45 protein-coding genes and 1 pseudogene (2 of these 46 running past the window's edge) are annotated in these 57,671 nt (G+C 63.8%); 20 read left to right on the plus strand and 26 right to left on the minus strand.

Annotated features, from left to right (window positions below; all coding sequences use genetic code 11):
- Positions 1-914: the 3' portion of a bifunctional DNA-binding transcriptional regulator/O6-methylguanine-DNA methyltransferase Ada gene (gene ada, locus ACNFCJ_RS13070; protein ID WP_416771826.1), read on the plus strand. The gene continues 109 nt to the left of window position 1, outside the view; the window shows 914 of its 1,023 coding nt (coding positions 110-1,023); its start codon lies beyond the left edge, outside the window; the stop codon is at positions 912-914.
- Positions 915-996: 82 nt separating this feature from the next.
- Here the strand turns inward: ada and ACNFCJ_RS13075 are convergent, their stop codons facing one another.
- Positions 997-1,548 carry a DJ-1 family glyoxalase III gene (locus tag ACNFCJ_RS13075; RefSeq protein WP_416771744.1) on the minus strand — a complete coding sequence of 184 codons (552 nt, stop codon included), beginning with the start codon at positions 1,546-1,548 and terminating at the stop codon, positions 997-999.
- Positions 1,549-1,747: 199 nt separating this feature from the next.
- Between ACNFCJ_RS13075 and ACNFCJ_RS13080 the strand changes: the two genes are divergently transcribed.
- Together ACNFCJ_RS13080 and trmA are read left to right on the plus strand one after the other, a co-directional pair.
- Positions 1,748-3,040 (plus strand): NCS2 family permease, encoded by a 1,293-nt coding sequence (locus tag ACNFCJ_RS13080; RefSeq protein ID WP_416771746.1) that lies wholly within the window; start codon positions 1,748-1,750, stop codon positions 3,038-3,040.
- Positions 3,041-3,287: 247 nt separating this feature from the next.
- Entirely contained in the window at positions 3,288-4,376 is a 1,089-nt protein-coding gene (trmA, locus tag ACNFCJ_RS13085; RefSeq protein WP_416771747.1) for a tRNA (uridine(54)-C5)-methyltransferase TrmA, read from the plus strand.
- Between the two features lie 24 nt (positions 4,377-4,400).
- Here trmA and ACNFCJ_RS13090 read toward each other — a convergent pair whose 3' ends face one another.
- Positions 4,401-4,784 carry a DUF4345 family protein gene (locus tag ACNFCJ_RS13090; RefSeq protein WP_416771748.1) on the minus strand — a complete coding sequence of 128 codons (384 nt, stop codon included), beginning with the start codon at positions 4,782-4,784 and terminating at the stop codon, positions 4,401-4,403.
- A gap of 130 nt (positions 4,785-4,914) precedes the next feature.
- Here ACNFCJ_RS13090 and ACNFCJ_RS13095 point away from each other — a divergent pair, with 130 nt between their 5' ends.
- Both ACNFCJ_RS13095 and ACNFCJ_RS13100 read left to right on the plus strand, forming a co-directional pair.
- On the plus strand, positions 4,915-5,349 hold the full coding sequence (locus ACNFCJ_RS13095; protein WP_416771749.1) for a DUF411 domain-containing protein: 435 nt from the start codon (positions 4,915-4,917) through the stop codon (positions 5,347-5,349).
- Positions 5,350-5,401: 52 nt separating this feature from the next.
- A complete protein-coding gene (locus ACNFCJ_RS13100; protein ID WP_416771751.1) occupies positions 5,402-6,262 on the plus strand; it encodes a neutral zinc metallopeptidase in 861 nt (286 codons plus the stop codon).
- 9 nt (positions 6,263-6,271) lie between these two features.
- Here the strand turns inward: ACNFCJ_RS13100 and ACNFCJ_RS13105 are convergent, their stop codons facing one another.
- The 3 genes and pseudogenes from ACNFCJ_RS13105 to ACNFCJ_RS13115 form a co-directional block, all read right to left on the minus strand.
- Positions 6,272-7,441 carry a Bcr/CflA family multidrug efflux MFS transporter gene (locus ACNFCJ_RS13105; protein WP_416771752.1) on the minus strand — a complete coding sequence of 390 codons (1,170 nt, stop codon included), beginning with the start codon at positions 7,439-7,441 and terminating at the stop codon, positions 6,272-6,274.
- Positions 7,442-7,531: 90 nt separating this feature from the next.
- Positions 7,532-10,669 carry an efflux RND transporter permease subunit gene (locus ACNFCJ_RS13110; RefSeq protein ID WP_416771754.1) on the minus strand — a complete coding sequence of 1,046 codons (3,138 nt, stop codon included), beginning with the start codon at positions 10,667-10,669 and terminating at the stop codon, positions 7,532-7,534.
- Between the two features lie 5 nt (positions 10,670-10,674).
- Positions 10,675-11,826 (minus strand): annotated as a pseudogene (locus tag ACNFCJ_RS13115) (efflux RND transporter periplasmic adaptor subunit).
- 124 nt (positions 11,827-11,950) lie between these two features.
- Here ACNFCJ_RS13115 and ACNFCJ_RS13120 point away from each other — a divergent pair.
- Positions 11,951-12,571 carry a TetR family transcriptional regulator gene (locus ACNFCJ_RS13120; RefSeq protein ID WP_416771756.1) on the plus strand — a complete coding sequence of 207 codons (621 nt, stop codon included), beginning with the start codon at positions 11,951-11,953 and terminating at the stop codon, positions 12,569-12,571.
- Between the two features lie 12 nt (positions 12,572-12,583).
- Here ACNFCJ_RS13120 and ACNFCJ_RS13125 read toward each other — a convergent pair whose 3' ends face one another.
- Complete coding sequence (locus tag ACNFCJ_RS13125) at positions 12,584-12,781, minus strand: heavy-metal-associated domain-containing protein (protein ID WP_416771758.1); 198 nt, start codon at positions 12,779-12,781, stop codon at positions 12,584-12,586.
- A 112-nt stretch (positions 12,782-12,893) separates the two neighbouring features.
- Here ACNFCJ_RS13125 and ACNFCJ_RS13130 point away from each other — a divergent pair, with 112 nt between their 5' ends.
- The 3 genes from ACNFCJ_RS13130 (at position 12,894) to cueR (ending at position 16,148) form a co-directional block, all read left to right on the plus strand.
- The gene (locus tag ACNFCJ_RS13130; RefSeq protein WP_416771760.1) at positions 12,894-13,286 is read left to right on the plus strand and encodes a hypothetical protein; all 393 of its coding nucleotides are present in this window, start codon (positions 12,894-12,896) and stop codon (positions 13,284-13,286) included.
- A 64-nt stretch (positions 13,287-13,350) separates the two neighbouring features.
- The gene (locus tag ACNFCJ_RS13135) at positions 13,351-15,720 is read left to right on the plus strand and encodes a heavy metal translocating P-type ATPase (RefSeq protein ID WP_416771761.1); all 2,370 of its coding nucleotides are present in this window, start codon (positions 13,351-13,353) and stop codon (positions 15,718-15,720) included.
- Positions 15,717-16,148 carry a Cu(I)-responsive transcriptional regulator gene (gene cueR, locus ACNFCJ_RS13140; protein ID WP_179575580.1) on the plus strand — a complete coding sequence of 144 codons (432 nt, stop codon included), beginning with the start codon at positions 15,717-15,719 and terminating at the stop codon, positions 16,146-16,148. Before ACNFCJ_RS13135 ends, cueR begins: the two co-directional genes overlap by 4 nt.
- Before the next feature lie 152 nt (positions 16,149-16,300).
- On the opposite strand, the gene ACNFCJ_RS13145 is transcribed toward cueR, so the two are convergent.
- Positions 16,301-17,188: a PA4780 family RIO1-like protein kinase gene (locus ACNFCJ_RS13145; protein WP_074857790.1), complete on the minus strand. Its 888-nt coding sequence runs from the start codon at positions 17,186-17,188 to the stop codon at positions 16,301-16,303.
- 88 nt (positions 17,189-17,276) lie between these two features.
- Positions 17,277-18,164 (minus strand): LysR family transcriptional regulator, encoded by an 888-nt coding sequence (locus ACNFCJ_RS13150; RefSeq protein WP_416771763.1) that lies wholly within the window; start codon positions 18,162-18,164, stop codon positions 17,277-17,279.
- Positions 18,165-18,264: 100 nt separating this feature from the next.
- On the opposite strand from ACNFCJ_RS13150, the gene ACNFCJ_RS13155 reads away from it, so the two are divergent.
- Positions 18,265-18,906, plus strand: coding sequence for an NAD(P)-dependent oxidoreductase (locus tag ACNFCJ_RS13155; protein WP_416771765.1), 642 nt, complete (start codon positions 18,265-18,267; stop codon positions 18,904-18,906).
- 55 nt (positions 18,907-18,961) lie between these two features.
- Complete coding sequence (locus ACNFCJ_RS13160; protein WP_343349146.1) at positions 18,962-19,252, plus strand: DUF2218 domain-containing protein; 291 nt, start codon at positions 18,962-18,964, stop codon at positions 19,250-19,252.
- Between the two features lie 4 nt (positions 19,253-19,256).
- Here ACNFCJ_RS13160 and ACNFCJ_RS13165 read toward each other — a convergent pair whose 3' ends face one another.
- Positions 19,257-20,000, minus strand: a complete 744-nt coding sequence (locus tag ACNFCJ_RS13165; RefSeq protein ID WP_416771767.1) for a 5-oxoprolinase subunit PxpA — start codon at positions 19,998-20,000, stop codon at positions 19,257-19,259.
- Between the two features lie 228 nt (positions 20,001-20,228).
- Here ACNFCJ_RS13165 and ACNFCJ_RS13170 point away from each other — a divergent pair, with 228 nt between their 5' ends.
- The 5 genes from ACNFCJ_RS13170 to ACNFCJ_RS13190 all read left to right on the plus strand — a co-directional run bounded on the left by ACNFCJ_RS13170 (position 20,229) and on the right by ACNFCJ_RS13190 (position 26,283).
- The gene (locus ACNFCJ_RS13170) at positions 20,229-22,460 is read left to right on the plus strand and encodes a TonB-dependent receptor domain-containing protein (RefSeq protein WP_143506171.1); all 2,232 of its coding nucleotides are present in this window, start codon (positions 20,229-20,231) and stop codon (positions 22,458-22,460) included.
- A 144-nt stretch (positions 22,461-22,604) separates the two neighbouring features.
- Positions 22,605-23,204, plus strand: coding sequence for a PepSY-associated TM helix domain-containing protein (locus tag ACNFCJ_RS13175; protein ID WP_343349143.1), 600 nt, complete (start codon positions 22,605-22,607; stop codon positions 23,202-23,204).
- A gap of 10 nt (positions 23,205-23,214) precedes the next feature.
- Positions 23,215-23,727: a DUF2271 domain-containing protein gene (locus tag ACNFCJ_RS13180; protein ID WP_416771770.1), complete on the plus strand. Its 513-nt coding sequence runs from the start codon at positions 23,215-23,217 to the stop codon at positions 23,725-23,727.
- Between the two features lie 10 nt (positions 23,728-23,737).
- Positions 23,738-24,610: a DUF4198 domain-containing protein gene (locus ACNFCJ_RS13185; RefSeq protein ID WP_416771772.1), complete on the plus strand. Its 873-nt coding sequence runs from the start codon at positions 23,738-23,740 to the stop codon at positions 24,608-24,610.
- Between the two features lie 101 nt (positions 24,611-24,711).
- Positions 24,712-26,283, plus strand: a complete 1,572-nt coding sequence (locus ACNFCJ_RS13190; RefSeq protein WP_416771774.1) for a sulfite reductase subunit alpha — start codon at positions 24,712-24,714, stop codon at positions 26,281-26,283.
- A gap of 109 nt (positions 26,284-26,392) precedes the next feature.
- Here the strand turns inward: ACNFCJ_RS13190 and ACNFCJ_RS13195 are convergent, their stop codons facing one another.
- The 5 genes from ACNFCJ_RS13195 to ACNFCJ_RS13215 form a co-directional block, all read right to left on the minus strand.
- Positions 26,393-27,490, minus strand: coding sequence for an alpha-hydroxy acid oxidase (locus ACNFCJ_RS13195; RefSeq protein ID WP_416771776.1), 1,098 nt, complete (start codon positions 27,488-27,490; stop codon positions 26,393-26,395).
- 2 nt (positions 27,491-27,492) lie between these two features.
- Positions 27,493-28,170 carry a Fe2+-dependent dioxygenase gene (locus ACNFCJ_RS13200; protein WP_143506165.1) on the minus strand — a complete coding sequence of 226 codons (678 nt, stop codon included), beginning with the start codon at positions 28,168-28,170 and terminating at the stop codon, positions 27,493-27,495.
- 71 nt (positions 28,171-28,241) lie between these two features.
- Positions 28,242-30,512, minus strand: coding sequence for a catecholate siderophore receptor Fiu (locus ACNFCJ_RS13205; RefSeq protein ID WP_416771779.1), 2,271 nt, complete (start codon positions 30,510-30,512; stop codon positions 28,242-28,244).
- A gap of 368 nt (positions 30,513-30,880) precedes the next feature.
- On the minus strand, positions 30,881-32,044 hold the full coding sequence (locus ACNFCJ_RS13210; RefSeq protein WP_143506163.1) for a type III PLP-dependent enzyme: 1,164 nt from the start codon (positions 32,042-32,044) through the stop codon (positions 30,881-30,883).
- A gap of 435 nt (positions 32,045-32,479) precedes the next feature.
- Positions 32,480-35,008, minus strand: coding sequence for a PepSY domain-containing protein (locus ACNFCJ_RS13215; protein WP_416771781.1), 2,529 nt, complete (start codon positions 35,006-35,008; stop codon positions 32,480-32,482).
- A gap of 229 nt (positions 35,009-35,237) precedes the next feature.
- Here ACNFCJ_RS13215 and ACNFCJ_RS13220 point away from each other — a divergent pair, with 229 nt between their 5' ends.
- Positions 35,238-36,821, plus strand: a complete 1,584-nt coding sequence (locus ACNFCJ_RS13220) for a peptide chain release factor 3 (protein ID WP_416771783.1) — start codon at positions 35,238-35,240, stop codon at positions 36,819-36,821.
- A gap of 38 nt (positions 36,822-36,859) precedes the next feature.
- Here the strand turns inward: ACNFCJ_RS13220 and ACNFCJ_RS13225 are convergent, their stop codons facing one another.
- The 10 genes from ACNFCJ_RS13225 to urtA form a co-directional block, all read right to left on the minus strand.
- Complete coding sequence (locus ACNFCJ_RS13225; protein WP_416771785.1) at positions 36,860-39,277, minus strand: membrane-bound PQQ-dependent dehydrogenase, glucose/quinate/shikimate family; 2,418 nt, start codon at positions 39,275-39,277, stop codon at positions 36,860-36,862.
- A gap of 162 nt (positions 39,278-39,439) precedes the next feature.
- Positions 39,440-40,462 carry an AAA family ATPase gene (locus ACNFCJ_RS13230; RefSeq protein ID WP_416771787.1) on the minus strand — a complete coding sequence of 341 codons (1,023 nt, stop codon included), beginning with the start codon at positions 40,460-40,462 and terminating at the stop codon, positions 39,440-39,442.
- 96 nt (positions 40,463-40,558) lie between these two features.
- Positions 40,559-41,602: an aliphatic amidase gene (locus ACNFCJ_RS13235; protein ID WP_414209092.1), complete on the minus strand. Its 1,044-nt coding sequence runs from the start codon at positions 41,600-41,602 to the stop codon at positions 40,559-40,561.
- A gap of 206 nt (positions 41,603-41,808) precedes the next feature.
- The gene (locus ACNFCJ_RS13240; protein ID WP_416771790.1) at positions 41,809-42,156 is read right to left on the minus strand and encodes an FmdB family zinc ribbon protein; all 348 of its coding nucleotides are present in this window, start codon (positions 42,154-42,156) and stop codon (positions 41,809-41,811) included.
- Positions 42,157-42,217: 61 nt separating this feature from the next.
- Positions 42,218-43,447: a formamidase gene (gene fmdA, locus ACNFCJ_RS13245; protein ID WP_017678855.1), complete on the minus strand. Its 1,230-nt coding sequence runs from the start codon at positions 43,445-43,447 to the stop codon at positions 42,218-42,220.
- A gap of 304 nt (positions 43,448-43,751) precedes the next feature.
- The gene (gene urtE, locus ACNFCJ_RS13250) at positions 43,752-44,441 is read right to left on the minus strand and encodes an urea ABC transporter ATP-binding subunit UrtE (RefSeq protein ID WP_072423130.1); all 690 of its coding nucleotides are present in this window, start codon (positions 44,439-44,441) and stop codon (positions 43,752-43,754) included.
- 97 nt (positions 44,442-44,538) lie between these two features.
- Positions 44,539-45,300 (minus strand): urea ABC transporter ATP-binding protein UrtD, encoded by a 762-nt coding sequence (urtD, locus tag ACNFCJ_RS13255; RefSeq protein ID WP_017678853.1) that lies wholly within the window; start codon positions 45,298-45,300, stop codon positions 44,539-44,541.
- Positions 45,297-46,466, minus strand: coding sequence for an urea ABC transporter permease subunit UrtC (gene urtC, locus ACNFCJ_RS13260; protein WP_416771792.1), 1,170 nt, complete (start codon positions 46,464-46,466; stop codon positions 45,297-45,299). Before urtC ends, urtD begins: the two co-directional genes overlap by 4 nt.
- A gap of 95 nt (positions 46,467-46,561) precedes the next feature.
- Entirely contained in the window at positions 46,562-47,479 is a 918-nt protein-coding gene (gene urtB / locus ACNFCJ_RS13265) for an urea ABC transporter permease subunit UrtB (protein ID WP_021488012.1), read from the minus strand.
- A 98-nt stretch (positions 47,480-47,577) separates the two neighbouring features.
- Complete coding sequence (urtA, locus tag ACNFCJ_RS13270; RefSeq protein ID WP_045734074.1) at positions 47,578-48,810, minus strand: urea ABC transporter substrate-binding protein; 1,233 nt, start codon at positions 48,808-48,810, stop codon at positions 47,578-47,580.
- A gap of 358 nt (positions 48,811-49,168) precedes the next feature.
- Between urtA and ACNFCJ_RS13275 the strand changes: the two genes are divergently transcribed.
- The 3 genes from ACNFCJ_RS13275 (at position 49,169) to cobB (ending at position 54,138) form a co-directional block, all read left to right on the plus strand.
- Positions 49,169-52,564: an ATP-binding protein gene (locus ACNFCJ_RS13275; RefSeq protein WP_416771795.1), complete on the plus strand. Its 3,396-nt coding sequence runs from the start codon at positions 49,169-49,171 to the stop codon at positions 52,562-52,564.
- Positions 52,539-53,246, plus strand: coding sequence for a response regulator (locus ACNFCJ_RS13280; RefSeq protein WP_416771796.1), 708 nt, complete (start codon positions 52,539-52,541; stop codon positions 53,244-53,246). Before ACNFCJ_RS13275 ends, ACNFCJ_RS13280 begins: the two co-directional genes overlap by 26 nt.
- Before the next feature lie 184 nt (positions 53,247-53,430).
- Positions 53,431-54,138, plus strand: a complete 708-nt coding sequence (gene cobB, locus ACNFCJ_RS13285) for a Sir2 family NAD+-dependent deacetylase (RefSeq protein WP_416771798.1) — start codon at positions 53,431-53,433, stop codon at positions 54,136-54,138.
- A gap of 139 nt (positions 54,139-54,277) precedes the next feature.
- Here the strand turns inward: cobB and ACNFCJ_RS13290 are convergent, their stop codons facing one another.
- Together ACNFCJ_RS13290 and ACNFCJ_RS13295 are read right to left on the minus strand one after the other, a co-directional pair.
- A complete protein-coding gene (locus ACNFCJ_RS13290; RefSeq protein WP_416771799.1) occupies positions 54,278-56,458 on the minus strand; it encodes a hypothetical protein in 2,181 nt (726 codons plus the stop codon).
- 145 nt (positions 56,459-56,603) lie between these two features.
- A protein-coding gene (locus ACNFCJ_RS13295; protein WP_416771801.1) for a fructose-specific PTS transporter subunit EIIC crosses the window boundary here: on the minus strand, positions 56,604-57,671 show its 3' portion. Its footprint extends 654 nt past the window's final position; only the last 1,068 of its 1,722 coding nucleotides appear in the window; the start codon falls outside the window, past its right edge; the stop codon is at positions 56,604-56,606.

A 57,671-nucleotide genomic window follows, 5' to 3' on the forward strand; every position in this document is an offset into this window, starting at 1 on the left:
GCCCTGCGCGGCGGCCACGGCGCGACAATGTCAGATTCCATGTCGATGCAGCCAGTGCCGAGGCCGCTGGCTTTCGCCCGTGCAAGCGCTGCTCGCCACAGGGGCAAAGCCCGGCGCAGCAGCTCGACGCACTGGTTGCGGCCGCCTGTGAGCTTCTGCGCGGTGAACAGCGCCTGACGCTGCCGCAACTGGCAGCGCGCATTGGCTTGTCGCCGTCACACCTGGCCCGTGCGTTCAAGGCGCGTACCGGGATGACGCCCAATGCCTGGGCGGCGGCGCAACGCCGCCAGCGCCTGGACGCCGAGTTGCCACAGGCAGATAACGTGCTCGAGGCGGCCCTGGCCGCGGGCTATTCCGGCACCCGCGCGCTGTATGAAAAGCCCCAGGCCATGAGCCCGGCGCAGCGCCGCCTTCGCGGTGCAGGCGAACGACTGCACTACAGCATTGCCCCCAGCCCACTCGGCCAGGTGCTGCTGGCAACCAGTGACAAGGGCGTTTGTGCATTGCTGTTCGGCGACGAGCCGACTGCCTTGCGTGACGAGTTGCAACAACGCTTCGCCGCCGCCCAGCTAGAAGAAGATGAACAAGGTCTGCGCAACTGGCTGCAGCAAGTGTTGGCGCAATTACAGGAGCCGGAGCGCGCCGCCCATCTGCCCCTGGATATTCGCGGCACGGCCTTTCAGCAACGCGTCTGGCAGGCGCTGCAGCATATTCCCAGCGGCGAAACCCGCAGCTACGCCGACCTAGCCGGACAGCTGCACAGTCACCCAAGGGCGATTGCCCGCGCCTGTGCCAGCAACGCCATCGGTCTGTTGCTACCCTGCCATCGTGTCGTGGCCAGCGATGGCAGCCTCAGCGGCTATCGCTGGGGGTTGCAGCGCAAACAGCGGTTGCTGGAGCAGGAGCAGTCGTAGCGCTGTCGGTGCGCGCGGCGCACCCTACGCTTTGCTGCGCTGCGCGCTGACACCCGTAGCGCACCAGCCCTCTCACCGGCCTCTAGGCCAGCATCGCCTTGGCTACCTCGCTGCGTGTGCCGCGCCCGACCAGTTGCTCCACCAGGGTCAGGGCAAAGGCCAACGCCGTTCCCGGGCCCTGGCTGGTAATGCAGTTGCCATCGACCACCACCGCCTCGTCGACGAAGGTGCAGCCACTCAGCCGATCACTGAACGCCGGATAGCAGGTCATCCGTCGCTGCCTGAGCACCCCGTACTGCTGCAGGGCCAATGCAGGCGCGGCGCAGATCGCGGCAAACAGCTCGCCCGCCTTGGCCTGCTTGCGCACACGTTCGGCCAACGGCTCGAACTCGGCCAGGCGCTGCGCACCAGGCATCCCGCCGGGCAGGACGATCAGGTCGAAATCCTGTGCCAGCACGTCCACCAGCATGGCATCAGCGGTCAGCCGGGTACCACGGGCGCAGGTGATCATCCTGCGCTCTTCGATACTCGCCACCAGTACCTCGACATCGGCGCGGCGCAGCACATCGATCAGGGTCACACATTCGAGATCTTCGACACCATCAGCGACTGTAATCAGTGCTCGCTTGCTCATTTCACTACTCCTTCAGACAGAAAATGAAACTGTCCATCTGGTCATAAAAGGACACGACAGACCTTGAATTCACCCGGCAAAACCTTGCTGTTATGATGCGCGGCTTTTGCGAAATCGAGCAATTTTCCGGCCTGCATGGACGGATGTGCTTTGCTTTGTGCAGATCAATTCAGGCGCGCTTGCGCCTCGGGGAGCAACCATGCTGGAAAGACTGTTCCAACTCAAAGCCCACAACACCACGGTGCGCACCGAGGTACTGGCCGGGATCACCACCTTCCTGACCATGGCCTACATTCTCTTCGTCAATCCGGAAATGCTCGCCAAGACCGGCATGGACCACGGTGCGGTATTCGTCGCCACCTGTCTGGCTGGCGCCATCGGCTCGCTGATCATGGGCCTGCTGGCCAACTACCCGATCGCCCTGGCGCCCGGCATGGGCCTCAACGCCTTCTTCACCTACACCGTGGTGATGACCATGGGCTACAGCTGGCAGACCGCTCTGGGCGCGGTGTTCCTCTCCGGCGCAATCTTCTTTCTGCTGTCGATCTTCAAGATCCGCGAGTGGATCATCAACAGCATCCCGCTGGCGCTACGCGCCGGTATCGCCGCCGGTATCGGCCTGTTCCTGGCGATCATCGCACTTAAGAACGCGGGCATCGTGGTCGATCACCCGGCCACCCTGGTCGGCCTCGGCGACATGAGCAAGGGCGGCGCGCTGCTGGCCTGCCTGGGCTTCTTCGTCATCGCCGCACTGGCCTATCGCAAGGTCACCGGCGCAGTGATGATCGGCATCCTATTGGTCACCGGCCTGTCCATTGCCCTCGGCCTGTCCGAGCTGCAGGGCGTGATGTCGATGCCACCGTCGCTGATGCCGACCCTGTTGCAGTTGGATATTGCCGGTGCGCTGGATATCGGCCTGATCAGCGTGATCTTCGCCTTCCTGTTCGTCGACCTGTTCGACACCTCCGGCACCCTGGTCGGCGTAGCGCAAAAAGCCGACCTGCTGGACAAGGACGGCAAGATGCCGCGCCTCGGCCGCGCCCTGCTGGCCGACAGCACCGCGACCATGGCCGGCGCCGCGCTGGGCACCAGCACCACCACCAGCTACATCGAATCCGCTGCCGGCATCAGTGCCGGTGGGCGTACCGGCCTGACTGCCTGCGTGGTCGCCGCACTGTTCCTCCTGGCCCTGTTCTTCGCCCCGCTGGCTGGCGCCGTTCCGGCCTATGCCACCGCGCCTGCGCTGCTGTTCGTCGCCGTACTGATGATGAGCAGCCTGGCGCAGATCGACTGGGACGACCTGACTGTCGCCGCCCCGGTGGTGGTCGCCGCCCTGGCCATGCCGCTGACCTTCTCCATCGCCAACGGCATCGCGTTCGGTTTCATCGCCTGGACCGCGGTCAAGGTACTGGCCGGCCGCTGGCGCGAACTGAACCCGGCGATGTGGGTGCTCTCGGCCCTGTTCGTGGTCAAGCTGGCCTACTTCGCCTGATCAGCCGATAACGGCGTACTGCTTCGCGAGTACGCCCTACGCCGCCCCCGGACAACCTGCGTAGGGTGGGCCGGGCGACGTTCCGCTTCAGCCTACCATCGGCCTCGTCATGATCGTTCCCACGCTCCACGTGGGAACGCCTCCTCGGGACGCTCCGCGTCCAGCGCCACCAATGATCGACGACAACGGCACATCGGCAACGGAGTCGCTACAATGGCGCCCCGTTTTCCTGCCCCATGAGTGACCGATGAGCCGCCCCGCATTCGACCCCGCCACCTACGACGCCCAACTCGCCGAGAAGAAGGCCCGCCTGGTCGAACTGCTGGCGCCCTTCGCCGCCCCGGAGCCTGCAGTGTTCGACTCACCGCGCGAGCACTACCGCATGCGCGCCGAGTTCCGCCTGTGGCGTGAAGACGGCCAGCGCCACTACGCGATGTTCGCGCCGGGCGACAAGCATACGCCGATTCTGCTCGACAACTTCCCCATTGCCAGCCTGCGCATCAACGAGTTGATGCCGCGCCTGCGCGCTGCCTGGCAGGCCAGCGAAGCCTTGTCGTTCAAACTGTTCCAGGTGGAATTTCTCACCACCCTGGCCGGTGATGCACTGATCACCCTGGCCTACCACCGCCCGCTGGACGACGTCTGGCAAGCTGAGGCGGAAAAGCTGGCCGCCGCGCTGAACGTCAGCCTGGTCGGCCGCTCCCGCGGTCAGCGCCTGGTGATCGGTCGCGACTATGTGGAAGAAGAACTGACCGTAGCCGGGCGCAGCTTCCGTTATCGCCAACCGGAAGGCGCCTTCACCCAGCCCAACGGCAAGGTCTGCGAGAAGATGCTGAACTGGGCCCATGACGCCCTCGGCCAGCGCGACGACGACCTGCTGGAGTTGTACTGCGGCAACGGCAACTTCACCCTGCCGCTGGCCACCCGCGTGCGCAAGGCCCTGGCGACCGAGATCAGCAAGACCTCGGTGAACGCCGCCCTGGCCAACCTGGCTGACAACGGCGTGAACAACGTCGAGCTGGTGCGCCTGTCCGCCGAGGAGCTGACCCAGGCGCTGAACGAGGTGCGTCCATTCCGCCGCCTGGCCGGTATCGATCTCAAGAGCTATGAGTTCGGCAGCGTCTTCGTCGACCCGCCGCGCGCCGGCATGGACCCGGACACCTGTGAGCTGACCCGCCGCTTCGAGCGCATTCTGTACATCTCCTGCAACCCGGAGACCCTGGCCGCCAACATCGCCCAGTTGAGCGACACCCACAAGGTGACGCGCAGCGCACTGTTCGACCAGTTTCCCTACACCCACCACATGGAAGCGGGTGTGCTGCTGGAGCGGCGCTGAGTCGTTTTTCGCCCTTGTCCCGGCTCAGCGAGACAAGCCGCGCAACGCCCACCAGGCCAGCGCGGCCGATGCCACTTCAAGCAGCAGCGCGTATAGGTTGAAGGTCTGCTGTGCGCCGCCATCCAGCCACAGCCCGGCAATGCGCGCCAACGCCAGCGAGCTGTACAGCAGTACCAGCAGAAGCAGCGCCGGGCGCAGCAAATCCATACGCAGCAGCGCCATCGCCAGGTAAGCCGCCAGCCCCAATTGCAGGCCGCCGTAATAGGCACGCACTTCAGTCGCGGCGGCGCTGCCCATCAGCAATGCGCCACTGAAGCTGGCCATTTCCTCGGGACGAATGAAGTAGGCCAGCCCCAACACGAGCAGGGCAGCGATCTGGATCGACAGGACGATTCGAGCAAACAGCATTGGCAGATTTCCGGGCAAGGAGTGGCTGCCACTAGCATAGGCAGCCACTGGTCGCGACGCATAGTCGCAATGGCTTGGGCAGTCGTCATGCGGGCGCTATGCTGAGCGCTCGATTATCTGGAGCCTTGCCATGCGTCGTTCCTTGCTCGCCCTCTTCCTCGTCTCCGGTCTGGCTCACGCCAGCGAACCCCTGACCATCGATGTTCACCGCGATGCCAATTGTGGCTGCTGCAAGGCGTGGATCAGCCATCTGCAGGACAATGGTTTCACCGTCAACGACCATGTCGAGACCGACATGAGTGCGGTCAAACAGCGCCTTGGCGTTCCGCCGCGCCTGGCGTCCTGCCACACCGGCGTGATCGACGGCAAATTCGTCGAAGGCCACGTACCGGCGGCCGACATTCTCAAGCTGCGTCAGCGTCCCGATCTGGTCGGCGCTGCTGTACCCGGTATGCCCATGGGCTCGCCAGGCATGGAGTACGGCGGTCGTGTCGACGTCTATCAGGTCATCGGCCTGGATCACTCGCGCCAGGATCAACTGCTGAGCGACTACCCCGCCAACTGAGCCGGCACGGACACAACTACACTGCTGCGATAACCAACCAGGGAGTGCAGCCATGCGCTGGCAACGCGGTAGACGCAGTGACAACGTGGTGGATACGCGCGGCCGCTCCGGCCGGCGCCTCGGTGGCGGCCTGAGCCTCGGTGGCGTAGCAGTGATCGTCATCGTCGGCTTGCTGATGGGCCAGGACCCGCTGCAGATCCTCGGCCAGATCGCCGGCCAGGCTACCCAGCCGCAGGTCGCGCAGACACAGAGCGCACCACCGGCCAACGACCAACAGAGCGAGTTCGTCCGCGCCATTCTTGGCGACACCGAAGACACCTGGCGCGAGCTGTTCCAGCAGGCCGGCCAGCAATATCGCGACCCGCAACTGGTGCTGTTCTCCGGCGGCGTCAATTCGGCCTGTGGTTTCGCCAGTTCGGCGGTCGGCCCCTTCTACTGCCCTGGCGATCAGCGCGTGTATCTGGACATGGCGTTCTTTCGCGAGATGGAGCAGCGTTTCTCCGCTGCCGGCGACTTCGCCCAGGCCTACGTGATCGCCCATGAGGTCGGCCACCACGTGCAGACGCTGCTCGGCGTCTCGGCCAAGGTCAATGCGGCGCGCCAACGTGGCGAACGCGTCGAGGGTGATGGCGGTCTGCTGGTGCGCCAGGAACTGCAGGCCGACTGCCTGGCCGGGGTCTGGGCGCATCACGCGCAACGCCGGCATGACTGGCTGGAGGCGGGTGACCTTGAAGAAGCACTGAACGCCGCCAGCGCCATCGGTGATGACCGTCTGCAAAAACAGGCGCGCGGCCAAGTAGTGCCGGACGCCTTCACCCATGGCACCTCAGAGCAGCGCGTGCGCTGGTTCAGCAGCGGTTTTGAAAGCGGTCAGCCAGGGCGTTGCGACACCTTCAAGGCGGCGCGCCTATAACACATCGGCTCACACCACGAAGCGCTTGCTCCACCAGGCAAAGCCGCAGGCGGCAGCGCCGCACAGGGCGATCACCAGCGCCATGGGCATGGCCGAGCCATCATGCAGGAAGGCCACCAAAGCCGAAGCGCTGGCTGCCACACTGAACTGCATGCTGCCCAGCAACCCGGATGCGCTGCCGGCATGACGGCCCTGCCCAGCCATGGCGCAAGCCGTGGCATTGGGCAACACGCAGCCGAGGCTGGCCACGCAAATGAACAGCGGAATCATCAGCGGCCACAGCTGCGCCGGTTGCCACAACGCCAGCACCAGCAGACACAGGCCACTGGCCAGGTACACCAGCACCATGCGCCGCAGCCACAGCGCCGGGCCACCACTGCGCACCAGACGCGCATTGACCTGCGCCATGATCACGAAGCCCGCTGCGTTGCTGCCGAACAGCCAGCCATAGTGCTCCGGCGGCACACCGTACAGCTCGATGAACACGAAGGGCGAGCCGGCGATGTAGGCGAACATGCCCGCCATCGCCACACCGCCGGCCAGGCTGTAACCCATGAACGGTGCATTGCCCAACAGCGCGCGGTACTGGCCGAAGGCACCATTCAGCGGGGCCGGTGGCAGATGCTGTGGGCGCGTCTCCGGCAACCACAACAGCACGGCCAGCAGGCACAACCCGGCAAAGATTGCCAGACTGTGGAAAATCGACGGCCAGCCCAGGGTATTGAGCAGCAGTCCGCCCCCCAGGGGCGCGAGAATCGGCGCCAGCCCCATCACCAGCACCAGTTGCGAGAACACCTTGGCCGAGGCCAGTGGGTCGCACAGATCGCGCACTACCGCGCGGGTGATGACCATGCCGGCGCAACCACCGAGGGCCTGCACGAAACGCGCGACCACCAACCATTCCAGACTGGGAGCCAGGGCGCAGGCCAGCGATGCCAGGGTGAACAGGGTCACCCCGACCAGCAGCGGCACGCGGCGCCCGAAACGATCCGCCAGTGGCCCGTAGAACAGTTGGCCGATGGCGATGCCGACGAAATAGGCCGCCAGCGACAGCTGAATATGCTCGACGTCGGTGCCGAACTGCTGCGCCAGGGTAGGGAAACTCGGCAGGTAGAAATCGATGGCCAGAGGGCCGAAAGCGCTGAGCGCGCCCAGAATCAGGAGGGTTCGCAGGTTCATGAATGATCCGGAGAATTATTAGCCGGCTAATCATCTCACCGACCGGGCAGCTTGCGAAAGCGCGGGCCGCCGAAGGACGGCCCGGATGACTCAATGTGGTTGTTCTTCCTCCCTGGCCTTGCCGCGCCGGCTCACCCGTTGCGCTGCCGTTTCCACCAGCAGATAGAACATCGGGATAACGAACGTGGCCAACAAGGTCGCCGCGAGCATGCCGCCGATCACCCCGGTGCCGATGGAATGGCGACTGGCCGATCCCGCACCGGAGCTGATGGCCAGCGGTACACAGCCGAGAATGAACGCCAGCGAAGTCATCACGATGGGACGGAAACGCAGCTTGGCCGCCTCCAGCGCCGATTCGAAGATGCTCTTGCCCTCGGCACGCAGCAACACGGCGAACTCGACGATAAGGATGGCGTTCTTCGCTGCCAGACCGATCAGGGTGACCAGGCCGACCTGGAAGTACACGTCGTTCTGAATGCCGCGCAGCCACACCGCGAGAATCGCGCCGAACACGGCGAACGGCACGGCGGTGACCACTGCCAACGGCAGCGTCCAGCGCTCGTACTGCGCGGCGAGAATCAGGAACACCAGAATCAGGCCGAAGACGAAGGCCTGAGTGCCCGAACCCTGAGTCGCCAGCTCTTGATACGCAGAGCCGATCCAGCCGAGGCTGTAGTCCTCGCCCAATACCTCATCGGCCACTTCCTGCATCGCCGCCAGTGCCTGCCCGGAGCTGTAGCCTGGCGCCGGGCCACCAAGCACCTTGGCCGATGGATAGACCTTGAAACGGTCGTAGGAATCCGGCCCGAGGATGCGCCGCACCCGCAGCAGGGTCGATAGCGGCACCAGATCGCCACTGCTGGAACGCACGTAGACCTGGCCGAGGTCTTCCGGCTTGCGGCGGAACTCCGACTCGGACTGCAGGCTGACCTGCCAGGTACGCCCGTAGAGCGTGAAGTCGTTGACGTAGTAACTGCCGAAGGTCGCCTGCATCGCGGTGAACACATCGCTGACGCTGACGCCCAGTGCCCGCGTCTTGGTGCGATCCAGGTCAATGTAGTACTGCGGCACGTTGGCGCTGAAGGTGCTCTGGATGCCGGCCAGCTCCGGCCGCTTGCTAGCCGCCGCGACGAAGGCCTGGACCTTCTCGCCAAGCTGCTCGACGCTGCCGCCGGAGCGGTCCTGAATGAAGGACTCGAAGCCACCGGTGGTGCTCATGCCGGTAATCGGCGGTGGATTGAACGACAATACCAGGCCATCCTTCTGCGCAGCGCCCATACCCATGAACTCGCGCGTCAGATTGCGTGCATCGAGCTCGGCAGTGGTGCGCTCACTCCAGTCCTTGAGCGGCACGAAAGACACCCCGGCGTTGCTGCGCACGCCGAAGGTGAGCACATCGAAACCGGCGAAGGTCACCACATCCGCCACTGCCGGATGTTCCATCAATTGCTGGCTCACCGCCCCACTCAGCGCCTCGGTGCGATTGAGCGAAGCGGCCGGCGGCAGGTAGTAGGCGTTGATCACATAGCCCTGATCCTCATCGGGCACCAGTGAGCCAGGCACCCGTGAGAACAACAGCATGATCAGCGCGATCATGCCGCCGAACAGCAGCAGGCCGACCAGCGAACGCTTGAGGAAGAAACGCACGCCGGCGCCGTAGCCTGCGGTGGCCTTGTCGAAGAAGCGGTTGAAGGCACGAAAAGGCGCCGCCGGTTCGTGATGGCCTGGCTTGAGCAACAGCGCGCAAAGCGCGGGGGAAAGCGTCAGGGCGACGATGCCGGAAATCACCACCGACACTGCGATGGTGATCGCGAACTGCTTGTACATCTGCCCCGCCAGGCCGCCGAGAAAGCCCACCGGCACGAACACCGCGCACAGCACCAGAACGATAGCAATGATCGGCCCGGTCACCTCCTCCATCGCCTTGATCGAGGCAGCTCGCGCATTCAGCCCCTGGGTACGCATCACCCGCTCGACGTTCTCGATCACCACGATGGCATCGTCCACCACGATGCCGATGGCCAGCACCATGCCGAACAACGTCAGCAGGTTGATGGAGAAGCCCAGCAGGTACATGCCGGCAAAGGTGCCGACCAGCGATACCGGAATCGCCAGCACCGGAATCAGCGTGGCGCGCCAGTTCTGCAGGAAGATGAACACCACCAACACCACCAGCACCAGCGCCTCGAAGAAAGTGTGGATCACCTCAGTGATCGAGACCTGAACGAACTTGGTGGTGTCGTAGGGGATCTTGTAGGCGATGCCCTCGGGGAAGCGCTTGGCCAGACGCTGCATGGTGCGTTCGACCGCTTCGGCGGTGTCCAGGGCGTTGGCGCCGGGCTGCAGGTAGATGCCGAAAGCGGCGTTCTGCTGGCCATTGAGGGTAGTGACCAGCGAGTAGTCCTGGGCGCCCAGCTCGACCCGCGCCACATCCTTGAGCAGCAGGCTGGCACCGGTATCGTCGGTACGCAGGATGACGCTCTCGAACTCCTTCGGGTCAGTGAAACGCCCTTTCGTGGTGACGGTGTAGGTGAAGTCCTGTGGCTCCTTCAGCGGCTGCTGGCCGAAGCTACCGGCGGCGAACTGCGAGTTCTGCTCGCGAATGGCATTGACCACGTCGGTGGGCGTCAGGTTGTACTGCGCCAGCTTGTCCGGGCGCAGCCAGATGCGCATGGAGTAGTCCTTGGAACCGAACTGGCTGGCATCACCAACGCCCTTGAGACGCTTGAGTTCGTCGATGACGTTGATCAGCGCATAGTTGCTGATGAAGATCGGGTCGCGCGAACCATCCGGCGAATAGAGGGTGATCACCTGGAGGATGTCGGAAGACTTCTTCTCCACCTTCACACCCTGGCGGCGCACTTCTTCCGGCAGCTTGGCCAACGCTGCTTGCACCTTGTTGTTGACGTTGATGGTGGCCTGGTCCGGGTCGGTGCCGACCGCGAAGTACACCGTCAAGCTCATCGCCCCACTGCTGGAGGAGTTGGACAGCTGGTAGATCATGTTCTCGACGCCGTTGATCTCCTGCTCCAGCGGTGCCGCCACGGTTTCGGCGATGACCTGCGAGCTAGCACCGGGGTAAGCGGCGCTGACCGATACCTGCGGCGGCAGGATTTCCGGGTACTGAGCAATGGGCAGCGCGCGCATCGCCGCCAAGCCGGCGAGCACGATGACGATGGAAATGACGGTGGCAAATACCGGGCGGTCGATGAAAAAGCGCGAGATCATGGCCGTTACTCCTGCGCCGGGCTGGCTGGCGTGGCTGCCTTCGCCTCCTCGACCTTGACCGGGCTGTCCGGTCGCACCTTGGCCAGGCCGTCGACGATCACCCGTTCACCATCGCTGACGCCAGCCAGAATCACCCAGCGCCCGCTGGCCGTATCACCGGTGGTGACCTGACGCATGCGCGCGAGGCCTTGCTCGTCCACTACGTAGACGAAGGTCCCGCGCGGGCCCTGAGCGACGGCGCGCTCCGGTACGGTGATGGCGTTGGGACGGGTCAGCCCCTTGACCTGCACACGCACGAACTGCCCGGGCAACAGCTTCTGATCGGGGTTCGGCACCACGCCACGGGCGCTGACGGTGCCGGTACCGCGATCGATCAGGCTGTCGGTGAAGTCCACTTCGCCCGCTGTCGGATAGGCCGAGCCATCACCAAAATGCACTTCCACGCTGAGTTTGCCGCTGGCCGGCAGCGCCAGGCTGCCTTCGGACACTTCACGGCGCAGACGCTCGGCCTCGGCATCCGGGTAAGCGAAGTTGACGAAGATCGGGTCGAGCTGGGTGATCTGCGTCAGCAGGCTGGCACTGGGATCACCGGCGACGATCAGGCTGCCTTCGGAAACGCTTTCCTTGCTGGTGATGCCGGTGATCGGCGCCTTGACCGTGGTGTAGTCGAGGTCAATCTGGCGCGACTGCACCTCGGCCTGGGCCGCCTCGATATTGGCCTTGCTCTGTTCGAAGTTGGAGATGGCGTTGTCCAGTTCACTCTCGCTGGCGAAGCCCTTCTTCTGCAATTCGCGGATGCGTTTGAGGTCACGATCGGTCTGCCGGAAACGCGCCTGCTCCTGCGCCAGCGCGCCCTTGGCACGGGCCAGAGCCGCCTCGTAGGGGCGCGAATCGATGCGAAACAGCACCTAATCCTTCTGCACCCGACTACCCTCCTGGTAGGTGCGCTCCTGCAGAATGCCGCCGACCTGGGCTCGAACCTGCACTTCGCGGTAACCAGCGGTTCGCGCCGGATACTCCAGCACGATAGGTAGTTCGCCGGCCTTGACCTGCTCGACCGTCACCGCCGTCGGTGGCGCCTCGGCGGCCTCGACGCTCGCGGCCAGCAGGACCAGGCTGAAGGGCAGACAGACTCCGACCAGACGAACGAAGGGCATGAGGCATTCCTCTCCTTGGCTAGACACAGGGCAGAAGCAGGACAACCAAGCCCGCCACCAGCAGGCGGGGCAAAATCGGTAAACTCGGCACAATCTGAGCCTAGTTCCAATTAACCGGATCGCCATGCGTAGAACCAAAGAAGATGCGGAGAAAACCCGCTGCGCCATCCTCGCCGCTGCGGAACAGTTGTTCCTCGAGCGCGGGGTCGCCCATACCAGCCTGGAGCATATCGCCCGGCATGCTGGGGTCACGCGCGGCGCGGTTTATTGGCATTTCCAGAACAAGGCGCACCTGTTCCACGAAATGCTCAATCAGGTACGCCTGCCATTGGAGCCACTGGCCGAACAGTTGGCCGCAGTCGACGGCCTGGCGTCGCTGCAGTTACTGCGCGACCTGTGCATAGAAGCCATGGCCAATCTGGTGCTGGATGAGCAACGCCGGTGCATCCTCACCGTGCTGCTGCGCCGCTGCGAGTTCACCGAGGATTTACGCGAAGCCGAAGAGCGCCACGAAGCCTTCGTCAATCAGTTCATCGCCCTGTGCGAACAACAGTTCGCCCTGCCAGAGGTGCAACCGCACCTGCACCCCGGCATCACCCCACGCCTGGCCTCGCGCACGCTGCACGCGCTAATCGTCGGCCTGTTCAGCGATTGGCTGCGCGATCCCAATCTGTTCGACGCCCAGACCGACACGCCAGCGATGATCGACAGCTGCTTTCGCGGCCTGCTGCGGCAGTGGCCATAGCCGATCCGAGTTCTACGCGGGTGCAACCTCGTAACCCTCTTCACGGATGGCGGCCTGGATCTGCGCAGCGTCCAGATTGCCCTGCACTCGTACCAGCCCAGCGGCCAGATCGACTTCGACGCAGGCCGTCTGGTCCAGCGCCTGGATCGCCTGGGTGACGGCGCGCACGCAATGACCGCAGGACATTCCGCTAACCTTGAACTTTTGCATGACTGGCTCCTTGAATCAGTGGTCGATGGGAGTAGTCTCGACCTTGCCACGGTGGCAAGGTCAAGCCCTTGCGTCATGTCATTTGCCGCGTTCCCGTACGAGGGTCATCACCATGCGTCTGCTCTGCTCCGCCCTTGCCCTGCTGCTGGCGCCTCTGACCCAGGCCGAACCACTGACCCCGTTGCCTTCGACCAGCCAGGGCGAAGGTTATGCGGTGCTGATCGTCTCCCGCGAACGCCTTGAAGTGGCCACCACCTGTGAGGTCGCGCTGTACCTGCATGACCAGATGGCCGCCCGCTTGCACCAGGGCCAGTCGGTGTCCTTCAACCTGCCGCCGGGCAAGGTCTCGCTGCGTCTCGGTCTGACCGGCACCGGTTCCTGTCAGGACGGCATCAACCAGCTCGCCGGTCAGTCACTGGAACTGCTGGCCGGCGAAGTGCGCCGCTATCGCATCGCCATGGGCAGCGATGGCCTGCGACTGCATGCCGCGCCAACACTGAACTGAAGGCTTGACCTTGCCATGGGGTCAAGGTTGATCCTGTAGCCATTCAGCTACAGGGAGCCGAACCATGACCACTTTCGACCTGCCGATCCGAGGCATGACCTGCGCCAGTTGCGCTGGTCGTGTCGAGCGCGCGTTACGCAAATTGCCGGAGGTGAGCAGCGCGAGTGTCAACCTGGCCAATGAACAGGCGCGTATCGAAGCGCCAGCCGGCAGCCTGCCGCAACTGATCACCGCCATCGAGGGCGCCGGTTACAGCGTGCCTAGCCAGCCGCTGGAGCTGGGCATCGAGGGTATGACCTGCGCTAGCTGCGTCGGTCGTATCGAGCGCGCCCTGAACAAGTTGCCGGGTGTCAGCCAGGTCGCCGTCAATCTTGCCGATGAAAAGGCGCGCCTGCAGGTGCTCGCCGGTTTCGACCCGCAACAGGCGCTGAAGGCGGTAGCTGCCGCCGGTTATAAAGCCAGCCTGCTCGATGATCGCCCCACCACGGATGATGCCCAGCACCGACTACGCCGTGAACGTCTGACCTTGCTCGCCGCCATCGTCCTAACCCTGCCGCTGGTGCTGCCGATGCTGGTCGAACCCTTCGACCTGCACTGGATGCTGCCAGCCTGGGCGCAGTTCCTTCTGGCCACTCCGGTGCAGGTCATCTTCGGCGCGCGCTTCTATCGCGCAGCCTGGCAGGCGCTGAAGGCTCGCGCCGGCAACATGGACCAACTCGTGGCGATCGGCACCAGCGCCGGTTACGGCCTGAGCCTGTATCAGTGGGCCGTGACGCCGGCCGGGCAAATGCCGCACCTTTACTTCGAAGCCTCGGCGGTGATCATCAGCCTGATCCTGCTCGGCAAGTACCTTGAGAGCCGTGCCAAGCGCCAGACCGCCAGCGCCATTCGCGCGTTGCAGGCACTGCGCCCGGACCACGCGGTGCGCCTTGTGGATGGCCACGAGGAACACGTCGGTATCGACGAGCTGGCGCTGGGCGACCATATCCTGGTCAAGCCGGGCGAGCGCTTCCCGGTCGACGGCCAGGTGCTGGAGGGCCACAGCCATGCGGACGAGGCGCTGATCAGCGGTGAAAGCCTGCCGGTGGCCAAACAGCCGGGCGACAAGGTCACCGCTGGCGCCATCAACGGCGAAGGCCGCCTGCTGGTGGAGACTACCGCCCTGGGTGCAGAGACCGTGCTGTCGCGGATCATCCGTCTGGTAGAAGACGCTCAGGCAGCGAAGGCGCCGATCCAGAAGCTGGTGGACAAGGTCAGTCAGATCTTCGTCCCAACCGTGCTGCTGATCGCCCTTGCCACGCTGCTCGGCTGGCTGGCATTCGGCGCGCCACTGGAAAGCGCCCTGCTCAATGCCGTCGCCGTGCTGGTGATCGCCTGTCCCTGCGCGCTGGGCCTGGCCACGCCGACCGCGATCATGGCCGGCACCGGCGTCGCCGCGCGCCACGGCATCCTGATCAAGGACGCCGAAGCGCTGGAAGTGGCGCATGCCGTGCAGCACATCGCCTTCGACAAGACAGGCACCCTCACCGAAGGCAAGCCACGCATCGTCCATATCGGCCTGGGCGAATCCAACGAGGCAGAACTGCTGCGCCTGGCCGGTAGCCTGCAACAGGGCAGCGAACATCCGCTGGCCAAGGCCGTCTTGCAGCGCTGCGCCGAACAGCATATCGCCCTGCCAGCACTGAGCGACAGCCGCGCGCTGGCCGGTCGTGGGATCGCTGGCAGTATCGAGGGCCGCAGCCTGCAACTGGGCAGCAGCCGCCTGCTGGAGGAAAACCAGTTGCAGGCGGGTGCGCTGGCCGAATCCGCACGCACCTGGGAGGCCGAGGGCCGTACGCTGTCCTGGCTGCTCGAAAGCGGCAACACTCCTCGCCTGCTCGGCCTGCTGGCCTTTGGTGATCAACTCAAGGATGGTGCGGCCGACGCAATCGCCGAACTGCGCGAACAGGGCATCACCAGCCACCTGATCAGTGGCGACAACCCGGGCAGCGTCGCCGCAGTCGCCAGCGTGCTGGGCATCGACCAACCTCATGCACAGGTGCTACCAGCGGACAAGGCGAGGCTGATCGGCGAACTGCGCCAGCACGGCACCGTGGCCATGGTCGGCGACGGCATCAACGACGCCCCAGCACTGGCCGCAGCCGACGTCGGTATCGCCATGGGCGGCGGCACCGATGCGGCCATGCATGCCGCCGGCATCACCCTGATGCGCGGTGACCCACGCCTGGTTCCGGCCGCGCTGGACATCAGCCGGCGCACCTATGCCAAGATCCGCCAGAACCTGTTCTGGGCCTTCATCTACAACCTGATCGGCATCCCGCTGGCCGCCGCCGGCCTGCTCAACCCGATGTTCGCTGGCGCCGCCATGGCGCTGTCCAGCGTCAGCGTGGTGAGCAACGCGTTGCTGCTCAATCGCTGGAGACCGCGAGCATGAACATCGGCCAAGCCGCCAAGCACACAGGCCTCAGCGCCAAGATGATTCGCTACTACGAGTCCATCGACCTGCTGCCCCATGCCGGGCGCTCGGAGAGTGGCTATCGGCAGTACAGCAGCAGCGACCTGCACCGCCTGGCCTTTATCAAGCGGGCGCGGGATCTGGGTTTTTCGCTGGAGGAAGTCGGCAAGCTGCTGGCCCTGTGGCAAGACAAGCAGCGCGCCAGTGCCGATGTGAAGGCACTGGCCGAGGGCCATATCGCCGAACTGGAACGCAAGATTGCCGAGATGAGCGCCTTGCGCGATACGCTGGTGGATCTGGCAAACAGTTGCCAGGGCGATAGCCGGCCGGATTGTCCGATTCTGCAGGGGCTGGAGGAAGGAGTGAGTTGCGGCGCGGCGGGATGTTCGTCGCACCGTCAGCCGTAGGGCGGGTGAAACCCGCCAGACCGACAACGGCGGGTTGCACCCGCCCTACGTCAGTGGCGCGGCCAGTTCTAAAGCCCCTCCCATGGCACCGGGCGCAGCGTGAGGATGTGCGCACGGCGCACCCTGCGGAGCAGAGCCCGGCAAAAGCTTTATCAGCGCATCCAGGGCGGGATCGGCTCGGCGTCCTTGGGTTCGTCTTCGGCGTTGAGCAGGGCCTGCTTCTTCGCTTCCTCGGCCAGTGCGGCCTTGATCTCGCGCATCACCGCGTCGATATCGGCAGCGTCCTCGGGCTCGGCGAATTCGCCGGTCAGCTGCGTATCGGGCAGCAGTTTGCCGGCCTCGTATAGCGCCCACATTTCCTTGGCGTACTTGGTGTATCTCAGCTCGGGAGCGAACTGGCCGAAGTACTCAGCCATGTTGCGCACGTCGCGCTCGAGCATGCTGAAGGCGTGGTTGTTGGCGGCGGCGTCCACGGCCTGCGGCAGATCGATGATCACCGGGCCCTCAGGGCCGAGCAGCACGTTGAATTCCGACAAGTCGCCGTGCACCAGGCCGGCGCAGAGCATCTTGACGATCTCCTGGATCATGAAGGCGTGAAATTCACGCGCATCATCCGGGTGCAGGTCGACGTCATTGAGCCGTGGTGCCACGTCGCCCTCGCCGTCGCCCACCAGTTCCATCAGCAGTACGCCGTCGAGAAAATCGTAAGGCTTGGGCACCCTCACGCCGGCATTGGCCAAACGGAACAACGCGGCGACTTCGGCGTTCTGCCATGCGCTTTCCTGCTCCTTACGACCATATTTGCTGCCCTTGGCCATGGCCCGCGCCTGACGGCTGCCACGCACCTTGCGGCCTTCCTGATACTCGGAAGCCTGGCGAAAGCTACGTTTGTTGGCTTCCTTGTAGACCTTGGCGCAGCGCAGCTCGTCGCCGCAGCGCACCACATAAACCGCTGCTTCCTTGCCGCTCATGAGCGGTCGCAGCACCTCGTCCACCAGGCCGTCTTCGACCAGGGGTTCAATACGTTTGGGCGTCTTCATCGGTGTGGATCACGGGTCCTTTTTGGCCAGAGGCGGACTTTCAGGGGCCATCCTCTCACAGCGCGGGGCAGATGCCGACTCCCACTGTTCAGGCACTGACCAGATGACGCCTGAGCGCCTCGATGGCGTAGCGCACTTTGGCCGGCTGAGCGTCGCGTCGAGGGGTGACGATATGCAGGCCGATGGGTTCCAGTTGCCAATCCGGCAGCAGCGGCAACAGCTCGCCGCGAGCCAGTAGTTCACGGATTTCCGGCTCAGGCTGCAACGACACGCCCATACCCGCGAGGGTGAACTGGCGCGCGGCCAGGATGTTGTTGCAGCTGATGCGCGTCTCCAGCCGCAGGCGCTGCTGTGCTCCACCGGGGCCATGCAAGGTCAGGTGCTGGCTACGCTCCAGATGCAGACTGATCCAGTCGAGCTTGAGCAACTGCGACGGTTCGACGGGTAAACCAACGCGGGCCAGGTAGGCTGGAGCTGCGCACAGGATCATGCGCCAGTCGGTCACGTAACGGGCCACCAGGCTGGAGTCCTCCTGGCGGCCGACACGGAGGGCGAGGTCGATACGTGATTCGATCAGGTCGATCTGCTCATCGTGAAAGAACAGGCTCAGGCTCAACCCCGGATGGGCACTGAGCAACGGCGCCAGCGCTTCGCTCAGCAACGGCCCGGAAAACCCGACCGGGGCGGCGACACGTAACTCGCCCACTGGCGCATCACGCTGCTCGGCCAGGCGCTGCTCGGCTCGCTCGGCCAGTTCGACTATCTGCCGGCAGCTTTCATAGAACTGCGCGCCGGCCTCGGTCAGGGTCAGCTTGCGTGTGGTGCGGTGCAGCAGCGTGACGCCAGTGGCCTCCTCCAGTCGGCGCATCTGCTGACTGACCGCCGAAGCCGTCATGCCCATGGCTTCGGCAGCTGCCACCATCGAACCCTTTTGCACCACCGTGGCGAACAACGCCATGCGTTTGAGCTGCTCCATTATGAAGCCTCGCTTAACTATCCAAGTGCATCAAGCCACTTTTTCCAGGCTTTATCCAGCGGCGATCATGTATCAACCATCACCTACCAAGGATTACTTCATGAAGATCGCTCTGATCGGCGCCACTGGTTATGTGGGCGCACCGCTGCTGCAAGAAGCCTTGAACCGCGGCCATCAGGTCACCGCATTGGTACGCCACCCGCAAAAGCTGAGCGCGCATCCGCAGCTGAACGCCATTGAGGCGGACGTTCACGACAGCACTGCGCTGGCCGCGCAGTTGCGTGGACATGAGGCAGTGATCAGCGCTTTCAACCCGGGCTGGGGCGTGTCAGAGATTCGTGAACAGTTCATCGCCGGCAGCCGCTCGATCATCGCGGCGAGCAGGCAGGCTGGCGTCAAACGCCTGCTGGTTGTCGGCGGCGCCGGCAGCCTTTATGTCGCCCCTGGCGTGCAATTGATCGACACCCCGGACTTTCCGGCCGAGTACAAGGAAGGCGCCGAGGGCGCACGCCAGGCGCTGAACATGCTGTACGAGGAGGCTCAGCTGGAGTGGACCTTTCTCTCGCCCGCCGCCCTGCTCGTTCCGGGGCCACGCACAGGCAAATTTCGTCTGGGCCACGACGAACTGCTGATGAATGGCGATGAGCCGGGCAGCATTTCGGTTGCCGACCTCGCCGTGGCGCTGATCGATGAAACCGAGCGACCGCAGCATATCCGCCAGCGTTTCACCGTAGCGTACTGAACCGAGCGCTCACGCGGGCGGCCGCTCCGAACGCCAATAAACCAGAGGAATGTCCATGACTCCATTCAGCAGCAGTGCCTTCGTCGCAACCGACACCCCGGCACGCTATATCAGCCGGCTGTGCAAGCACTTCGCACACAAGATCCCGGTCAGCTTCGATGAACAACAGGGGCGCATCGAGTTCGGCGCTGGCCTGGCGACCCTGAAAGCGGAAAACCAGGGCCTGCGCCTACAGGTGGAAAGCGCCAGCAGCGAAGACCTGCAACGCCTGGAAGGCGTCGTCGGCAGTCACTTCGAACGTTTTGCCTGGCAGGAAGAATTGACCCTGGACTGGCAGCCCATCTGATCCCTCAAAGTGCATCCAGCCGAGCGCGCAAACGGCGCAACACCGCCAGGGACTCGGGGTTGTCGCCATGTACGCAGAGGCTATCGGCCCGCAACCGCAGCGGCTTGCCGTCGATATCGGCAAAGGGCTCGCCGCTGGCAATGGCCAGCGCCTGGTCAAGGATTCGCTCGGGATCATGGTGCACCGCGCCGCTGAGCCGGCGTGGCGCCAGTTGCCCATCTGACAGATAGGCGCGGTCGGCGAACGCCTCGAACATCAGCGGCACATCGGCCTCGTCAGCCAGACGCAGCTCCCGGTCATTGTCAGCCAGCGCCAACACCATCAGCGGCAGGCCCTTGCGATAGCTGGCACAGGCATCCAGCACCGCCATCAGCAACGCATCGTCACGCACCAGATCGTTGTACAGCGCGCCATGCGGTTTGACATAGGCCAGCTGGCAACCGCGCGCTCGGCAAAAGGCATCCAGTGCCCCCACCTGATACAGCACCAGTGCGCGGACCTCCTCCGGCGAGCACTGCAGGTGACGCCGACCAAAGCCTTGCAGGTCCGGATAGGAAGGATGCGCACCAATACTCACGTCATGCGCCACGGCCAGCTCGACGCAACGCGCCATGATCAGCGGATCGCCTGCATGGAAGCCGCACGCCAGGTTGGCCTGATCGATCAGTGGCATGGCCAGTTCATCGTCGCCCATGCGCCAGGCGCCGAAGCCCTCGCCCATGTCGCAGTTCAGGAGAATAGGGTTCATGCCGGCAGCTTAGAACGCCAGGAAAGCCAGCGCAAAGCGCACTCAAAACTCGAGAATTAATCGTATTTACAAAATTTACATCTGCCTGCAGGCCAATCGCCACGGCATCTCCAGCCGGATGCCATGCCCTTCGATACCATCCGCAATTGAACCTTATATGCAAATCACTATCATCCCGACCGTTTGCACGCATTACGACTGCACCCTCTTACTGCCAGGAGTCGATCGATGTCCGCCCTTAATTCCCGTACCGCCTTGGCCAGCGCCATTGCCTTGGCCGCCAGCTTCGGCGCCCAGGCCAACGAGCCCATCGCCCTAGGCGACGTGGTCGTCAGCGCCTCCGGCTTCGAGCAGAAGATCACCGAAGCCCCCGCCAGCATCAGCGTGATCAGCCGCGAAGAACTGCAGCAGAAACGCTACAGCAACCTGGCCCAGGCACTGGAAGACGTGGAAGGCATCGATGTGCGTCAGGGCACCGGTAAGACCGGCGGCCTGAATATCAGCATTCGCGGCATGCCCAGCGACTACACCCTGATCCTGATCGACGGCCGACGCCAGAACACGGCAGGCAACGTCACTCCCAACGGTTTCAACGAAACGTCCACCAGCTTCATGCCGCCGATGTCCGCGATCGAGCGTATAGAAGTAATTCGCGGGCCGATGTCGACTCTGTATGGTTCCGACGCCATGGGGGGCGTAGTCAACATCATCACCCGCAAGGTGGCCAAGGAATGGGGGGCCAGCTTGAGCCTCGACCATACCTTCCAGGAAAACCGCGATTACGGTGAAGCCAGCAATACCAGCCTCTATGCCAGCGGCCCACTGATCGAGGGCCTGCTGGGCCTCGCCGTGCGTGGCAGCCTGTACGACCGCGGCGAGTCGGACCTGCAGTTTGACAACGACAGCACCGTCAGCAAGCGTGGAGCTTCCCCCGTCGAGGGGCGCAACACCACCTTCGGCACCCGCCTGACGCTGACCCCGAACGATGCCCACGACTTCGCCCTCGATTTCGAGCGAGGCCGCCAGGTCTACAACAATGATGACTGCCAGCTGGGCAATCTCGACGGCAAGAATGGCGGCAGCGCCACCGATGGCTGCACCACCAACGCACCGTTGCGTGCCAATGGCTACAAGGATGAACTGCGCTTCGAGCGTGATCAGATCGCCCTCAGCCATACCGGGCGTCTGAGCTTCGGTACGCTGGAAAGCAGCATCACCCACAACACCACGGAAACCTTCGGCCGTACCATTCCAGGCAACCCGATTGGCAACTCGTACACAGGTTTCCCTTCGATCGTCATCGGCGACGACCGCAAGCTGAAGTCGACCGATCTGGTCGTAGATACCAAGTTGGTCGCTCCCGTGGGCGAATCCCACATCGCAACGGTTGGTGCACAGTGGTGGGACGCCAAGGTCACCGACGGCATTGCCGATGAGGACTTCCAGCAGACGTCCTGGGCGCTGTTCGCTGAAGATGAGTGGCGCCTGCGTGACGACCTGGCACTGACCCTGGGCGCGCGCTACGAGGATCATGAAGCCTTTGGTGGCCATGTCAGCCCACGTGCTTATCTGGTGTGGAACACCACGGACACCTGGACCCTGAAAGGCGGCGTGAGCCGTGGCTACAAGACCCCGACACTCAACCAACTGCACAGCGGCATCAATGGCGTGACCGGCCAGGGCTCGACCATCACCATTGGTAGCCCCGACCTGGATCCGGAAATCACCACCAACACCGAGATCGGCGCGTACTACGACAACCTCTCTGACTTCAACGCCAACGTCACCCTGTTCCATAACAAGTTCAAGGACAAGATCGACGACGGCACGCCGTTGGCCAACTGCTTCTACACTGCGAATCCGAACCAGCCAGGCTGCGTCAGCTATGGCGCGGGCTTCACTCAGGAGAACTTCGCCCAGAGCGTGAACATCGGCGAAGCCGTCACCAAGGGTATCGAGGTTGCAGGTCGATGGGCGTTCGCCCCAGCCTGGGCGCTGGCAGTCAACTACACCTACACCGACAGCGAGCAGAAGAGTGGCATCAACAAGGGCGCGCCACTGACCAATACACCGGAGCATATGGCTCACGCACGCCTGAGCTGGGCAGCCAATGATCGCCTGACACTGTGGTTCAAGGGTGAATACCGCGGCGAACGTGCTCGCTTTACCGACCGCTACGAAAATCTGACGGCTGCAAACAAAGCCCTGTACGACGCCGCCGGCGACCTGAAGGCCTATGAAGTCTTCCACCTAGGTGGCTCATTCAAGGCATCGGAGAACGTGACCTTCAGCGCCACGATCTACAACCTGTTCGACAAAGACTTCACCAGCGGCAGCTACTACACCACCAACACCGGCACCACCGGCTGGGCGTCCGACTATACGCAGATCGCGCAGTCCACCAGCGGCACCCTCGAGGAAGGTCGCCGTCTCTGGCTGTCGACGGTTATCGAGTTCTGATCACAATGCCGCCGCTCCATCCGGAGCGGCGGCTTCTCTGGTGAACGGCATCGGCAAACGAACGTATAGACTGTGTAAATAAGAACCACCCGCAAGAATTTCCCCTCTAGAATCCGCCGCCTCCCTCCTTCGAGCACGCTGCACATGCCCCGACTCCCCTGGCTCGGCACCCTGCGCCAATGGCACTGGATCAGTTCCGCGCTATGCCTGGCTGGCATGCTGCTGTTCGCTATCACCGGCATCACCCTCAACCACGCCGGGCAGATCGAAGCACGCCCGCAGGTACAACAGAAGCAGGCGCAACTGCCCGCCGAATTGCAGGCGCAGTTGCTGCAGCAAACGCCCAATCAGGGTTTGCCGCTGGCCTTGCGTCAATGGCTGGAGCAGAGCCTGGATGTGCGCCTCGACGGACGCAGCGCCGAATGGTCGGATGGCGAGCTGTATATCGCCCTGCCGCGCCCGGGCGGCGACGCCTGGCTAAGCCTCGATCTGAGTTCCGGCGCACTGGAATACGAAGCCACCGACCGAGGCTGGATCGCCTACTTCAACGACCTGCACAAGGGCCGCCATACCGGCACGGCCTGGAGCTGGTTCATCGATATCTTCGCCGCAGTCTGCGTGATGTTCAGCCTCACCGGCCTGCTGCTCCTGCACCGCCATGCCGGTAGCCGCCCCTCGACCTGGCCACTCACTGGTCTGGGCCTGTTGCTGCCGCTGCTGCTGGCGCTTGTTTTCATCCATTGACGAGGTGGCCATGTCCAGACCCTTGTTGTTCGCCTTTACCAGCCTGCTCAGCGCCCCACTGCTGGCGGCGCAGATGACCGTCGAGGTCGAGATCCCGCGCCTGCAGGTCGCCGAATATCACCGCCCCTATGTGGCCGTCTGGCTGGAGGATGCGGGCAACCGTCATGCCGCCGATCTGGCGGTGTGGTACGACATGAAGATGAAGGATGCCGAGGGCGAGAAATGGCTCAAGGACCTGCGCCAGTGGTGGCGCCGTAGCGGGCGCAACCTGGACATGCCAGTCGATGGCATCAGCGGCGCCACCCGCGCCGTAGGCAAGCACAGCCTGAGCTTCGCTAGCGACAGCCCGCAGTTGCAGAACCTGACGACGGGTGAATACCAACTGGTCATAGAGGCTGCACGCGAAGTGGGCGGCCGCGAACTGCTGCGTGTGCCGTTCACCTGGCCGCCGCAGCAGCGCAGCAAGGCCAGCGCCCAGGGCCAGCACGAGCTGGGCGCCATCACCCTCGAACTCACCCCATAAGGAAATCACCATGAACAAGACCTGCAAATGGGCCGCGCTGACCCTGGCCCTGTGCCTGCCTTTCTCCGCTCAGGCTCACCGCGCCTGGATGCTGCCCTCGGCCACCGTACTGTCCGGCGAAGAACCGTGGATCACCGTCGACGCTGCTGTCTCCAATGATCTGTTCTACTTCGAGCACTTCCCGATGCGTATCGCCGGTGTCGGCGCAGTGGACCAGACACCAGCCGGTGGGCCGCCTGGCATGCGTCCGCGCCCGGCCGCGCAATTGCAGATCCAGGCGCCAGATGGCAGCCTGCTGCAACCGCAAAATGGCCATATCGGTCGCTATCGCAGCAGCTTCGATCTGCCCCTCTCGCAGAAGGGCACCTACAAGCTGAGCATCGCCAACCACGGCCTGTTCGCCTCCTACAAGGAGAACGGCCAGCAGCGGCGCTGGATGGGCAGCGCTGATGCCCTGGCCAAGGAAATCCCGGCTGCCGCCGAAGATTTGCAGGTCAGCCAGACCTCCAGCCGCATGGAAGTCTTCGTCACCTCCGGCAAAACCACCGACACCGTGCTGGCCACCACCGGCAAGGGCCTGGAACTGCAGCCGGTGACCCACCCCAACGACCTGTTCGCGGGTGAAACGGCCGAGTTCATCCTGCTGCTCGACGGCAAACCTGCCGCTGATGTGGCAGTGAGCGTGATCCCCGGCGGCAACCGCTACCGCGACCAGCTCGGCGAGATCGAGTTGAAGAGCGACGCCCAGGGCCGTATCAGCATCACCTGGCCCGAGGCCGGCATGTACTGGCTGGAAGCCGAGCTGGAAAGCGATCAGGCACAGGCGCCAGCCACCCGCCGCCGCGCCAGCTACAGCGCAACCCTGGAAGTGCTCGCGCCCTGAGTCGATAAGCACGCTGCACCTGCGGCAGCCACTGCGATCAGGCAGCTGCCGCAGGGAATGAGCACCACGAACCTTGGATGACATCCAGGCTACGGATCAGCATGACATCTCCACTCGCCCCCTTCTTGCAGCGCTACTGGCCCGCCCTTGCCTGCCTGAGCCTGGCCATCCTGCTGCTCTGGCTGCAGCCGCCACGGCACATCAGCGCCGCGCTGGCCGTGCTCGCCTGGCTGGCGATCTGCGTGCGAAGCTGGCGCCCCCGCTCTGCCTGCGCCGCGACCACCAGCGAGACAGGCGAGCCCTTATTCGTTGCCTACGCCAGCCAGAGCGGCCAGGCGCAGGCACTGGCCGAAATGAGTGCCGAACAGCTGCGCAGCAGCGGCATCAATGCACAGGCACTGCCATGCGATACCCTGCGCGCAGAACGCCTGACCTCCAGCAGCCGCCTGCTACTGATAGCCAGCACCTACGGCGAAGGCGAAGCGCCGGACCACGCGGCGCGCTGGCTGCGTGAGCTCGACCAGGCCCAGCCAGACCTGAGCAGGCTCGACTTCGCCCTGATCGGTCTGGGAGATCGCCAATATCGGTATTTCTGTGGTTTTGCCAGGCAACTGGACCAGCGCCTGCAAGGCCTCGGCGCGAATCCACTGTTCGACCGCCTAGAAGCCGACCGTGGCGACCCGGCCGTGCTGCGCCAATGGCAGCAGCAACTCGGCCTGCTGGCTGGCGGGCAGCACTTCGCCGATTGGCAGACAGCCGATTACCAGCCCTGGCAACTGCTCGCACGTCAATGTCTGAACCCCGCCAGCCAGGGGCGCCCCGCGTTCCACCTGCGCTTGCAGCCAACAGACGACATGCCGGCCTGGCAAGCCGGTGATATCGCCGAAGTCGCCCCCTGCCAGCCGCCCGAGCGAGTCGAGGCGTTGCTGCGTGCGCTCGAACTGGACGGCGAACGCAGACTCAGCGACGGAAAAATCCTGCGCTCACAACTGGCTCGCCGGCAATTGCCGGATGACCTGCAAAGCCTGCACGGCCTGGATGCCGAAGCCGTGCTGCAAACGCTGCCCCTGCTGGCGCATCGCGACTACTCCATCGCCTCGCTGCCTGACGATGGCGCGCTGGAACTGTTGGTCCGCCTGCAGCAGGACGCCAAAGGTCAGCCCGGTCAGGGTTCCGGCTGGCTGTGCCGATACGCGCCCATCGGCGGGGCTGTCGAATTGCGTATTCGCAGCAACCCGAGCTTTCACCTGCCGACAGCCAGCGGCCCGCTGATCCTGATCGGCAACGGCACCGGCCTGGCCGGTCTGCGCGCCCACCTGCGCGAGCGCGAGCGGCTGGGCCAGCATGGCCACTGGTTGCTGTTCGGCGAACGCAACGCCGCCTGCGATTTGTTCTTCGCCGACGAGCTACGCACCTGGCAGCGCAGCGGCCACATTAGCCGCCTCGACCTGGCGTTCTCCCGCGATCAGGCGCAACCGGTCTACGTACAGCACCTGCTGCGCGATGCCGCCGATGAGCTGCGCGCCTGGATCGAGCGTGGCGCCAGCATGCTGCTGTGCGGCAGCCTGCAAGGCATGGGCGAAGAGGTCGATGCGCTGCTGCACGGATTGCTCGGCCAGCAGCAGGTAACGGCATTGCGCGAAGCTGGACGTTACCGGCGCGACCTTTACTAACCGCTTCGCCGCGAGACGCGGCGCCTACAAGGCGACGCGATGTCTGCGCAATTCATGTAGGAGCCCCGCCCCGGGGCGAAGCTTTTGCGATCAAGACACATGCAGCGCCTCAGGCACGCTGCAGCATCTCGGGGGCGATGCTGGCAAGATCACGGCAACCGCATAGCGCCATGGTCACCTCCAGTTCTTCACGCAACAGCCTGAGCAGGTGCGCCACACCCAGCGCTCCGGCGGTGGCCAAGGCATGGATGTAAGGCCGGCCGATCAGCACCGCGTCGGCGCCCAGCGCCAGAGCCTTGAACACATCACTGCCACGACGTATGCCCCCATCGACCAAGACCGGCACATCTGCGCCTAGCTCGGCGCGAATCGACGCCAGCGAGCGAATCGCCGGCCACTGCGAATCCAGCACCCGGCCACCATGGTTGGAGACGATCACCCCGGCAGCCCCTGCCTCCACGGCCAAACGCGCATCGTCAGCGTGCAGGATGCCCTTGAGCAGCACCGGCAGGCAGCTGCGTTGACACAGCCAGGCGACATCCTGCCAACCCGGCGCCACCGCCATCAGCCCATCGAACACCGTGCTGCCGCCCTCGGGCAAAGCCGGCAGTTGCACCGCCTGTTCGAGATTCACCGCAGAGATATCCGGCGGCAAGCGAAAGCCCGCACGCTGTTCGCGGTTGCGTACGCCGGACACCGGCGCATCCACCGTCAGCACCAAGGCGCGATAGCCGGCCGCTTCGGCGCGCTGCGCCAGGGCCAAGGTCGCCGGGCCGCTGCCCTGCCAGTAGAGCTGAAACCACAGCGGCCCCTGCGCCACCTCGGCCACCTCCTCCAATCGCGTGGAGGCGAAGGAGCTGAGCACCGCCGCGCCGCCCATGACACCAGCAGCCAGCGCGCTGGCGCGTTCACCCTCGGCGTGAAACAGATGCTGATAAGCAATCGGCGCCAGCACGATGGGATGCTGCAACGCGTCGCCGAGCAACTGGCAACGGGTGTGGCCACCGCGCAGGTCGCGCAGCATGCGCGGCAGCAAGGCCCACTCCTGCCATGCCTGCAGATTGGCCTGGCAGGTCAGCTCGTCACCGGCGCCGCCCTGCAGATAGGCCAGGGCATTGCCATCGAGCCGCTCGAGGGCATAACGCTGGTAATCCTGAGCAGAGACCAGGTCGGCGGGAATTTCACTAAGCGGCGCCAGGCGGCTCATGCTCACTCGCTCCATTGACGCAGCAGGTTGTGATAGGTGCTGGTCAGGCCGAGCACTTCCTCGCTGTCGCCCAATTGCGCGCGCAGTTTGAGAATGTTCATGTCCAGCTCGAACAGCAGCTTGCGCTGCCAGGCGTCGCGCACCCAGCTCTGCGTCCACAGGAAAGAGGCGATACGCGCGCCACTGGTAACGGGCTCGACGCGGTGCAGGCTGGTGGCCGGGTAGACGATGGCATCGCCAGCCGCCAGCTTCACCTCATGTTCGCCATAGGTGTCTTCAACGATCAGCTCGCCGCCTTCGTACTCTTCCGGCTCACTGAGAAACACCGTGGTGGAAACGTCGGTGCGCACCTGCAAACCACTGAAACGGTCACGCTGCAGGGCGTTGTCGACATGGTTGCCGTAGCGCCCGCCACCGCTGTAACGGTTGAACATCGGCGGCAGCATGTGCCGGGGCAGCACCGCCGAGACGAACAGCGGGTGGCGCTGCAAGGCACCGGCAATGCTTTGCGAGAGCGGGGCGAATGCCGGCGACTCTGCCGGGAACTGCAGGTTGCTCTTGAGCACCGCAGCCTGGGCGCCGGACGAGCGCGCGCCGTCGACCCAATCATGGGCCGCCAGCTCGGCGCGCAGGGCGGCGACCTCCTGCTTGCTCAGGACCTGCGGGATATGCAGCAACATCGGGGCAGTCTCCTGCGTTGAACGCAAGAAGCCCGCGCATGGCGCAGGCTTCTTGCGACACGGGGGTCGGATCAGAAGGACAGTTCGGTGGTGAACATCGCCGAACGCGGCGTGCCGAGACGAGCGCGGGCACCACTGTTGTTCAACGACTCGATGTACTCCTTGTCGAACAGGTTGTACAGGTTCAGGCGCAGGTTGACGTTCTTGTTCAGACGATAAGCCGCCATGGCATCGGCCACCCAGTAGGACGGGATCACTGGCATGTTCTGCGTGCTCAGATCGACACCGGAAACGATCACCCGGTCCTGCTCGGACACGTAGCGCGCGCCACCGCCCAGGGTCAGATCGCCCAGGGTGTAGGAAGTCCACAGTGTCGCAGTCAGATCCGGTGACCAGCGCACGCCAGTGTTATTGCTGACGCCGTTGGTGGCACTGAAGCTGGCCTGATCGAGCTGCTTGGTCTTCATGTGGGCAACGCCGGCAGAAACCTGCCAGAAGTTGGTCAGCTGACCGACCACGCCCAGTTCGACGCCGTCGACGCGGGTCTTGCCTTCCTGGAAGTAGCGGGCAGCGAAGGAGTCGTAGCTGACCTGGTTCTCGTTCTCCGTGCGGTAGGCCGCCAGGGTCAGCGCCAGGCGCTCATCCAGCAGATCCCATTTGGTGCCGAGCTCGATGTGTCGGGTTTCCTGCGGGTCCAGACCAACCTGTTCGTTGGACGAAGAAGTCGCGGAGTCCGCCACCAGAGCGAAGTTGTTGCTCCCCGGCGGAGTCATCGAGTTGGCGTAGGACAGGTAAATGCTGCCGTTGGGCAAGGGCTTGAATACCACGCCGGTGTTCCAACTGGTCAGGTCGCCCGACTCGTAGCCACTGCCCGGCACACGTGCGCCGGAGGTGATGGCGACGCTGTCGGTCTCGGTGCGGAAGTGCTCGAAACGCACACCGCCATTGAGCGCCCACTGCTCGTTCAGGTGCAGGGTGTCGAAAACGTAGAGCGCGGCGGTCTTGGTTTCACCATCGGTATAAGCGCCGGTCTTGTAGGGGTCACCCAGAGCATCGTGCGCGTTCGGGTCATACAGGTTGGCTGGCGGCAGCGGCACTGCCGGGTAGGCCACGCCATCGATGGTCTGGGCGGCAGTGGCATAGCTGCGGTTGAGCTGCTTCTCGCTCATCAGCTCAAGGCCAGCCGCTAACTCGTTGCGCAGGCCGAAGGTATCGAACTGAGCGTTCAGGCTGCTCTGGTTGGCGAGGATCTGGTTTTCCTGGTCGACCACCTGACGACTGCGGGAAACGGTCCAGTTTGCCGGATTGGTCGAACCATTGGCATTGAGCGCGTTGATGCCGGTGAGGATGCGGTCGTTATTGCTGCGCCCCCAACGCGACAGGTTGCGTAGGGTCAGGGCGTCATTGACGTCGTGTTCGACCTTGAGGGTGAACATGTCGCCGTCGATGCGCTCATAGTCACCCTTGGCCCCGTAGTAGTTTTCCGTGTCGACCTTGCCAGCGGCGTTCAGCGCCGCATTGGCGTTGTAGAAGCCGCTCATGCCGATGGTCGGGATGCCGCCGTCTGGCGTATTGTCCTGGCGCACATGCTGCGAGTAGAGGTAGACGCGGGTCGCCGTATCCAGGCCGAATGCGATCGCCGGGGCCACGCCATAGCTGCTGTTGTCCACATAGTCGCGGCCATCGACGTCGCCAGCGCGACGCATCAGGTTCAGGCGCAGCGCCGAGTTGTCACCCAGCTGACGATTGATGTCGGCGGTGAGGTTGCTCTTGTCGGCAGTGCCGTAGCCGAGGGTGGCGAAGGTCTCGTCAGTCAGGGTCGGCAGCTTGGAGATCAGATTGATGTAACCCGAGGATGCACCACGACCAATATCGGAGCCGGCTGCCCCCTTGACCACCTCAACCTGATCCAGGTTGAACACATCGCGACTGACCGCGCCGAGGTCACGCACACCGTCGACGAAGGTCGATTGCTGGGTGGAGAAGCCGCGCATCATGAAGGTGTCGCCCGCAGAGGTATTGCCGTTTTCGCCGAGCTGCAGGGTGATGCCGGGGGTATTGCGCAGCGCCTCCATCAGGCTGCCTGCGCCTTGTTCGCGGAGCATCTCCTTCTTGATCACCTGCACGGTCTTGGGTGTATCCAGCAGCGGCTGAGTCAGCTTGGTATTGGCGCTCTTGTCGGCCTTGTAGGGGACTTCGGCCTTGGACGTCACCACCATCTCGGGCAGGTCCACGCCCTTTTCGCTGTCAGCAGTCTGTGCAACTGCCAGGGCTGGCAGGGTTGCCGCGACCAGTGCGGCAAGATGATTGACGTGATGATGCTTACGACTACGGATTGTCATTGTTGTCCCCAGGTTGGAAAGGCTACGTCCTGGCCTTGCAAGCGGCAGTGCAACAGGACGTAACAAATACTTAACAAAGCGCGCGAATGCTAATGACTCTTATCTGCAATAGCAATACAACCAGCTTTAGATTTTTACATTTCCTTGACGCTCATCACCCCCGCCACAAAGGCACGAACTGAGCGGAGGTAGCCTCTTGCGCCACAGCCCGACGCGGACTGCCGCGAAGACAGCAGGCATGCCACCCGGAGCAAGACAAAGACCTCAACGTTTCACGCGCCCACGCACAACGACAGGCCCAGCCAGGTAAATGGCCGGCCAAAAACGCAAAAACCCGCCGAAAGGCGGGTTCTTGGAGGGAGTAGCGCTTACAGGTAGTAGGACTTCAGCGGCGGGAAGCCATTGAACTCCACGGCGCTGTAGCTGGTGGTGTAGGCACCGGTGGACAGCCAGTAAAGGCGGTCACCACTGGAGAGGTTGAGCGGCAGGCCGTACTTGTAGTGCTCGTACATGATGTCGGCGCTGTCGCAGGTCGGGCCGGCGATCACCACTTCTTCCATCTCGCCCTTCTTCTCGGTCCAGATCGGGAATTTGATCGATTCGTCCATGGTTTCGATCAAGCCACTGAACTTGCCGACGTCGGCATACACCCAGCGCTCGACGGCGGTACGCGACTTGCGCGCCACCAGCACCACTTCCGAGACCAGCACACCGGCGTTGGCGATCAGCGAGCGGCCCGGCTCGAGGATGATTTCCGGCAGATCATCGCCGAAATCTTCCTTGAGGAAGCGGGTGATTTCCGCTGCGTAGGTTTCCAGATCATTGGTGCGCTGGATGTAGTTGGCCGGGAAGCCGCCACCCATGTTGATCATCTGCAGGGTGATGCCGTCCTCTTCCTTGAGGCGCTCGAAGATCACCTTGACCTTGGCGATGGCGGCGTCCCACACATCGATGTCGCGCTGCTGCGAACCGACGTGGAAGGAAATGCCGTACGGCACCAGGCCCAGTTGCTTGGCCAGGATCAGCAGGTCCAGGGCCATGTCCGGCTGGCAACCGAACTTGCGGCTCAGCGGCCAGTCGGCGCTGGTGGAGCCTTCAGTAAGAATGCGCACGTAGATCTTCGAACCCGGCGCGGCCTTGGCGATGTTGCGCAGGTCGGCTTCGGAATCGGTGGCGAACAGGCGCACGCCTTTTTCATAGAAGTAGCGAATGTCGCGCGCCTTCTTGATGGTGTTGCCGTAGCTGATGCGCTCGGGGCCGACGCCGGTGGCCATGACCTTGTCCAGCTCGTAGATCGAGGCGATGTCGAAGCTCGAGCCCTTGTCACGCAGCAGCTCGATGATCTCGACGGCCGGGTTGGCCTTGACCGCGTAGTAGACCTTGGCGAAGGGGAAGCAGGTACCCAGTTGATCGTAGGCATCAGCGATGATCTGCCGGTCGATCACCACGAACGGGGTTTCGTGCTGATCGGCGAATGCCTTCATGCGCTGGAAAGTGGCGGGTGCGTAATAGTCTTCGACCTTGATCGACATGCGGGAACTCCAATGGCTAAACCGGGAACACATGGATTCGGGCAGCGAAACGCCTCACAGGTTCCGCTACGTGTAGGGGGTGGCCGCGCAACGCGCGTGCCTGAACGTCTGACAGTTTCCCCACTTTGGTTCGCCTACTTCCCAAGGCATGTCGCCGAGCATCACCGGTACCGACCATGCGCCGGCCGGCAACCTCTCGTCGTCAGTACTTGAGCCGGATGGATCGTTTCCAGCATGGACGTTCGGGCGCGGACTTTAAGACCATGCGCCCCGCAGATCAACCGGAAATTCTGCCTAATTTCAGCTCGTTCCGGATATCACACAAAACGCCCTGAAATGCTGAACAGGCGGGGCTTTCAGCCAGTTTGCCGCAGCCATGTTTCAGTGCCATTGCAGCACCTTTGAGCGAGCGGTTTGCACCGCCCGCTCGTCCACTCAGTACACGTCACGGCGATAACGGCCTTCCTCAAGCAATGCCTGTAGCGCTTCATCGCCCAGCAGCTCGCGCAATACCCTGTCGACACCACCGGCCATACCCTGCAGGCTGCCGCAGACGTAGATCGCCGCGCCCTCGGCCAGCCAGGCGCGTAAACGTGCACGCTGTTCGCGCAGCAGGTCCTGCACGTAGCGCTTGTCGGCCTGATCGCGGGAGAACACCAGATCCAGATGCTGCAGCTCACCTACCGCCAGCGCCGCCTGCAACTCGTCACCACAGAAGAAATCGCAGGCGCGGTTGCGCTCGCCGAACAGCAGCCAGTTGCGCCCTTGCCCAGCCAGTGCGCGTGCGCGCAGCAGCGAACGCAGGCCGGCCAGGCCGGTGCCGTTACCGATCAGGATCAACGGGCGGTCATCCTCAGGCAGGTGGAAGCTGCTATTGCGTCGTACCCGCGCCAGCACCTGACCGCCCTCGGGCAGGTGCTCGGTCAGCCAGCCGGAGCCAAGGCCCAGACTGCCGTCAGCTTGCACGGCCTGACGCACGATCAGTTGCAGCACGCCATCGGCGGCGACCGAGGCGATGGAATATTCCCGTGTGCCCAGCGGCACCAGCGCATCGATCAACGCCTGAGCGTGCAAGCCAACCAGGTGAGCGAAGCTGTCCGGCAATTGCCGTTCGGCCAAGGCCTCGCTCAGGCTCGTCGTCTGGCCATCAAGCACTACCGGCTCACAGCCGCCGAAACCGGAGTGCTGCAGCCAGGCTTGCACCCGCTCATGCGCATGGCGCGGGCGAATCTCCAGGATATCGCCAGCTTGCCAAGTACCCTGTGCGGGCGGCGTGAGGCCGATTAAGAACACCGCAGCACCCTGACTGCCTGGATTGAGCAGACGCCGCTCGGCCAACGGCCAGTTCTGCCACGGCGCGTCCTCGAAGCGAATCGGCGCAGCACCGGTAAGCTCGCTCAGTTGCTGCTGCCAACGCTGCAGCGCGGCCTGGTCGTCGCCGTCGACCTCAACGCTGTCGAACAGGCGATGCGCACCCTGCAACCCCAGCCAGTCGTTGATGCGGCGGGCGAATCCGCAGAAATGCTCGTACTGCCGATCCCCCAGCGCCAGCACGGCATAGCTCAACTGCCCCAGCGGCAGCGAACCACCCAGCACCTTGCGCTCGAAGCCCTGCGCAGCGTCCGGCGCCTCGCCATCACCAAAGGTGCTGACCACGAACAGCGCCTTCTGCGCGCGGCTCAGGCTGTCAGCGTCGAGGCGCGAGAGCGGCTCGACCCGCACCGGGATACCGGCGGCCTGCAACTGCCCGGCGCTCTGCCAGGCCAGTTGCTCGGCGAAGCCGCTCTGGCTGGCAAACCCCACCAGCCAGCCTTCAGCCGAGTTATCCGTTTTCAGCGTACCGCGCGCCGCCTGGGCCGCGCGCTTTTTGCGTCGGCGGTCCAGGTACAGCAGCCAGCCGGTGATGAAAAACAGCGGCATGGCCGCCGTGGCCAGCATCATCAGGATGCGCCCGGGCATGCCGAAGTACTCGCCCACATGCAGGGCGTAGACGCTGGCCAGCAGTTGCGCCTTGAAGCTCTTCTCGGTGTAGCGCTCATGCTGGCTAACTGCGCCGCTTTGCGGGTCGAGCTGCAACTGGTTGAAGGCGCGCACATGCTCGGCGCCATCGAGTATGTAGAAAACCGTCGCCGGCTGCCCCGCCACTGGCGGCAGGCGCAGGTTCCAGGCCACCAGCTTGGGCCCGGCGGCTTGCTGGATGCTCTGCCAGACGGCGTCGTAGTCGACTTCGGGGGCAGGGCCATTGGGCGCCTGGCGACCGCCACGGCCACGCTCACCACGCTGTTCGGGCGGTGTGTCGGAAAGCAGGCGCGTCAGCCCCTCGCGATACCAGTCATAAGACCAATACAAACCGGTGAGCCCGGCGCAGAGATAAAACAGCAGCGCCCAGGTGCCGGCGACAGCGTGCAGATCCCAGTTGAAGCTACGCCCCTTCTTCTTCCAGTCCAGCGTCAACCAGGTACGCCAGCTCAAGGCCTGGCGCGGCCAACGCAGATAGAGGCCGGACAAGCAGAAGAAAATCAGCGCCACCGTACTGGCAGCGGTGATCTGCTTGCCCACCTCGCCCATCGACAGAAAGCGGTGCAGCATCAGCATCAGGTGGAAGAAATCCTGACCAATGGGTTCGGCCAGCACCTCCCCGGTGTAGGGGTCGAAAGGGATACGCGGCCCGCGGCGCTCGCCCGGCGGTGGCATAAGAAAAGCCGTGCCAGGCCCGTCATGGCGACCGTCGAACCACAACGCAGTTACACGATCAGAGGTAGCGGCCTCGATCTTCGCAGCCAGCTCGCCAGGGGTGAGAGGGCCTTGTGCGCTGGGCTGAATCTGCCAACGCTCGGCGTTAAGCGCGCGGGTGATCTCGCCCTCGAAACTGTAAAGGGCACCGGTTATGCCCATGACGGCCAGCACCAGGCCGGCGCTGATACCGAAGAACCAGTGCAACTGGAAGATGATTTTCTTGAACACGACGGAGCCACCCTCACCCACTGCGACGGGCGGCCACTCTATATGGGAATAATTTTCATAACCATTACTTTGCGCGATATTTACGCATCGGCAACAAGGCCCGGCCGCAGCACTTACCGAACAGCCTGAAACCGATGGCCGCTCTCCGCCAGAGCCGGCAGTTATCGGTATAATCCCGCGCTTTACGGGTGCCAAGGCACCCTCAACGACTCCATCCAGGCATATATTCATGACCACCCAGGCCGCCGAAGTCGCCAAGCGCCGTACCTTCGCCATCATTTCCCACCCGGACGCCGGTAAGACCACCATCACCGAGAAGCTGCTGCTGATGGGCAAGGCCATCGAAGTGGCCGGCACCGTGAAGTCGCGTAAATCCGACCGCCATGCCACCTCCGACTGGATGGAGATGGAGAAGCAGCGCGGCATCTCCATCACCACCTCGGTGATGCAGTTCCCCTACCGCGAGCACATCATCAACCTGCTCGACACCCCCGGCCACGAAGACTTCTCCGAGGACACCTACCGCACCCTGACCGCAGTGGACAGCGCGCTGATGGTGCTCGACGGCGGCAAGGGCGTCGAGCCACGTACCATCGCCCTGATGGACGTGTGCCGCCTGCGTGATACGCCCATCGTCAGCTTCATCAACAAGCTCGACCGCGACATCCGCGACCCCATTGAGCTGCTCGACGAGATCGAAGCGGTGCTGAAGATCAAGGCGGCGCCCATCACCTGGCCAATTGGCTGCTACAAGGACTTCAAGGGCGTTTACCACCTGAGCGGCGACTACATCGTGGTCTACACCCCGGGCCATGGCCACGAGCGCACCGAAGCCAAGATCATCCAGAAGCTGGATTCGGACGAAGCCCGCGACCACCTGGGTGACATGTACGAGCGCTTCGTCGAGGAGCTGGAGCTGGTGCAGGGCGCCTGCCACGCGTTCGAGCCCGACGCCTTCCTCAAGGGCGAAATGACCCCGGTGTTCTTCGGCACCGCGCTGGGCAACTTCGGCGTCGACCACGTACTCGACGCCGTGGTCGACTGGGCGCCGCGTCCGCTGCCGCGCGCCGCCAACGAGCGCAATGTGGAGCCGACCGAGGAGAAATTCTCCGGCTTCGTGTTCAAGATCCAGGCGAACATGGATCCGAAGCATAGGGACAGGATTGCCTTTATGCGCATCTGCTCGGGCAAGTACACCCAAGGCATGAAGATGCGCCACGCGCGCCTGGGCAAGGACGTGCGCGTTGGCGACGCGCTGACCTTCTTCTCCAGCGAGCGTGAGCACCTGGAAGAAGCCTACGCCGGCGACATCATCGGTCTGCACAACCACGGCACCATCCAGATCGGCGACACCTTCACCGAAGGCGAGAACCTGGGCTTCACCGGCATCCCGCACTTCGCCCCGGAACTGTTCCGTCGCGTGCGCCTGAAAGATCCGCTGAAATCCAAGCAGCTGCGCCAGGGCCTGCAGGAACTGGCCGAGGAAGGCGCCACCCAGGTGTTCTTCCCCGAACGCAACAACGACATCATCCTCGGCGCAGTTGGTGTGCTGCAGTTCGACGTGGTCGCCAGCCGCCTGAAGGAGGAATACAAGGTGGAGTGCGCCTACGAGGCGATCAACGTCTGGTCGGCGCGATGGATCGAATGCAGCGACGAGAAGAAGCTCAAGGAGTTCAAGGACAAGGCCTATGAGAACCTCGCCGTCGACGGCGGTGGCCACCTCACCTACCTGGCCCCGACCCGCGTCAACCTCAGCCTGATGGAAGAGCGTTGGCCGGAGGTGAAATTCCGCGCGACGCGCGAGCATCACTGATCCATCGAACAAGGCCCGCTCTGCGGGCCTTGTGCTATTTACTCATCCTCCTCCAGCGTCCAGGCCACCAGCGAGTCGCCCAGGCGCGTACCGAACGAGCCGTGCCCACCGGCCATTACCACCACATATTGCTTGCCGGTCTTCTCCGACACGTAGCTGATAGGCGTGGCCTGGCCGCCGGCCGGCAGCCTGTCCTTCCATAACTCCTCGCCGGTGCGCATGTCGTAGGCGCGCAGGTAGTAGTCCAGCGTGCCGCTTAGAAAGCCCAGACCACCAGCAGTGACCAACGGGCCGCCGAGGTTCGGCACGCCGACGGTCAGGGGAATGCCCAAGGGGGCACTGTCGCGGCTAGTGCCATTCTTGCGCTGCCAGACCTTGTCCATGCTGCGCAGGTCCACCGCCGTGACAGTGCCCCATGGCGGCGCCTGGCAAGGCAGACCGAAGACCGAAAGAAACGGTTTCAGGCTGACCATGTAAGGCGCGCCACGATTGGGTTGCAGACCGGTTTCGCCACTGCCATAACGAACATCCTGCGCCTCCTCGCGTTTGACCAGACGCGACACGAACGCAAGGTAATTAGGCGCGCCGAAGAGAATCTGCCGCTGCGGGTCGACCGCCACCGATGGCCAGTTGAACACGCCGACGTTGCCCGGGTAGATCAACGATCCCTGCTCCGATGGCGGAGTGAAGTCGCCCTCGTAACGCAGGCGGTGGAACTGGATGCGACAGATCAACTGGTCGAACGGCGTACCACCCCACATGTCGCGCTCGTGCAGCGGCTCCTCGGGGGCATAGCTGAGTTTTGATGCCGGCTGGGTCGGCGCGGTGAAGTCGCCCTCCACCGTACCCTGCGGCACTGGATGCTCGCTGACCGGCACGATGGGTTCGCCGCTGCGCCGGTCAAGCACATAGAGGTCGCCGCGCTTGGTCGGCTGGATGATCGCCGGCACCGGCCCATCAGCGCCTTCGATATCCACCAGGGTGGGCTGAGACGGCAGGTCGCGATCCCAGAGGTCATGATGCACGGTGCGGAATTCCCAACGCACCTTGCCGGTCTCCAGGTCCAGCGCCACCAGCGCCGCGGTGAAACGTTCGGCCTCGGCGCCGCGCTGCACACCCCACTGATCTGGCGTCTGGTTGCCCATGGGGATGTATACCAGGCCCAGTGCCTCGTCCGCCGTGGCGATGGTCCAGGAATTTGGCGTGCTGCGCACGTAGGTCTCACCGGCCGGCAGCGGTTCGGTGGCATCGGGACGGCCAGGATCGAAGTTCCACACCAGCGCGCCGGTGCGTACGTCGTAGGCACGGATCACCCCACCCGGCGAATCCACCGAGCCGTTGTCGGTCACCGAGCCGCCGACGATGACCAGTTTCTCGGTGACCACCGGCGGCGAGGTAGGCAGGTAGACACCCAGCGCGTCATCGCCCAGGCCAACCTTGAGGTCGACCATGCCGGCCTCGCCAAAGTCCTCGCACGGCTTGCCGTCATGCACATCAAGCGCGTACAGCGTGGCATCGTTGGTAGGCAGGAACAGTCGCTGGGTGCAGCGCGCCGTTGCCGCTGGTGAAGGCTCCGGCGCCGCGCCATCTCGGGCGGCAATCAGTGGGCCGCGATAGGCTGTCGCATCGTGGTAAGCCAGACCACGACAGGTCATGTGCTGGTAGTACTCGGCCTGACGGTTGATGGCCGGGTCGAAGCGCCAGCGCTCCTCGCCGGTGTCGGCATCCACCGCGATGGCGATGCTGTGCGGCGTGCAGATGAACAGGTTGTCACCGACCTTGAGCGGCGTCACCTGATTGGTAATCTCGCCGGGGTCGCCCTCACCGGGCAGATCCCCCGTGTGGAACTCCCAGGCTTTCTTCAGCCGCCCGACGTTGGCCGTGGTGATCTGCTCGGCACTGGCATAGCGCTCGCCACGCGACGAGCCGCCGTAGGCAGTCCATTCGCTGGCCGAACGACTGGCTGTCGACGCACCTGCAGCGGCCATGCGCGGCTCGTCGAAGCGGCCGGGCAGTCGATGGTAGTCCTGCGTCAACGAATAGACCGCCATGCCGGCTCCAAGCAGCAGGCCTATACCCAGCATCACGCTGGCACCGTCACGCCAGGGCTGCCCAGGCGCGATATGCCGGTTGATCCATGGCAGCAGTAGCCACAGGCCGAGCACGCACCACAGGTCGATGCGCGGCGCTATCTGCCACCAATCGAAACCCACCTCGAAGACCGTCCAGGCCAGGCTCGCCAGCAGCACCAGGGCATACAGCCACAGCGCCGCGCGCTGACGGCGATGAATCAGCACGCCCACCAACAACAGGCCGAGGCCAGCCAGCAGGTAGTACCAGGAACCGCCCAGCCACAGCAGATAAGCGCCACCGAGCGCCAGCAGCGCGCCCAGAACGACTGTCGCCCAAACCGTAAGCTTGACGCGCAGGAGCTGCGCCTTGTTGTTGCCTGTCATTGCTCGCTCCCCGAAACGCTGCCCCCGGAGGTCGGGGCCGTGATCTGTGGATGCGAAGTGAGGGAGAGAGTTCAGCGATTCTGCGAGTAAGGCTGCACTTGCAAAGCCGTATGCTGGACATGTCGCCACCCAACGCTCTACAGAGTGTAGAAGAACCGGCTGCTAATTGATCAACAGGTGGCCATCTTTAGCTGTGCAGGACAAGCGGAGCAGATCCGGTTGCGCCAATAGCCGTTCAGCAATTGCCGGCTCCAGCTCGGTGCGGATACGACGCGCCAGCGCGCGAGCGCCGAAACGCACGTCATGTTCACGACACAGCCACGTGCGAGCACTCTGCTCCACCTGTAAGGAGCGGCCCTGACGGCCCAGGCGCTGATTGAGCTTGTCCAGTTCGATATTCAGCAAGGCATCGAGCCACTGCTCGTCGACACGCTCGAACACCAGAATGCGGTCGAGGCGATTGAGCCATTCCGGCTCGAAACGCTCGTGCAGCACCTGCTCCAGCAATGCACCCTCGCCCTTGGGCGCAAGCCCCAGCCAGCGTCGCCAACCACGAGCGAAGCGCTCGCGGTAGCGCTGCGCCTGCTGCGCACCGACGTTGCTGGTCATGAAGATCAGGCTATTGCGGAAATCCAGGGTACGGCTGCCGGCAGTCAACGTCAGGCGGCCATGTTCAAGAATGCCGAGCAGGCTGCGTAGCACTTCCGGGCTGGCCTTCTCCAGCTCGTCGAACAGCACGATGCCGGGCCTGCCGAAACTGCCAGCGATGGCTTCGGCATCGAATAGCGTGGTGCCCTCCTTGCTGCCAACGTAACCGGGCGGCGCACCGGTCAGGGCCGCGGCGTAGTGCTCCTGGGCCAGGGTGTGCATGTCGATGCGGCACAGGGCATCGGTACGACCATGGATGGCCTGCGCCAGCAGGCGCACGATCTCGGTCTTGCCGACACCAGTCGGGCCCATGAACAGGTTGACCGCCAGTGGTCGCTCGCGCTCGCCGATATCGGCCTTGACCACCTTGAGCATGGCCTCGACCTGCGCCAGCACTGCGTCCTGGCCGATGATCCGCGAACGCAGCAAGGCCATCACGGTAGCAGGCTCGAAGAGAAAGCGTGATTGCAGCCGGGTAACGCCCTGCTGCTCCAGGCGCTCACGGTTGCTGTCGATCAGGTCGTTGGCGAAGGGCATAGAGCGCCTCGATTTGATGACGGGGTTGCTGAAATTACGTGGGAGGGGCTTTAGCTGCGAAAGAGACTGTCGCGGCTAAAGCCCCTCCCACGGTATTCATCCGGCGGTGCGTTCCTTGCCAGGATGCGGCAACTCACCCACCGGGCAGTCAGCCACGCCGATGGTCGAGCGGGTGAGTTTCTCCACGTCTTCCTGGGCCTTCTGCGCATCCAGCACCCAGGTGCGGTAGAACTCGAACGGGCAATCAGCCACGCCCTTGTCGCCATCACCGGAGTTGTAGACGCCGGTGTAGCCGCGATGGAGCAGCTTGAACAGGTGGTTCTGCGACTGGTCGTTGGCCCGTGCATCACGAATCTGCGACACCGACAGCTGGGCGTACTGGATGCCCATTTCTTCCTCGCCACACTCGCCCAGGGTGCGGCCATCGAAGCCGATCAGCGCCGAGTGGCCGAAGTAGCTGTACACGCCGTCGAAGCCGGTGGCGTTGGCCACCGCCACGTAGCAGTTGTTGGCCCAGGCCATGGTCTTGGCCATCAGCACCTGCTGATCCTTGGCCGGGTACATGTAGCCCTGGCAGCGCACGATCAGCTCGGCGCCTTTCATGGCGCAGTCGCGCCAGATTTCCGGGTAGTTGCCGTCGTCGCAGATGATCAGGCTGATCTTCATGCCCTTGGGGCCTTCGGAGACGTAGGTACGGTCGCCCGGATACCAGCCCTCGATGGGACACCAGGGAATGCACTTGCGGTAGCGCTGGACGATCTCGCCCTGGTCGTTGATCAGGATGAGCGTGTTGTACGGCGCCTTGTGCGGGTGCTCTTCATGGCGTTCGCCAGTGAGCGAGAAGATGCCCCAGGTCTTGGCCTCGCGGCAGGCGGCGGAGAAGATCGCCGTTTCCTCGCCGGGGATGGTCGCGGCGGTGGCCATCATCTCGTCCTTGTCGTACATGATGCCCATGGTGCTGTACTCGGGGAACACCACCAGGTCCATGCCGGGCAGGCCGAGCTTCATGCCCTTGATCATCTCGGCGATTTTGCGCGCGTTATCGAGCACTTCGGCCTTGGTGTGCAGGCGCGGCATCTTGTAATTGACGACGGCGACGCCGACGGTGTCAGGGCTGCTGGAAATATCGCCGTGGCGCATGGCTGTATGTCCTCTGGTTGACTGCTTGATTTGTGGGAGCGGCTTCAGCCGCGAAATGCTCTTTGTGTCGCTGGTTATCGCGGCTGAAGCGCAATGCCGCCCTGCCGCTCCTACAGGAACGTTCTGCGAACTGGATTCCCGCCTTCGCGGGAATGACGGCGAAAACCCACGTCATCCCCACGCAGGCGGGGAGCCAATAAACAGCCTCAGTGGCTGATCATCCACGGCCGTGCCGATGGGCTGGCCTTGAGGCCGTGGGGGTTGGCCTTGGTACGCTCGACCGGTTTGCTCGGGCCGCAGCAACTGCAGCCGGCTGGGTGCTTGCGGTTGGCCTTGTACTCCTCGAGGCTTTGCGGCATGTGGGCGCTGCGCTCGTTGGTTTCATGGGCGCGGCGCTGGCTGCCGGCCATGCTGGCCAGGCCAGGCGCACTGAGGATCACCCGCTCGGTCGGCGCGCCGCAGTAGGGGCACGCGCAGGCGGCGTCACGTTCGGCCATCGGCCGCAGCACGGTGAAATCGCCACAGCTCGGGCAGTCATATTCGTAGATGGGCATGGCAATACCTCGATAAATTCGGTGCGCACGGCGCACCCTACGGTGGCCGTGCGCGCGAGCATCACTTGTCGTAGGCGATGGGCAGGTCGATGCTGCCGTCGAGGAACTTGGTCGGGCCGCTGGCGCTGGGGTTGATGTCGAACTCGAAGATATCGGTCGGCAGCCACAGCGTGGCGCAGGCGTTGGGGATGTCGACCACGCCGCTGATATGCCCCTGCACCGGCGCCGAGCCGAGCAGCGAATAGCCCTGAGCCGGTGAATAGCCGAACTTGGTCAGGTAGTTGATGGCGTTGAGGCAGGCCTGCTTGTAGGCCAGGTTGACGTCCAGGTAGTGCTGCTTGCCGTCGTCATCAACCGAGATGCCTTCGAAGATCAGGTAGTTGTTGTAGGTGGGCACGATCGGGCTGGGCTTGAAGATCGGGTTCTTGATGCCGTACTTGGCCATGCCACCCTTGATCAGCTCGACCTTCATGTGCACCCAGCCGGCCATCTCGATGGCGCCGCAGAAGGTGATCTCGCCGTCGCCCTGGCTGAAGTGTAGGTCGCCCACCGACAGGCCGGCGCCGTCGACGTAAACCGGGAAGAAGATCTTCGAGCCGCGCGACAGATCCTTGATATCGCAGTTGCCGCCATGCTCACGCGGCGGCACGGTGCGAGCGCCGGTAGCAGCCGCCAGGTCGCGTGCCTCGCCCTTCATCTTGCCCATGTGCGCGGTGCTGGCGAACGGCGGGTTGGCCAGCGGCGGTACGCGGGTCGGGTTGGTATCGATCAGTGCCTGCTCGCGCTTGTTCCAGTCGGCGAGCATCTTGTGATCCGGCAGGCAGCCGATCAGCCCCGGGTGGATCAGACCGGCGAAACGCACGCCGGGAATGTGCCGGCTCTTGGTGAACATGCCCTCGAAGTCCCAGATCGACTTCTGCGCCGAGGGGAAATGGTCGGTGAGAAAACCACCACCGTTGTTCTTCGAGAAGAAGCCGTTGAAGCCCCAGAGCATGTCCTGCTTGGCGCCGATATCGAGCAGCTCCACGATCAGCAGGTCGCCCGGCTGAGCGCCTTTCACGCCTACCGGGCCGGACAGGTAATGCACGGTGGACAGGTCGACGTCACGCACATCGCTGGCGTCGTCATTGTTCTTGATCGCACCGCCGGTCCAGTCGTAGGTCTCGAGAATGAAGTCATCGCCCGGGTTGACCCAGCAGGCCATGGGAATGTCCGGGTGCCAGCGGTTATGCACCTGTTCGTTATCGGTAGCAGCCTGGTTGAGGTCGACCTTGATCAGGGTATCGGTCATGACTGAGCTCCATAAGACCTGTTAGGAATGCCGGCCTGTGCCGGGGTACGGAGCCAGTCTCGAACGTGCGGGGGAATCGGCCAATACGTTGGATGACGTATGCCTTGGAGTCCGTATTCATGAGGGCTTCAGGCATTTTTAGCGGGCGCGAAAAAGCGGCCACTGCATGGAGAACACAGCGGCCGTAAAACGTAAAAACCAAGCGTTTGCACCTTCATAGGAGCCGCTGGGCGGCATTCCGCTTCAGCCGCGATTGGCGAGCGATTCGCGGCTGAAGCCGCTCCTACGTCGACTGCATGGAAACCTACACCGACAAATAACGACTGATGCTCGCCTCATCGACCTTGTCGCGGGTTTCCTCGACGACGAACTTGCCCTTCTCGATGACCAGGAAGCGGTCAGCGATCTCCATGGTGAACGACAGCACCTGCTCGGACACCACGATGGTCAGGTCGCGCATGTTGCGGATCTCCTTCAGGCTGCGGGCGATGTCCTTGATGATCGACGGCTGGATGCCCTCGGTCGGCTCATCGAGCAGCAGCACCTTGGGGTTGGTAGCTAACGCACGGGCGATGGCCAACTGTTGCTGCTGCCCACCGGAAAGGTTGCCACCCTTGCGGTGGCGCATCTCGAGCAGCACCGGGAACAACGCATAGAGATCGTCCGGCACCTTGCCCCCGGCGGAGGCCGGCAGTCCGGTCTGGATATTTTCCAGCACGGTCATGTGCGAGAAAATCATCCGCCCCTGCGGCACGTAGGCGATGCCGCTTTCCACCCGCTGATGGGTTTCCAGTTTCGACACGTCCTTGCCGTCCACGCGAACCTGCCCGCCCCACTGCGGCAGGATGCCCATCAGGCTCTTGAACAAGGTGGTCTTGCCCATGCCGTTGCGGCCCATCACCGCGACGATTTCTTTCTTCGCCACGTCGAGGTTGAGCTCGTGGAGGATCTGGCTCTGGCCGTAGCCAGAAGCGAGGTTGCTGATCTGGAACATGCTTGTCACTCCAACATAGACGGTGCGCACGGCGCACCCTAGGGTCTGATACCCGGGTGTAGGGTGCGCCGCGCGCACCGTTTCGTAGCCATGGCCATCAATGCCCCAGGTACACCTCGATCACCTTCGGGTTGCTCTGCACCGCCTCCATGCTGCCCTCGGCCAGCACCTTGCCTTGGTGCAGCACGGTGACGCGGTGGGCGATGCTTTTCACGAACTCCATGTCGTGCTCGATGACCAGCACCGAGCGGCCCTGGCTGATGCGGTTGAGCAGATCGGCCGTGGCTACTCGCTCGCTGACGCTCATGCCGGCCACTGGCTCGTCGAGCATCAGCAGTTGCGGGTCCTGCATCAGCAGCATGCCGATCTCCAGCCACTGCTTCTGCCCATGCGAGAGCAGGTCGGCCTGACGGTGCAGGTGATCGCCGAGCATGATTTCCTGCGCCACCTGTTCGACCCGCTCGATCACCTCTTGCGTGCGCTTGAAGAACAGCGCGCCGAACACCTTGCGCCCGGCCGGGTAGGACATCTCCAGGTTCTCGAACACCGTCAGATTTTCGTAGATCGACGGGTTCTGAAACTTGCGCCCGACGCCGGCACGAACGATGTCGAACTCGCGCATCTTGGTCAGCTCGCGTCCATCGAAATCGATGCTGCCGGCGGTGGCCTTGGTCTTGCCGCAGATCAGGTCGAGCACCGTGGTCTTGCCGGCGCCGTTGGGGCCGATCACCACATGCACTTCGTTGCGGTCGACGTAGAGGTTGAGGTCGTTGACCGCCTTGAAGCCGTCGAAGGACACGGTCAGCCCCTCGATGGCCAGTACCGGCTTGGCGGCCTGGAAGCCTGCGGGACTGTTCATGGCGTGGTCTCCAGTTCAGGGGTTGGGCGCTTGCTGGGGGCAACGGCAACGGGCTTTGGCGCAGCGGCCACCTGTGGCTTGCGCTGCAAACGGGCCAGCCAACGCTTGCCGTGGCTGTCCCACAGCCCCGCCAGGCCATTGGGGAAGTACATGACCACGACGATGAACAGGCCGCCCATCAGGTACAGCCACAGCTCGGGGAAGCTTTCGGAGAAGTAGGTCTTGCCGAAGTTGACCAGCAACGCGCCGTACACCGCGCCGAGCAGCGACAGGCGCCCGCCGACTGCGGCGAAGATGACCATTTCGATCGACGGCACGATGCCGACGAAGCTCGGCGACATGAAGCCCACCTGCAGGGTGAACATCGCCCCGCCGATACCGGCGAAAGCCGCGCCGACGCAGAACACGAAGATCTTGAAGCTGGCCACGTCATAACCGGAGAAGCGCACCCGCTCTTCCTTGTCACGCATCGCCAACAGCAGGCGACCGAGCTTGGAGGCGATGATGAAACGGGCGATCAGGATGCAGCCGATCAGCAGCACCGCACTGACGAAGTAGAGAATCAGCTTGGCCTCGTCGCTGCGGATGTCCCAGCCCTTGAGCGTGCGCAGGTCGGTGATGCCGTTGACCCCACCGGTGAGCCCCTGCTGACCGATGATCAGCACGGTGAGAATCAGCGCGATGGCCTGGGTGACGATGGAAAAGTACACGTCACCAACGCGGCGCTTGAACATCGCGATACCGATCACCAAGGCCAGCAACATCGGCACCGCCACCACCGCGATCAAGGTAAAGCTCAGGCTGTGGAAGGGTTCCCAGAACAGCGGCAGTTCGGTGATCTGGTTCCAGTCCATGAAATCCGGGATACCCGGCGTGGACTGGATCTTGGTGCTCTCCGGGTCGGATGCCTCGAGTTTGAGGAACATCGCCATGCAGTAACCGCCCAGGCCAAAGAAGATGCCCTGGCCCAGACTCAGGATGCCGCCATAGCCCCAGCACAGCACCAGACCGACGGCGACGAAGGCGTAGGTCAGGTACTTGCCCACCATGTTCAGGCGGAAGGCATCCAGCACCAGCGGGAACACCACCAGAATCAGCGCAGCGAGCAGCGCCAGGCCGATGGCGCCCTGCTTGCCGCCGAGTAGGCTTTCGTATGCGTTTTTCATCAGTTAATCCCCCTGCATACAAAAAGTCGCGTTGAACCGTAGCGAGCACTGCGCGCCGCCGCAGATGGGGCGCGCAGTAGGTTGAAAGTGACTGTTCATTTGCGCACCTTGGCCGAGAACAGCCCCTGCGGACGTAGCATCAGAATCAGCACCACGGCGGACAGGGTGAACACCTTGGCCATCGAACCGCTGGTGAAAAACTCCAGCAGCGATTGCGCCTGGGCGATGCTGAAGGCCGAGGCGATGGTGCCGAGCAGGCTGGAGGCACCGCCGAACACCACCACCAGGAAGGTATCGACGATGTACAGCGAACCTGCTGTCGGCCCGGTCGAACCGATGGTGGTGAAGGCCGCGCCCGCCACACCGGCGACGCCGCAGCCGAGGGCGAAGGTCATGCGGTCGACGCGCTTGGTGTTGATACCCACGGAGCGTGCCATCACCCGGTTCTGCATGGTCGCGCGCACCTGCAGGCCCCAGCGCGAGCGATAGATCATCAGAAACAGCAGCGCGGTGAGCAGCAGGGTCAGGCCCATGACGAACAGGCCGTTGCGCGGAATGTCGATGGCCTCGGTCGGGTTCCACGAACCCATCAGCCAGTCCGGCAGCGTGGCGCTGACTTCCCGCGCGCCGAAGATCGAGCGAAAGCCCTGCTGCATCACCAGGGACAGACCCCAGGTGGCCAACAGGGTATCCAGCGGACGCTGGTAGAGCTTGCTGATCATCGCCCACTCCACCAGCCAGCCAATGGCGCCGGCGATGAAGAACGAGAGGATGATCGCGAGAAAGAAGTAGTAAGGCCCGAAGGCCGGTGCGTAGCTGGACGTCAGCGAGGACACCACGAAGGTGGTGTAGGCGCCGATGGTGAGAAACTCGCCATGGGCCATGTTGATCACGCCCATCTGGCCGAAGATGATCGCCAGCCCCAGAGCCATCAGCAGCAGCACGCAGAACACGGACAAGCCGTTGAACCCCTGCATGGCTGCGATGGCGCCGAATTCCGATAGCCATTCCATGTCGATGGTCTCCAGAAGAAAAGAGAAAAGCCGGTAGGGGCCGGCTTGCCGGCGATTCATTGATCGCCAGCAAGCTGGCTCCTACGAGAGGGTGTTGCTTACTGGTAGCCTTCCGGGAAGGGGTTCGGCTCGATCAGGTCGGACTCGAATACCACCTTGAACTGACCGTCTTTCTGCACTTCACCGATGCGGGTCTTGCTCCACAGGTGATGGTTGTCGTGCACCTTGACGTAGCCTTCAGGCGCGGTGTCCAGCTCGATGCCCGGGGAAGCGGCGACCACCTTGTCGATGTCGAAGCTGCCGGCTTTCTCCACGGCGGCTTTCCACAGCCACGGACCGAGGTAGGCGGCCTGGGTCACGTCACCGATCACCGCGTCCTTGCCGTACTTGGCCTTGAAGGCTTCGACGAAGGCGGCGTTGTTCGGGTTGTCCAGGCTCTGGAAATACTTCATCGAGGCGTAGAAGCCGGCCATGTTCTCGCCGCCGATGCCCAGCAGCTCGTCTTCGGTGACCGACAGGGTCAGCAGGGTCTGCTTGTCGGCGGTGACGCCAGCGGCCTTCATCTGCTTGTAGAAGGCGACATTGGAGCCACCGACCACGGCAGCGAAGACCACATCAGGCTTGCGCAGCTTGATCTTGTTGATCAGCGAGCCGAACTGGGTGTTGCCCAGCGGGTAGTACTCTTCACCGACCACCTTGCCGCCGAGCACGTTCTCGATGTGCTTGCGCGCGATCTTCATCGAGGTGCGCGGCCAGATGTAGTCAGAGCCCAGCAGATAGAAGGTCTTGGCGCCCTTCTCCTTGGCGACCCAGTCCAGGCCCGCAAGGATTTGCTGGGTAGCTTCCTGGCCGGTGTAGATGACGTTCTTCGACTGCTCCAGGCCTTCGTAGAAGGTCGGGTAGTAGAGCAGGCCGTTTTCCTTCTCGAACACCGGCAGCACCGCCTTGCGCGAGGCCGACGTCCAGCAGCCGAACACGGTGGCGACCTTGTCACCGACCAGCAGTTTGCGCGCCTTCTCGGCGAAGGTCGGCCAGTCGGAAGCCCCATCTTCCTGAATGACCTTGATCTGCCGGCCGAGCACACCGCCACTGGCGTTGATCTGCTCGATAGCCAGACGTTCGGCCTGGATCGAACCGGTTTCGGAAATAGCCATGGTGCCGGTGGCCGAATGCAGAATGCCGACCGTGACCTCGCTGTCGGTCACCGCCAGGCCGGTGGTGTTCACCTCGGCGCTGGCCACATGGCTGAACAGGCTGGCGGCCAGCAGCGAAAGCGCTGCGGCCCCCACCGCCAGCCGGCGGGGAAGAAGTCGAATCGGTTGAGAGTCCATGGTCGTGCTCCTGTGCTGGTTATTCGTGCCGAACCACGCCGGCTTCGCAGCTAGGATGCGTTTGCCCCCACCGAGCGGGGTATACGCAGCATGACGTAAGGGCATACGTCATCTGACGTACAGCGCCCTGCTCCAGCCTGGTGCAAGCTGGGCGCAGAAAAACCAGGCAGACAGAAGCTCGCGCGCGCGGCAGAGGCCTCGCCGAGCCGGGGCATGGAAGTTGCTATTTCAACGTGCCGTAGGAGCCCGCTTGCGGGCGATTCGCCCCTTTCAGCCCTGCTGATCGCCGGCAAGCCGGCTCCTACAGGGACGCGCGACAGGGACGGTCTTACCCGATAACGCCAGCAGGACTTCGCCCGTGCAACCAACCGGCACCCAGCGCATCATCAAGATTCGCCGCGACTACAACGCCTGGGTCGCCGACGAGACCATGGAGGATTACGCCCTGCGCTTCACGCCCAGGTCGTTTCGCAAGTGGTCGGAGCTGCGCATCGCCAACACCGCGCTCGGCGCCGTGTCGTTCCTCGCCCTGGAAGCCATCGGCGGTGCCCTGGCGCTGTCCTACGGCTTCACCAACACCCTGTGGGCGATCCTCGCGGTCAGCCTGGTGATCTTCCTCACCGGCCTGCCGATCAGCTACTACGCCGCCCGCTCCGGCCTGGACATGGACCTGCTGACCCGTGGCGCCGGCTTCGGCTACATCGGCTCGACCATCACCTCGCTGATCTACGCCAGCTTCACTTTCCTGTTCTTCGCCCTCGAAGCGGCGATCATGGCGCTGGCCCTGGAGCTGTACTTCAACATCCCGTTGGCCCTGGCCTATGTGATCTGCTCGATCATCATCATTCCGCTAGTGGCCTACGGCATCACCCTGATCAACCGCCTGCAGATGTGGACGCAGCCCGTGTGGCTGTTCCTGCTGGTGCTGCCCTACGTGTTCGTCATCGCCAAGAACCCCGAAGCACTATCGGACTGGACCAGCTTCGCCGGCCGCGAGGGCGACCCCGGCAGCTTCAACCTGCTGCACTTCGGCGCCGCCTGCACCGTCGCCCTGGCCCTGATCACTCAGATCGGCGAGCAGGTCGACTACCTTCGCTTCCTGCCGGAGAAAACCCGCGCCAACCGCGTGCGCTGGTGGACGGCGCTACTGCTGGCCGGCCCCGGCTGGATCATCCCCGGCGCGCTGAAGATGCTCGCCGGCGCCTTCCTCGCCTTTCTCGCCCTGCAGCATGAAATCCCCATGGAGCGCGCCGCCGAGCCGACGCAGATGTACCTGGTGGCCTTCAACTACGTGTTCGCCTCGTCGCAATGGGCGTTGGCGGCCATGGTGCTGTTCGTCATCGTCAGTCAGGTGAAGATCAACGTCACCAACGCCTACGCCGGCTCGCTGGCCTGGTCGAACTTCTTCGCCCGCATCACCCACAGCCACCCTGGCCGCGTGGTGTGGCTGGTGTTCAACGTGGCCATCGCGCTGATGCTGATGGAGTTGGGCGTGTTCGAGGCGATCGAGGAGGTGCTCGGCCTCTACGCCAATATCGCCATCGCCTGGATCGGCGCACTGGTGGCCGATCTGGTGATCAACAAGCCGCTGGGCCTGTCGCCGAAGAACATCGAATTCAAGCGCGCACACCTCTACGACATCAACCCGGTGGGCGTCGGCGCCATGCTGATCGCCTCGCTGCTCTCGGTGCTCGCCCACGGCGGCCTGTTCGGCGCCCTGGCGCAGGCGGCATCGCCGGCCGTGGCGCTCGGCTCAGCGTTCCTGCTGGCGCCGCTGCTGGCCTGGTTCACTGGCGGGCGCTACTACATCGCTCGCGAGCGCCAGCCGCACCTGCTCTACCCCTACACCGAAGCCGGGCAGGTGCAATGCTGCCTGTGCAACAACCGTTTCGAGGAGCCGGACACCGCACACTGCCCGGCCTACGGCGCGCCCATCTGCTCGTTGTGCTGCTCGCTCGACGCGCGCTGCGAGGATCGCTGCAAACCCAGAGCCCGCCTGAGTGATCAGCTCGATGACTTCATCGGCTGGCTGTTCCCGCGCGCGTCCATCCCACGGCTGCACAGCCGCCTGGCGCAGTACCTGGGATTGCTGGGCCTGCTGGTGCTGATGCTGTTCGGCGCGTTGGCGCTGATCTACAGCCAGGTCTCGCTGGGCCTGCCGACGCAGGAACCGGAAATGCGTCAGACGCTGTTCCAGGCCTTCCTCAAAGCCTTCCTGACCCTCTCGCTATTTGCCGCCATGCTCGCCTGGTGGCTGGTGCTGACCCGCGAAAGCCGGCGGGTGGCACAGGAGGAATCGGATCGGCAGACCCTGCTGCTGATGCAGGAAATCGAAGCCCACCGCAAGACCGACGAAGCCCTGCAGCAGGCCAAGGAGGCCGCCGAATCGGCCAATGCGGCGAAGAGCCGCTACGTCACCGGGCTGTCCCACGAGTTGCGCACGCCGCTCAACAGCATCCTCGGCTACACCCAGATACTGCAGCGCGACGCGGCCATGCCGAACCGACACAAGGATGCCCTGGCGACCATCCTGCGTAGCGGCTCGCACCTGCTGTCGCTGATCGATGGCCTGCTCGACGTGGCCAAGATCGAAGCCGGCAAGCTGCACCTGGAACTGGCAGAAATTCCCTTCCCGGAATTCATCGACCAACTCGAGCGCATGTTCACCCCGCAGGCGGCCGAGAAAGGCCTGCGCTTTCGCCTCGAATGCATCGGCCGCATGCCAGCAGTAGTGCGCGGCGACGAGAAACGCGTGCGGCAGATCCTGATCAACCTGCTGGGCAACGCCGTGCGTTTCACCGAGCGCGGCGAGGTATGCCTGCGCGTCGGCTACATGCGCGAAACGGCGACCTTCGAAATCATCGACACCGGTATCGGCATCGCTGCGGAGCAAATCGAACGGATCTTCCAGCCCTTCGAACGCGGCGACCTGATGCGCCAGGACAACGGTGTCGGCCTCGGTCTAACCATCACCCGCATGCTCACCTCGTTGATGGGCGGCGAGCTTTCGGTGCACAGCGAACCCAGCCAGGGCACGCGCTTTCAGGTGCGCCTGTTCCTCTCCGAAGTGCGCGTACCGCAGGCGGTGGTGCACGTCGAACACGACATCACCGGCTACCAGGGCGAGCGCCGTCTGATTCTGGTGGTGGACGATCACCTCGAACATCGCCGCGTGCTCGCCGGCATGCTCGAGCCGCTGGGCTTCGAGGTGATTCAGGCCGCCAGCGGCCAGGAGGCGATTCGCCAGGTAGCGCTGCACAACCCGGCATTGATCCTGATGGACCTGTCCATGCCGCAAATGGACGGCTGGGAAACCAGTCGCCTTATTCGCCGTAACACGCAGTGCCAGGCGCCGATCATCGTCATCTCCGCCAACGCCTTCACCGACGACCGCGAACGCAGCATCGCCGCGGCCTGCGACGACTACCTGGCCAAACCGGTGTACACCCCACAGTTGCTCGAACGCATCCAGCATCAGCTCAGCCTGACCTGGCTGCGCCGCACCCAGGAGCAGTTGCCGCCGCCCGAGGCCATGATATTGCCGGGCAGCGACGACCTGCAGGCACTGCGTGAACTGGGCGCCCTGGGCTATGTGCGCGGCATCCAGCAACGCCTGGACGACATCGACCAGCGCGACCCGGCCTGCGCCAGCTTCACCGCCACCCTGCGTCTGCTGGTGAAGAACTTCCAGCTCGATGAATTCAACCGCCAACTGAAGGAGGCCGAACATGAATGCGCCGCTCCACCAGTCTGAGTCGTGCTCGCCCGCCAGCCTGTCAGCCGAGCGCGGCATCATCCTCATCGTGGACGACACGCCGGACAACCTCGCACTGCTCTCCGACGCTCTCGACGATGCCGGCTACATGGTGCTGGTGGCGCTGGACGGCGCCAGCGCGCTGGGGCGTATCCAGCGGCGCAGGCCAGACCTGATCCTGCTCGACGCGATGATGCCAGGGCTGGACGGTTTCGAGACCTGCCGACGGATCAAGGCCGAGCCGAGCAGCGCCGATATCCCCGTGCTGTTCATGACCGCCCTGACCGACAGCGAGCACGTGGTACAGGGCTTCGAGGCCGGCGGCATCGACTACGTGACCAAGCCGATCAACCCCGAGGAAGTGCTCGCCCGCGTCGCCTCGCACCTGCGCACCGCGCGCATCCTGCAAGCCGCACGTGCTGCGTCGAAACCCCTCAGCCTCAGCCTCGACGACGCCCCGGCGCATGCCAAACTATCAGCGCGCTTCCAACTCACCGAGCGCGAGGTGCAGGTGCTGCGCTGGGTCGCCTGCGGCAAGACCAACCGCGATATCGGCGACATCCTCGGCCTCAGCCCACGCACCGTGAACAAGCACCTCGAACACGTCTACGTGAAGCTCGGCGTGGAAACCCGCACCGCCGCCGCCTCGGTGGCGCTGGCGGCAATGAGCGAACGGGGATGATCTCCGCGTAGGGCTGGTGCAATCCGCCATTGCCAAACCGTCGGGTTTCACCCGCCCTACAGGATAAGTGAGCGCCCGCAGGGTGCGCCGTGCGCACCTGGGCAAAGGCGCTGGTGCGCGCGGCAGACCCTACGGATTGGCAATTGGCTTAGAGTTGCAGCAACGCACCTGCTTCGGAGCCGCCATGCCCCATCCCAATATCGTCATTCTCACCGGCGCCGGTATCTCCGCCGAGAGCGGCATCCGCACCTTCCGCGCCACTGACGGCCTCTGGGAAGACCACCGCATCGAAGAGGTGGCCACGCCCGAAGGCTTTGCCCGCGATCCGGCACTGGTACAGCGCTTCTATGACATGCGCCGCGCGCAGTTGCGCGATCCGGTCATCGCACCGAATGCCGGGCACCTGGCCCTGGCGGAACTGGAGGCTGCCTGGCAGGGCGAATTTCTGCTGGTCACGCAGAACGTCGACAACCTGCACGAACGCGCCGGCTCCAAACGCTTGCTGCACATGCACGGTGAGTTGCAGTCGATGCTGTGCAGCAATAGCCAGCAGCGTTTTCCGCTGCTGGACGACATGCCGGTCACGCAGTCATGCACCTGCTGCGGCCTGGTCGGCACCTTGCGCCCGGATATCGTCTGGTTCGGCGAGATGCCCTATCACATGGAGCGCATCTACGACGCGCTGGAGCAGTGCGAGCTGTTCGTCAGCATCGGCACCTCGGGCCATGTATACCCGGCGGCGGGCTTCGTCGAACAGGCGCGCCAGGCTGGCGCGCATACGCTGGAGATCAACCTGGAACCGAGCCAGGGCCATTCGCTGTTCGCCGAGACACGCTATGGCCCGGCCACCGAGCAATTGCCGCGCTGGGTGGCGGAGCTGTTGGCTGGCTGAGAGAGAACGTAGGGCGGGTGAAACCCGCCAATACGCAAATGGCTGGCCGACTAAACATTCCAACCCTGCAGCCTCAGCCGCGAACAGCTTTCGTGGCTGAAGCCACTCCTACAAAGGGCTCAACGCCCGGCATTACCCTCTAGCCGGCGGCGTCCTGAACAGGCGCAGCCGCTTCGGCCGGCACCTCCGCCTCCGGGCTGAACACGCCGTTGCTCCAGGCGTAGTAGCCAAGGCCAAGGGCCAGCAGCAACGCCAGCAGCCAGGGCCACAACACCGGCTTGTTGGCATAAGGGTCGCGTAATGCACGGTCGCTTCCCTTGGGTAGCTCAGCCATCTGCGTCAGCGCGGTGCCAAAGGGAATGCTGATGCGCGCCTGGGCATTCACTGCCCAGCCGTTGCCATCGAGGATCGGCCCCAGGCTGCGGCGCCGCAGCTTGAACCAGGCCAGCAGCATGGCCGGCCCGGAGATGGCCAACAGCACGCAGAGAAATAACAGCGGAACCTGCCACCAGGCCAGCGACAAAATGCCGGTGACCACCGCTGCCAGCGCAGTGCCCAAAGCACCGACAGCCAGGCCAATGGCGGCGAAGATACCGGCGAACTTGGCGATATCGAACGCTGGAGCAGGCGTCGCCGCGGGCGCAGCGCCGGTCTCGCCAACCTTGGCCGCGGTCTTGTTGACCATGTCGGCATCGCGGCTGGCAGCCAGCTTCTGTACCTGGTCGGAAACCAGCTTGGAAATCCGACGATATGGCGACCAGAACGCTTCGCGAATGCTGATGGCGTTCTGTACCACCTTGACCACAGTGGCATCCCAGTCGTTGCCGTCGCGGTCATAGAACAGGCCATGACGCCCCGCCTGCAGGTCGCCCTCGCTACCAGCGGTCACTGCCACCACGATATTCAGCGTTTCCTTGCCGCGCACCGGTTCGCCGCGGCGCGTACAGGTGCAGTAGAGCAGGAAGCAGTCGCTGGCCGCTGCAATCTTGGCATGAGCCTCAACGTCGCCCACTTCCACCGCAAGCTCGCAACTCTTGCCGTCGATATACAGCACACCGGCCTGGAAAACGGCTTTCTCGTGTCGCGAATAGAAGGCCTGGAAGGACACGAAGTTACGCAGCAATGTGACCAGGCCATAGCGCAGGCGAATCAGCTTGTCCAGCTCGACCAGGCCATCCGCCGCCTCTGCCACGGTCTTGTCTTCTTCCACCAGCGCCAGCAGGCGTGCCTCGGCGCCCTGCTCCACCAGTTCGAGGATACGCCCGCGCTCCAGCACCTCGGCAATCGCCACCTTCGGCGTCTCGGCGCGCCAGGCCAGGTAGTTGCTGCACAGCGCGACCAAGTGCTGCCACTGCTCGCGCGACAGGATGTCCTGCTCACCGTAGACCGGCACCACCACCCGCTGGCGGAACGCGTCGACGGCTTGCTGCCAGGCGGGGTTGAGTCCCTTGGTCAGCGGTAGCTCATCACCATGCTGCACCACGGCCAGAGGCAGCCCGGCCACCTCGCTGGCATCGGCCAGCGACAACGAGCCCAGTCGCACCAGCTCTTCTTCCTGGGCGTTCATCAGCGCAGCCGCGCGCGGATCGAACTCGGCCATGGCCACGCGGGTGAAATAGTCGTCGATCTTGCCACGCACCGCGCTCAATGCTTCGACCGCCGCCACCGTACCCTCACCGAAGGCGTCCAGCCCCTGCTCGGCAGCGCGGGCATGCCAGGCATGCAGCTGACGCGCCTGATCGAAGAAGGCAGTGATCTGCTCGACACCGATGGCCGGCTCGCCGCTGCGGTCCGTCTGCGCACCCAGGCTGGCGATGATATCGGCGATAGCGGCTTTGAGATCGGCGTCGTCGGTCAGGGTCGCCGGCACCAGGCCGTCGCCGTTGGGCTGGTGTGGCGGGAACAGTTGCGCCAGATCAGCTGTATCGGCCGGTGTCAGACTGTCGCCATCGGGTCGCCCGAGCACACCCAGCAAGCGCTGCGCCGCCAAACGCAGACGCACACCCACTGCATCGTCGGTGAGCGAGGACAGCTGCAGCGGGCCGTTCTGGAACAGGACCGCAGGATCCGTCAGTCGCGCCAGCGTCCAGTCCACAACATCGAGAACCTCCGGCGCACGGATACGGCCGTCATTGTTCAGGTCGATGTACTGCAGCATGCGCCGGTCCAATTCCAGGTTGTTCACTGGGCAGGCCAGGCTGGCCCATAGCTTCTGGTCCAGGCTGCGCAACGCAGCGAGGTCGGCGGGAGTTTCCAACTGCACCTGATCGAAGCCGCCGGCACGGAAGAAGCGCCAGCGATGGGCGAGAGCTTGAGTCATCTACAAAAGATCCTTTCTTTGTGAGGGCGACTGCGCCAGGGAACCGGTCATGATCAACATGCACATCGACGCATGATTCATGCAACAGACTGCTACTTCCCAGGCGCTGTTCAACCCAGTGTAACCGAGCTACGCCGGTGTGCGCCTACCGCGCCTCGACCGCCAGCGGCTGAGCTTCGCCCTGCTTGATCAACGCGTAAAGCACGCCGGTTAGCAGGCTGCCGGCGACGATGGCCAGCAGGTACAGCAACGCATGATTGATGGCGTTAGGGATCAGCAGCACGAACAGGCCGCCGTGCGGCGCCATCAGTTTGCAGCCGAAATACATCGACAGCGCACCGGTCAGCGCACCACCGGCAATGCTGGCCGGGATCACCCTTAGCGGGTCCTTGGCGGCGAATGGAATCGCTCCCTCGGAGATGAAGCACAACCCCAGCACCCCTGCCGCCTTGCCAGCCTGGCGCTCGCTCTGAGCGAACTTGCGCCGTGCCAGCACAGTGGCGATGGCCATGGCGATCGGCGGCACCATGCCGCCGGCCATGGTCGCAGCCATCGGCGCATAGCTGCTCGACGCCAACAGACCGACCGAGAAAGCATAGGCCGCCTTGTTGATCGGCCCACCGAGATCCACGCACATCATGCCGCCGAGCAATGCGCCAAGCAGGATGGCATTGGTGCTGCCCATGCTGTCGAGGAACTGGGTGAGCGACTGCAACACATCAGCCACAGGACTGGCGACGATATAGATCATCGCCAGGCCGGTGATCAGGCTGGCCAGCAACGGGATGATCAGGATCGGCTTGAGCGCCTCCAGGCTGTCCGGCAAGCGCACCCAGCGGGCAATGGCCTTGGCTGAATAGCCGGCGATAAAGCCAGCGACGATACCGCCGATAAAACCGGCGCCCAGCGAGCTGGCCAGCAGGCCGCCAATCATCCCCGGAGCCAGACCCGGACGGTCGGCGATGGAATAGGCGATGTAGCCGGCCAGCACCGGCACCATCAGCTTGAAAGCGGCATCGCCACCGATCTGCATCAGCGCAGCGGCGAATGTGCCCTCCTGCTCATACGCCTTGATCCCGAATACGAACGACAGGGCGATCAGCAGGCCGCCCGCCACCACCATCGGCAGCATGTAGGAAACACCGGTGAGCAAATGTTTGTAAGGGCCAGATTTCTCACCACTGGCAGAATTGCCTTCGGCAGGCGCGGCTTC

Origin of the sequence: Pseudomonas sp. NY15364, assembly GCF_048068235.1 — a bacterium.
Classification (GTDB): Bacteria; Pseudomonadota; Gammaproteobacteria; order Pseudomonadales; family Pseudomonadaceae; genus Aquipseudomonas; species Aquipseudomonas mendocina_D.

Coding starts and splice junctions, on each gene's coding strand:
- ACNFCJ_RS13135 (WP_416771761.1), top strand. CDS start 13,351: ATGACCACTTTCGACCTGCCGATCCGAGGCATGACCTGCGCCAGTTGC.
- ACNFCJ_RS13170 (WP_143506171.1), top strand. CDS start 20,229: ATGTCCGCCCTTAATTCCCGTACCGCCTTGGCCAGCGCCATTGCCTTG.
- ACNFCJ_RS13280 (WP_416771796.1), top strand. CDS start 52,539: ATGAATGCGCCGCTCCACCAGTCTGAGTCGTGCTCGCCCGCCAGCCTG.
- ACNFCJ_RS13110 (WP_416771754.1), bottom strand. CDS start 10,669: ATGATCTCGCGCTTTTTCATCGACCGCCCGGTATTTGCCACCGTCATT.
- ACNFCJ_RS13090 (WP_416771748.1), bottom strand. CDS start 4,784: ATGCTGTTTGCTCGAATCGTCCTGTCGATCCAGATCGCTGCCCTGCTC.
- urtD (WP_017678853.1), bottom strand. CDS start 45,300: ATGAACAGTCCCGCAGGCTTCCAGGCCGCCAAGCCGGTACTGGCCATC.
- trmA (WP_416771747.1), top strand. CDS start 3,288: ATGAGCCGCCCCGCATTCGACCCCGCCACCTACGACGCCCAACTCGCC.
- ACNFCJ_RS13160 (WP_343349146.1), top strand. CDS start 18,962: ATGACTCCATTCAGCAGCAGTGCCTTCGTCGCAACCGACACCCCGGCA.
- urtA (WP_045734074.1), bottom strand. CDS start 48,810: ATGGACTCTCAACCGATTCGACTTCTTCCCCGCCGGCTGGCGGTGGGG.
- ACNFCJ_RS13180 (WP_416771770.1), top strand. CDS start 23,215: ATGTCCAGACCCTTGTTGTTCGCCTTTACCAGCCTGCTCAGCGCCCCA.
- ACNFCJ_RS13075 (WP_416771744.1), bottom strand. CDS start 1,548: ATGAGCAAGCGAGCACTGATTACAGTCGCTGATGGTGTCGAAGATCTC.
- cueR (WP_179575580.1), top strand. CDS start 15,717: ATGAACATCGGCCAAGCCGCCAAGCACACAGGCCTCAGCGCCAAGATG.
- ACNFCJ_RS13095 (WP_416771749.1), top strand. CDS start 4,915: ATGCGTCGTTCCTTGCTCGCCCTCTTCCTCGTCTCCGGTCTGGCTCAC.
- ACNFCJ_RS13080 (WP_416771746.1), top strand. CDS start 1,748: ATGCTGGAAAGACTGTTCCAACTCAAAGCCCACAACACCACGGTGCGC.
- ACNFCJ_RS13200 (WP_143506165.1), bottom strand. CDS start 28,170: ATGTTGCTGCATATCCCGCAGGTCCTGAGCAAGCAGGAGGTCGCCGCC.
- ACNFCJ_RS13105 (WP_416771752.1), bottom strand. CDS start 7,441: ATGAACCTGCGAACCCTCCTGATTCTGGGCGCGCTCAGCGCTTTCGGC.
- urtB (WP_021488012.1), bottom strand. CDS start 47,479: ATGGAATGGCTATCGGAATTCGGCGCCATCGCAGCCATGCAGGGGTTC.
- ACNFCJ_RS13195 (WP_416771776.1), bottom strand. CDS start 27,490: ATGAGCCGCCTGGCGCCGCTTAGTGAAATTCCCGCCGACCTGGTCTCT.
- ACNFCJ_RS13185 (WP_416771772.1), top strand. CDS start 23,738: ATGAACAAGACCTGCAAATGGGCCGCGCTGACCCTGGCCCTGTGCCTG.
- urtE (WP_072423130.1), bottom strand. CDS start 44,441: ATGTTCCAGATCAGCAACCTCGCTTCTGGCTACGGCCAGAGCCAGATC.
- ACNFCJ_RS13145 (WP_074857790.1), bottom strand. CDS start 17,188: ATGAAGACGCCCAAACGTATTGAACCCCTGGTCGAAGACGGCCTGGTG.
- ACNFCJ_RS13125 (WP_416771758.1), bottom strand. CDS start 12,781: ATGCAAAAGTTCAAGGTTAGCGGAATGTCCTGCGGTCATTGCGTGCGC.
- ACNFCJ_RS13220 (WP_416771783.1), top strand. CDS start 35,238: ATGACCACCCAGGCCGCCGAAGTCGCCAAGCGCCGTACCTTCGCCATC.
- ACNFCJ_RS13155 (WP_416771765.1), top strand. CDS start 18,265: ATGAAGATCGCTCTGATCGGCGCCACTGGTTATGTGGGCGCACCGCTG.
- ACNFCJ_RS13100 (WP_416771751.1), top strand. CDS start 5,402: ATGCGCTGGCAACGCGGTAGACGCAGTGACAACGTGGTGGATACGCGC.
- ACNFCJ_RS13230 (WP_416771787.1), bottom strand. CDS start 40,462: ATGCCCTTCGCCAACGACCTGATCGACAGCAACCGTGAGCGCCTGGAG.
- ACNFCJ_RS13165 (WP_416771767.1), bottom strand. CDS start 20,000: ATGAACCCTATTCTCCTGAACTGCGACATGGGCGAGGGCTTCGGCGCC.
- ACNFCJ_RS13240 (WP_416771790.1), bottom strand. CDS start 42,156: ATGCCCATCTACGAATATGACTGCCCGAGCTGTGGCGATTTCACCGTG.
- ACNFCJ_RS13225 (WP_416771785.1), bottom strand. CDS start 39,277: ATGACAGGCAACAACAAGGCGCAGCTCCTGCGCGTCAAGCTTACGGTT.
- ACNFCJ_RS13120 (WP_416771756.1), top strand. CDS start 11,951: ATGCGTAGAACCAAAGAAGATGCGGAGAAAACCCGCTGCGCCATCCTC.
- ACNFCJ_RS13190 (WP_416771774.1), top strand. CDS start 24,712: ATGACATCTCCACTCGCCCCCTTCTTGCAGCGCTACTGGCCCGCCCTT.
- cobB (WP_416771798.1), top strand. CDS start 53,431: ATGCCCCATCCCAATATCGTCATTCTCACCGGCGCCGGTATCTCCGCC.
- ACNFCJ_RS13210 (WP_143506163.1), bottom strand. CDS start 32,044: ATGTCGATCAAGGTCGAAGACTATTACGCACCCGCCACTTTCCAGCGC.
- urtC (WP_416771792.1), bottom strand. CDS start 46,466: ATGAAAAACGCATACGAAAGCCTACTCGGCGGCAAGCAGGGCGCCATC.
- ACNFCJ_RS13290 (WP_416771799.1), bottom strand. CDS start 56,458: ATGACTCAAGCTCTCGCCCATCGCTGGCGCTTCTTCCGTGCCGGCGGC.
- ACNFCJ_RS13150 (WP_416771763.1), bottom strand. CDS start 18,164: ATGGAGCAGCTCAAACGCATGGCGTTGTTCGCCACGGTGGTGCAAAAG.
- ACNFCJ_RS13235 (WP_414209092.1), bottom strand. CDS start 41,602: ATGCGCCACGGCGATATTTCCAGCAGCCCTGACACCGTCGGCGTCGCC.
- ACNFCJ_RS13205 (WP_416771779.1), bottom strand. CDS start 30,512: ATGACAATCCGTAGTCGTAAGCATCATCACGTCAATCATCTTGCCGCA.
- fmdA (WP_017678855.1), bottom strand. CDS start 43,447: ATGACCGATACCCTGATCAAGGTCGACCTCAACCAGGCTGCTACCGAT.
- ACNFCJ_RS13175 (WP_343349143.1), top strand. CDS start 22,605: ATGCCCCGACTCCCCTGGCTCGGCACCCTGCGCCAATGGCACTGGATC.
- ACNFCJ_RS13130 (WP_416771760.1), top strand. CDS start 12,894: ATGCGTCTGCTCTGCTCCGCCCTTGCCCTGCTGCTGGCGCCTCTGACC.